Origin of the sequence: Nocardia sp. NPDC047038, assembly GCF_040644075.1 — a bacterium.
Lineage (GTDB): Bacteria > Actinomycetota > Actinomycetes > Mycobacteriales > Mycobacteriaceae > Nocardia > Nocardia sichangensis.
Genome location: NZ_JBEYVQ010000007.1, coordinates 279,672 through 337,342, shown reverse-complemented (window position 1 = coordinate 337,342; position 57,671 = coordinate 279,672). Strand labels below are relative to the sequence as shown.

Here is a 57,671-nt window from a genome sequence, read left to right as displayed (position 1 = left end):
ATCGCCGCGGCGGATATCAAGCCGCTGGTAGCTATCGGCTGGGTGTTCTTCCGGATCGGCGCGTCGGTGATCAGCACGATCCTCGGTGAGTCCGTGCGATCCCGCCGGGTCATCGCCGCCGATGCGCAAGAACGAGCGGAACTGGCCGAACGGTCCCGCGACGAGGAAGCCAGAGCGCGGGTCGACGCCGAACGACTGCGGATCGCCCGCGAAGTCCACGACACGGTCGCCCACGCGATCGCCATCATCAATGTGCAATCCGGGGTCACCGCACACGTGCTCGACAAGCGACCGGAACAGGCCCGGGAAGCCCTGCGCACCATCGAGCAGACCAGTTCGCGGGCGCTGCGCGAGATGCGCGCGATCCTCGGTGTACTGCGTGACGGCGACGAGCGCGAACCCTACCCGGGGCTCGGCCAGATCGACGAGCTCGTCGGCAAGGCCCGCGATGCCGGGCTCGACATCGCTTTCGAGCAGACTCCCCCGGTGACGCCGCTACCGAGCGCGGTGGGCAGCGCCGCCTATCGCATCGTGCAGGAATCGATTACCAACGTGATCCGGCACGTCGGTCCGACCAGGGTGACCGTGGCGCTCGAACCCGGCATCGACGCCTTGCGGATACGGGTCGCCGACGAGGGTCGTCGCGCCGCCGCACCGGTCCACACGGATAGCAGCACCACGACCGGACGCGGCATCGTCGGGATGCGCGAACGCTGCCGGCTGCTCGGCGGTGAACTCGACGCGACGCCGCGTCCCGAAGGCGGGTTCGAGGTCACCGCCCGCCTACCCTTGACCCCGGTCGGATCGCGCTCGTGAACGCCACACCACCCATCAAAGTCCTGCTCGCCGACGACGAACGCCTGGTCCGTTCCGGCTTCAAGGTTCTGCTCGACCTGGAAGACGACATCACGGTGGTCGGTGAAGCCACCAACGGCGCGGAAGCCGTCGAACTCGCCCGCGCCACCCGCCCCGACGTGGTCCTGATGGACATCCGCATGCCACGACTGGACGGGATACGCGCCACCGCCCAGATCGCCGCGGCCGCCGGGATGGAGCGAGTCAAGGTGCTCATCCTCACCACCTACGACACCGACGAGAACGTCTTCGACGCCTTGCAGGCGGGCGCGAGCGGGTTCCTGCTCAAGGACGCGGGCCCGGCCGAACTGCTGCACGCCATCCGAGTGATCGCCGCTGGTGACGCACTGCTCGCACCTCGGATCACCCGGCGGCTCATCGGCCAGTTCACCGCGCAGCGCCGGGCAGCCAAGTCCGCCGAGGACCGGCTCGCCGTGCTGACCGACCGTGAGTGCGAAGTCCTGGCGCTGGTGGGACAGGGCATGAGCAACGACGAGATCGGCGCCGCGCTGTTCCTCAGTCCCGCCACCGCACGCACCCATGTGAGCCGCGCGATGGTGAAACTGGGTGCGCGCGACCGAGCGCAGCTCGTCGTGATCGCCTACCAGACCGGGCTGAGCGGCTTCACCTCGTAGCGATCAGCGGGTTGACCTCGCTGCCGAGGCGTTCGCGGCCTGGGACTCGAATCACGTTGACTTACAATGCCGTAGCACTGGCGAGTACGGCCGCGCATTCGGCTACGACGACCTGCGCAGCCGATCGCCGTCGGCGTACGCGCGTTCACGTAGACGGCGACTCCCGTCGGCGGAAGCCCAGCAGGTGCCGAGGGCGCGACCATCGACGGCATGATCTTGGATCCCGAACTCGAAGCCTCGGTCCCGTTCTTCCCCCCGGCCGACCTGAGCGACCCGCGCGCCGCCCGGGAGCGCCTCGCCGAGTTGGTCGCCGCCCTTCCGGTACCGGACATCGCGGGCATGTCGATCGAAAATCGCACGGTGCCGGGCGATTTCGACGTGCCGATACGAATCTATCGTCCGGACCGGGCGCAGGGCGCTGCCCTCATCTGGCTGCGCGGCGGCGGATTCGTCATGGGCGATCTGGACACCGAACATCCGTGGGCCGGCCTGCTGGCGGACAACTCCGGTGTGACAGTGATCTCGGTCGGCTACCGCTCGGCCCCCGAACATCCGTTCCCCGCCGCGCACGACGACGTCTACGCGGTGCTGATCTGGACGGCCGAGCACGCGGTCGAGCTCGGCATCGACCCGGCGCGGATCGCGATCGGCGGCCACAGCGCCGGGGCGGGAATCGCGACCGCGGTCGCGTTGCGGGCCCGCGACGAGCAAGGGCCGCCGATCCGCTTCCAACTGCTCAACCAACCCGTCCTCGATGACCGCCAGCTGGCCTGGTCGGCGCGCACTTTCACCGATACGCCGTTCGTGACCCGGGCGAAAGTGGCCCAGATGTGGCAGCACTATCTGGGTTCCGCGCCCGCGACGCCGTACGCCGCTCCGGCGCGGGCGACGGATCTGTCCGGGATGCCTCCCGCCTACATCGCCACCGCCGAGTACTGCCCGAACCGCGACGAGGACATCGAGTACGCGCTGCGCCTGTTGCAAGCGGGCGTGCCGGTCGAACTGCACCAATGGCCCGGCACGTTCCACGGGTCGCAGGCGATCCTGTCCGCGGATGTGTCCCAGCGCCAGAGCGCCGAATTCGCCGCCGCGCTGCGCCGCGCGCTGCACCCCGCGACCGGCTCGCAAAGCGCGTAGCCGCAAAGGGATTGCGAAGAGGGGAGAACGATGACCACCATCGACCTCGCCGCGGCGAGGAAGCAGTCCACACCGCCCCCGTCGGATGCCGATTCCCCGGCGGGAGGAAATGTGACGGGGTTGCTGCGCCCGTACCTGGGCGGTTTCGCCGTCGTCGTCGTCCTGCAGATCATCGGTGCCGTCGCCGGTCTGGCGCCGCTGCTCGCGGTCGTCGAATTGGGTCGAACGCTGTTGTCGCCGGGCCCGATCGACCACGGCCATGTCCGGATGATCGTGATCGCGGGGGCGGCCGGGTTGTTCGTCCGGCTGGTGTTCACGGCCGCGTCGTCCGGCATCGGGCACCTGCTCGACAGCCGGGTGCAACTGTCGCTGCGCCGAAAACTGGCCGCGCGACTGGGGCGGGTGCCGATCGGCTGGTTCTCCCGGCGCGGCTCCGGCGAGTTGTCGAAGATCGTGGGCAAGGACGTCGGCACCGTGCATCCACTCATCGCCCACACCCCCGGCGAGCTCGTCGCCGCGTTCGTCGTGCCGCTGGTGTCGTTGACCTACCTGTTCACCGTCGACTGGCGGCTCACGTTGATCACGCTGATACCGGTCGCGCTGGCCGTGGCGCTGGTCCCCTTGATGATGACCCCGGCCCGGCTGCGTGCGCAGCAGGAGTTCGACGCGGGGATGGCGCGGATCGCGAGTGCGACCGTCGAGTTCGTACAGGGCATCTCGGTGGTCAAGGCGTTCGGCGCGGGCGAGCGCGCGCACCGCAGATTCCGCACGGCCGCAGACGATTTCACCGACTCCTTCCTTCGCATGGTGCGGGGTCTAGCCGGACTCGGCGCGGCGATGCAGGTGGTGTTGTCGCCGCCGTTCGTGCTGCTGGTCGTGCTGACCGGTGGTGCGGTCCTGATCACCGGCGGCGCCATGGCCCCGGCTGACCTGCTGCCCTTCCTGCTGCTCGGACTTGGTCTGACCGCACCGGTGGCGGCGCTCGGCCACGGCTTCGACGACTTGCGGGCGGCCCGGCGCGCGGTCGACCGGATCCGGGAGGTCCTCGCGGTGCCGTCGCTGCCGGAACCTTCGCGCCCGGTCGCGCCGCAGGGGCACCGGGTGGAACTGCGGGAGGTGCGATTCGGCTACGACGCCGAGCACGAGGTGCTGCGCGGCATCGACCTGGTCCTGGAGCCGGGGACGGTCACCGCGATCGTCGGGCCGTCGGGCAGCGGAAAATCCACGCTGGTTCAGCTTCTTCCTCGATTCTTCGACCCCACATACGGTGCGGTGCTGCTTGGCGGGGTCGACCTGCGCGAGCTCGGCAGCCGGGCGCTCTATCGGATGGTCTCCTTCGTCTTCCAGGACGTGCGGTTGCTGCGCGCGTCGGTCGCGGACAACATCGCACTGGCGCTACCGCACGCCGACCGCGACGACGTGGTGCGCGCCGCCCGGTTGGCGAACATTCACGATCGGATTCTCGAGCTGCCGCGCGGCTACGACACGGTGCTCGGTGCGGAGGCCGAGCTGTCGGGCGGTGAAGCGCAACGGATCTCGATCGCCCGGGCACTGCTCGCCGATACTCCCGTACTGGTGCTCGACGAGGCCACCGCCTTCGCCGACCCGCACACCGAGCAGGCGGTGCGCCGAGCCCTGGCGACGCTGGAAGGCGATCGGACGATCCTGGTCATCGCTCACCGGCTGGAGACCATCGCCGACGCGGACACCGTCGTGCTGCTGGAGAACGGGTCGATCACCGAGCGTGGCAACCCCGGCGAATTGCTGTCCCACAACGGGAAATTCGCCGAATTCTGGCGATCGCACCGGTCCACGCTCACCGAAGAGGTCGAAACCCTCGGTGGCATGCTCCGGCGTGAACTCGGGCCATGGAGCAGGCAGCGGAGCGTGCCTGCACGACCGCTCGCCGACGAGACATCGCGAGGAGAGGACCGCCGATGATCCGAATGCTGCTGCGCGTGCTGGGCGACGAGTACGCCCAGCCCGTACGACGCACCGTGGCCCTGATGACGGCGACCTCGGTAGCGGAAGGTTTGTCCTACGCACTTCTGGTTCCGGTGCTGCGAGCGCTGTTCGGGAGCACGCCCACGGACGCCTGGCCGTGGCTGCTCGCGTTCGGGGCGGCGATCGCGTGCTACGCGGCGCTGCGCTATCGCAGCGATCTGTCCGGCTTCCTCGTGGGCACCACGCTGCTGCGCGGTGTCTACCACCGTTTCGGCGATCGCCTGGCCCGGCTACCGCTCGGCTGGTTCACCGCCGGTCGCGTCGGAGAGGTGTCGGTGCTCGCCAGCGAGGGTGTGCTGCAGGCGATGAGCGTGATCGCGCATCTGCTGGCGCCGACGATCGCCGCCGCTGTGACTCCGCTGACGATCGTCGCCGTGCTGCTCGCCTTCGACTGGCACATGGGGCTGGCCGCGCTGGCCGCGGTGCCGATCGTGGCGGCGATCCAGATCTGGACGGGACGTTCGATGGCCGCCGCCGACGCCGAACGCGTCGAACGCACCAAGGAGGCAACCGGGCGAGTCGTCGAGTATCTCCAGGCACAGCCGGTGCTGCGAGCCGGTGGCCGAACCGCCGAGCGATTCCGGCTGCTCGACGACGCGCTGTCGGGACTGGAGCGGGCGTCCCGCCGTGCCGTGCTGTCGGCGCTGCCAGGGATCGTGGGGCTGACGCTCACGGTCCAGGCGATGTTCACCGTGCTGCTGGCCCTTGGCGCCTACCTCGCGCTCGGCGGGAACGTCGGCGCGGCGGAGATGGTGGCGATGCTGGTGCTGGTGGCCCGCTGCGCGGATCCGCTGCTGTCGCTCTCGGAGATCGGCGGCAAACTCCGCAGCGCGCGTACCGTGCTGGGCGGGCTCGACACCGTGTTGCGCACCGAGCCGCTGCCGGAACCTCGCGAACCGATCCGGCCGGTGGGCAACGACCTGGCGTTCGAGTCCGTCGCCTTCCGGCACGGCGGTCGTACCGTGATCGACGACGTGTCGCTGTCGGTATCCGAGGGACAGCGGGTCGCCATCGTCGGACCGTCGGGTGCGGGCAAGAGCACACTGCTGCAACTGCTCGCACGGTTCTACGACGTGGACGACGGCGCCGTGCGCGTCGGCGGCGTGGACGTGCGCGCGATCAGCACCGAAGTATTGATGGAACGGATCGCCGTCGTCTTCCAGAACGTCTATCTGTTCGACGGCACGATCGAGGAGAACGTGCGTCTGGGCCGTCCCGACGCCACCGAATCCGACGTGCGCGCGGCGGCGACCGCGGCGGGGTTGGACGAAGTCATCGATCGGCTGCCCGGCGGATGGGCGACGAACGTCGGCGAGGGCGGCGCACTGTTGTCGGGCGGTGAGCGCCAACGCGTCTCGATCGCGCGAGCCCTGCTGAAGAACGCGCCGATCGTCCTGCTGGACGAGGTGACCTCCGCGCTGGACCCGGTGAACGAGGCCGCCGTCCACGAGGGCATCGAACGCCTGATGGCGGGCCGGACGGTGGTGATGGTCGCGCACCGGCTGCGGACCGTCCGGCGGGCCGACCACATCGTCTTCCTGGACGACGGCCGGATCGTGGAAGAGGGCAGCCACGACGAGCTGCTGCGTCTCGGTGGCCGCTACGCCGACTTCTGGGAGTTGTCCATGGCGACCGTGGCAACCGAATGAGCCGCGATGTCGATCACGGGGTGCTCTCGTGCTTCTCCAGCCAATCCCGGTAGTGCGTAGCGGCCAGACGGGCGTCCGGGCCCGCCGTGAGAACGTCGCCGGGAACGTCCGCGAACATGCCCGCGGTGTCGTCGGTGACGACGGTGCGGCTGTCGCGCCGAGCGGCCAGGGTGAGCCTGCCGAGGTCGTCGAGGCGGAAGACCTCCGGACCGGCGACATTGCGGACCCCGCCCAGCGGAGCGCCGGTGGCGACCTCGACGACCGCGTCGACCACGTCCGCGGCGGCCATCGGCTGGATCGGGGTGGCGGGCAGGCGGACGGTGTCGTCGTCGGAGGTCCAGGACAGCACCGCGTCCATGAACTCGAAGAACTGGGTGGCGCGCACGATGGAGTACGGCGTTGGGCCCAGCCGCAGCAGGTCTTCCTGCAAGCTCTTGGCCCGGTAGTAGTCCAGGCCGGGCACCTGGTCGACGCCCACGATGGACAGCACGACCTGATGCCCGACACCGGCTTTCTCCCCGGCGTCCAGCAGGTTGCGCATGGAGATGCGGAAGAAATCCACCGACGCCTCGTCGAAGGTCGGCGAGTTCGCCAGGTCGATGACGACCTGGGCCCCCGCCAGCGCCCGGTCCAGGCCCTCTCCGGTGATCACGTCGACGCCGGTGGACATCGACGCGGGCACGGCCTCGTGCCCGGCCGCGGCCAGCTTCCGCACCACCTGCGAGCCGATCCGCCCGGTACCGCCGATGACTGTCAGTTTCATGGTTCTCGCCTTTCCCGGCGTGCCACCGGGCGAGCCCGCGATTCATGGAACCGTTATCGGTTCGTTCCGGTCTCGGTACCACGACGCCCGATCTCGCCACGGGCATCGGTCGTCGGTCCCCGGTGTCGATCGCCCGGGACAGGTGGCCGTCGTACACCGTTCTCCCGCAACACCGTTTCGTCGCACTGATGTAAGAGCGGCGACAGCCCCTGTAGGGGTGTTGGTGGGGCAGGTCGTGCACGCTCGGTTTCCGGAGAAGACCGGAGAGGTGACCGGGGCGAGATGACCGAACGGCGCACCGGTGGCGCTGTCCACGCGCAGCGGCGCGACGACGGACGGCGGATCGGATCGTGGTTGACCGCCACGGCGGTCGTGCTGAATATCGCCCAGCTCTTCGGGCTCCCGCTGCTGATTCCCGGCGACCCGGCATGGGGCTGGGCCCTGCTGCCGTTGCTACTGCTGACGACGACATTCTGGTCGGTGATCCACGAGGCCGTGCACGGCAATCTGCACCACCCGCGGTCTCGCAACGACCGGTACGGGCGCGTGCTCGCCGTGCTGTACGGGTCGCCGTTCGCGCTGCTCAAAGCCGGTCACCTGCTGCACCACCGCTACAACCGGACTCGTGAGCGGGCCGAGGTCTACGACCCGGCGAGTTCCAGCTGGGCGAAGGTCGCGCCCGGGTACTACCTGCGGCTGTTCGGCGGGCTGTATTTGCTCGAGGTGGCGGCGATCATGCTGGCGGCATTGCCCGCCGCGGCGGTGCGCGGGCTCGCCCGGGCGGTGGACGGGCCGGACACGGTGGCGGGGCCGCTGCTCGAACGCGTCGCGCGACCCGAGGTGTTCCGGCAGTTCCGCGTCGACGCGGCCGCTGTCGTGGGGCTGCACGGTGCGGCTTTCGCCGCCTACGGTCCGCACTGGTGGATGTTGCTCGCGGCGGTGGCCGGGCGCGGCGTGATCGTCTCGCTGTCGGACAACGCCTATCACTACGGCACCGATCTCGACGAGCCGCTCGAGGCGCTGAACCTGAAACTGCCCGCGCCACTGGAAGTACTGGCGCTGAGCTTCAACCTGCACGGCGTGCATCACCTGCGCCCCGGCCTGCGCTGGTACGAACTCCGTCCCGCCTTCGACGCCGAGGGCGGCCGACCCGACATAGGCTGGTTCCGCGCGGTGGCCCGCCAGATACGCGGCCCCCTCCGGCTCACCGATCGGTGACTGCCGCCCGCCGCGGACGCGCCCCCGCCGCGATCACTCCTCGGTTTCCATGTGCGAATCCATCCGCGAGAGGATCTCCTCGATCCGGTCGCGCACCATGTGCCGCTCACCCGCCCAGCTGTCCGCCCGACGCGTGGTCGATATCGGTCAGCGAGTCGGCGGCCTCGCCGCTGGCCCTCCGACATTGATTACACCGCAGTGAGTCGAGCCTTCATCAAAGGCCAAGCGAAGTCTGATCGCGCGCAGCATGAATCGATCAATGGACATCGAAAAGTCGTTTTCGGCAACTCCGTTCGTTCCCGTGCGACTACGACGCCGAACCGTTCCCCGACAACCACCTCTTCCCGCCCGAGATCTATCGAGCGGACCCCGAAGTCTTTCCGTGAGACCGGCTGCCGCTGTGGCTGGCCGCCCATATCGGGCATGCCGATCGGCAATCGCTGCCCGCCGACACGGCGGCCAGGGCCCAGCCGGGCGTGACAGTTGGAGGACGGTGTGCCCGCGCTGCCGTTGCTGCCGGCGCGCTGGGCGGTGCTGTCCGCGGCATTCGTGGCAGTGGGCTCTCCGTGGGTCCGAGAGTCTTACCAGCGCTCGGGTTGTTCGAGGGAGCCGAGCGCAGCGGCTCCTCGCTCCGGACCGTGTCCGGCGACCGGGCCGTGCTCTCCGGTGGCGGGTGGAAATATCCCGTCCTCGACGCCGTCTACAACGCCGGGGCGCCGATGCCGGACCTACTCCTTCGTCAGCGGCACAGCGCCGTCTCGCGCTCCATGCGGGACAGCTTCTCGGGATTGCGCACGGCGTAGAGGCCGGTGACGAGGCCGTCGTCGATGCGAAGCGCCAGGACGGTGTCGATCTCGCCGTCACGCCGCAAGATCAGCGCCGGATATCCGTTGACCTGCGCGGGCTGCCTCGACACCGCGGCGAGCCTGCCCAGCCCGGCCGCCAGTATCCTGGCCACGCTGTCGGCTCCGAGGACGGGCGCGAGGGTGGCCTGCACGACGCCGCCGCCGTCACCGAGCAGGACGACGTCCGGCGCGAGGATGTCGAGCAGATGCTGTAGATCGCCCGTTTCGGTCGCTCGCTGGAACGCCTCGAGGGCGCTACGGGTCTCGGCGGGCGAAACGACTCCGCGCGGTCGGCGTGCCGCGACGTGGGCCCGGGCCCGGTACGCGAGCTGGCGGACCGCGCCGGGGCTCTTGTCGACGGCTTCGGCGATCTCGTCGTAGCTCAGATCGAATACCTCGCGCAGTACGAAGACCGCTCGCTCGATCGGCGTCAACGTCTCCAGCACGAGCAGCATGGCCATCGACACGCTGTCGGCGAGCTCGACGTCCTCGGCCACGTCGGGCGCGGTGAGCAGCGGCTCGGGCAACCACGGGCCGACGTAGGACTCCTTGCGCCGCCCCAGTGTCCGCAACCGGTCGAGCGACTGGCGGGTGACGATCCGCACCAGGTACGCGCGCTGATCCTGGACGGTGCCGAGGTCGACGCCCGCCCACCGCAGCCAGGTCTCCTGCAGCACGTCCTCGGCGTCGGCGGCCGAGCCGAGCATCTCGTAGGCGACGGTGAACAGCAGATTCCGGTGGGTGACGAACGCCGCGGTAGCCGGGGCGGGGTGGTGATCGCCTGGCGTCTTCTGCGATGTGCCGGCCATGAAGTGGCTCCTGTTCCCTCTCGGCTGTGTCACCCATCAGACGCCTGTCCCTGCCGTCTTGTAACACCGATACACAGTGGCGCAGGTCACTTCGGTGCGCTGTTACGAGGCTCGGGCAGCCGACGTCTGGTGTTCGTTCAGTGCACAGCACACAACATCACGAGTGAGGACCACGTCATGGGACCCCGTATCAATCTCAACGACAGCGAGATCGGCGCCAAGATCGGCAAGCGGTTCGCGAACACCAGCCTGGCGATCCTGCAGTCGACGGTGCCGAAGGCCACGATGGAGCTGATGGAGCTGCGCGCAAGCCAGATCAACGGCTGCGGTTGGTGCACCGACGTGCACACCAAGGACCTGACGGCCGCCGGTGAAGCCGCGGTCCGCATCAACCTGGTCGCCGCCTGGCGCGAGTCCAGCGTGTTCACCGAGGCCGAACGGGCCGCGCTGGCGCTGGCCGAGGAGGGTACCCGGCTCGCCGACGCCTACCGAGGCGTCTCCGACGAGACCTGGGCCGAGGTGCGCGAGCACTACGACGACGACCAGATCGCCGCGCTGGTCTACCTGGTCGCCATGATCAACGCTTCCAACCGGCTCGGCGTGATCACGCGCATGCCGGGAGGTTCCTATCAGCCCGGCATGTTCGACGCCATCACGAACTGATCGGCGGGTGCGATCCGAGCCTCCGGCAGGAGTCACCGGAGTGGCGGTCCCCATCCGGCCTCGCGCGTGGTGACCGCCACCGCGCTCGATCAGGGCCATGTCGAGATCTCATCGTTGCCAGGCGAACTCGCTACTCGGCCATGGTCCACGACGACGACCGATCGGCATCGCCGCTCACTTCGGACGGCGGGTCCGGCGCAGCGCTGACCGTTCGGCAGGTGGTCAGCCACGGTCGTGCAGGGCGTGCGCCAGGCTGCGCAGGGCGGGGACCGCGGCCAGCAATCTGCCGACCTCGGTCTCGTCGACGGTGGCCAGCGCGTCGAGAACCAGGCGGGTGCGCGCCGCGTCGATGCGAGCGGCATTCTCGATCGCCTTGCGGGTGGGCAGGATCCGGCTGCTGCGGCGGTCGGCGGGGTCGATCTCGCGTTCGATCAGTCCCAGTTCGGTCAGGTGGCGCAGCACGGTGCTGACGTTGCTGGGTCGCATGCCGGTCACCGCGGCCAGGTGCCCGGGAACGGTACCCGGCTCGTGCACGATCACCCGGAGTACTTCGGCCTGTGCCTGGGTGAGCGGCTCCACCCGGGTCAAGCGCTCGGCCGCGCGATGTACGGCGCGCGAGAGCTCCCGCAGTGCGGCGTCGAGCTCGCGCAGATCGGATTCACGGCCCATACCCTCCATGATAAATTACTTATGCATAAATAAGTATCTGGAGGTGTCGTCGTGCTGAAATCGACCGCATCGGGGGTCTCGGGACCGCTGCTGGTGGTGCTGGGGCTGCTGTCGGCGGTGGCGCCGTTCGCGACCGACATGTATCTGCCGTCGTTCACCGGGTTGGCCGCCGACCTGCACACCGGCGCGTCGAGCGTGCAACTGACACTGACGACCTTCCTGATCGGGTTGGCGCTGGGGCAGCTCGTGATCGGGCCGCTGTCCGACCGGTTCGGGCGGCGGCGGCCGCTGTTGCTGGCCACGGCGACCGCGACCGTCATGACGGTGCTGTGCGCGCTGGCGCCGAACATCTGGCTGCTGGTCGTGCTGCGCTTCGCGCAAGGGTTTTCCGGCGCGGCCGGGATCGTGATCGGCCGCGCGGTGGCGGCCGACCGCGTGAGCGGCGCGGCGGCCGCGCGGATCTTCACGCTGTTCGCCAGCATCGGAGGCATCGCGCCGGTGGTCGCGCCCCTGCTGGGCGGTGCGCTGGTTCCGGTCGGCTGGCGCAGCGAGTTCTGGGTCCTGAGCGTGATCTTCCTGGCGATGTTCTGCGGCGCCCTGCTCGTGGTGCCGGAATCGCTGCCCGCCGACCACCGCCACGTCGGCGGGCTCGCCACCACCGGCCGCGTGGTGCGGACCCTGGTGGCCGATCGCGGCTACCTCGGGTACACCCTCGTGTTCGCGCTCGGCTTCGCCGGGTTGATGGGCTATATCTCGGCGTCCCCGTTCGTGATCGAGAACGTGCTCGGGCTGTCGACCGCCGAGTACACGGTGGTCTTCGCCGTCAACGCGCTGGGCATGATGGCCGTCGGCGTGCTCAGCTCGCGGCTGACCCAGCGTTTCCGCCCGCAGTCGATCCTGTCGGCCGGGCAGGGCGTGATCCTGGTCCTGAGCGTCGCGCTGCTGGTTCTGTTCGCCGCGGGCGCCGCGGCGGCGCTGATCCTGCCGGTGCTGTTCGTCCTGGTCAGCTCGTTCACGACGATTCTCGGCACGGCGAGCGCGCTGGCCGTCGGCCGGGCCCCGCATGCCGCGGGCAGCGCCTCGGCCCTGTTGGGCGCGCTCCAGTTCCTGCTCGGCGCCCTGGTGTCCCCGCTGGTCGGGCTCGGCGGCACCGCGACCGGAATCCCGATGGCAGTCACCATCGTGATCAGCGCCGTGCTCGCGCTGGCCGCCCGGCTACTCGTCCGTGGCTCGGGTCCGGTCACGGCGGTGCGACGCGAAACCGACACCGTCGCCGTATGATCCGCCGCTCCCAGGGGAGCGGGCGGCAGGCTCGGCTTCAGTCGTTCTCGGGAGCGGCGATCGTGAGGACCGCGTCGGCGATATGCGGGTTGCGTTCGAGTTCGCGCTCGAGCGCGCGCAGCGTGAGGGCGATGCTCGACTCGGCCGGGTCGCCGACCAGGTCGACGCTCGCGACGAGGAAGACCTGCCGAGGGCCGACGTATTCCAGGCGCACGAAGCGCACCGAGGCCACTTCGGGCATCTCCTCGATGCGGGCCGCCGCGGCGGCGCGGAGTTCGGGCGAGGCGGGCTCACCGGTCAGGAAGCGCCGGTTACGGTCGATGAGCACTACGGCGATCGCCCCGAGCAGCACGCCGACGAGCACCGATCCGAGTGCGTCCCAGGCCGCCACGCCGGTGAGCTGGTGCAGCCCCATTCCCGCGAAGGCGATGACGATGCCGATCAGTGCGGCGCTGTCCTCCGCGAAAACCGCGCGCAAAGTCGGATCGGAGGTCTTCAGTACGTACTCGAGGATGTCTTGATCGAAGCTCTCCGCCTCGCCGCCGAGTTGCCGCGTGGCCTGTAGCCACGAGGTTCCCTCCAAGACGAAGGCGATTCCGAGCACGAGGTAGGCGATCGCGTAATCCTGTCCACCTCGACCTTCGTGCAGCAGTTCGGTGATCCCGTGCCACACCGACACCGCGGCGCCCGCGACGAACAGTCCCACCGCCGCCAGCAACGACCAGACATATGCCTCGCGTCCGTACCCGAGGGGTCGTTTCGCGTCCGCGCTGCGAGCGCTTCGACGGTTGGCTACGAGCAGGAAGATCTGGTTGCCGGTGTCCGCCCAGGAATGTGCGGCTTCGGCGACCATGGACGCCGAGCCGGACAGCGTCGCGGCGACCGTTTTGGCCACCGCCACCGCGACGTTCGCGCCGAAGGCGACGATCACCGTGCGAGTGCTCTCCCCACCGGCGGTGGGTGCGGATCTCTCGTCGTGGAAAGCGTTCGCTCGCTCCATCTACGCCAGTGTGGCACGACCCCCGCGGGACTCTGTTTGCCGCACCATGTGTGAGCTTCCAACGCCGCGAAGTAGCCACCGCCCTGCCGTTTTGGTTGTGCTGTCAACCTTGGTTCCGAATCGGCGTTCTGACGTCTACAATGGGCCAACACATAACGGCACATTGTATAGGTGCACGGTGGTGAGACTGGGTCGGCGGTTCCTCCCACCTCGACGATGGGATTCGACATGGTCGGGAGTTCAATAGAACCGTCGGACTGGTCCGTCGAGCGCAAGGGCGCCGAATGGGTCGCGGACGAGGAACGTCGAGGCAAGCCACGCGCCTTGTTCTGGCCGTGGGCGGGCACCAGCTGCAATGTGGTCCTGGTGTCGTTCGGTCCGTACGTCACCGCACTCGGCCTGGACTGGCATGTGGCGGCGCTGGCCGCCGCGGTGGGCGCGGTGCTCTCCTTCCTCCTGCTCGGCTTGGTGTCGCTGGCCGGGCAGCACGGGGGAGCGGCGACCATGGTGGCCGGCCGCGCCGCGTTCGGGTTCCACGGCAACAAGATTCCGGCACTGCTGAGCTACCTGGCGTTGGTCGGATGGGAGACCTTCTCGGCGGTGCTGGCGACCCTCGCGGCCCGCACGGTGGCACACCGGCTCGACCCGGATATGGACACCGCACCGCTCATGGTCGTCACTCTCGTCACTGTCATCGTGGTGACCACGGTGATCGGAATCTACGGCTGTCACGTGATCCTGCGGATCCAGAAGTGGTTCGCCCTCGCATTCACCGCGCTGTCGGTGGTCTATGTAGTGCTGACGCTGCCCAGGATCTCGTTCGCGACGCACGGACAGGTCAGCGTGGGCGCGTTCGTGGGCGGGGTGATGCTGGTCGCCAACACGCTGGGCTTGAGCTGGGTCAACTGCGCGGCCGACTACACCCGCTACCTGCCCCGCACCGCCGGCAAACGTGCGCTGGTCGGCTGGATCACGTTCGGTGGCACCGCTCCCGCCCTCGTTCTGATGGGACTCGGCACGGTGCTCGCGGCGGGGGATCCGGACATCGCGGCGACGGCGGCCACCGATCCGATCAGCGCGCTGTCGGCCCACTTGCCCACCTGGTTTCTGGTGCCCTACCTGATCCTGGCGCTGGTGGGCTTCGTGTCGGGCTCCATCATCGGCCTCTACTCCTCCGGGCTCGCGCTGCAGACGTTGGGCGTCCGGATATCCCGGCACTACACCGTTCTGATCGACGCGGCCCTGATCGCCGCTGCCGGCGGCTATGTGGCATTCGCAGCCCCCGGGTTCTTCGCTCCGTTCCAGGCGTTCCTGACCACCACCGGTGTGGTGATGGCCGCATGGACCGGAATCTTCGTGGTCGACCTGTGGCAGCGTCGCCGCGTCGGCTACGACCGGACGGCCCTGTACAGCCCGGTCGGCGGCTACGGCAAGGTGAACCGCGTCGGAGTCGGCTGTCTGATCGTCGCGACCATCGCCGGGCTCGGCTTGGTCACCTCGCCCGATCCGCATGTCGGCCCGCTGCTCGGCTACCTGTTCACGCCTGCCGCCCGCGCGGGTGGCTTGGGCAGCAGCAACCTGGGGGTATTCGTCGCGCTGGTCTCGGCGAGCGTGGGATACGCGGCGCTGCATCGGGTAAGTCCGCTCGCGCAGGCGAGCGCGACCGAGCGGGTCGAGGACCGCGAACCGGAACCGGACCGAGTCCCGGTGTAGAAAGAACGCCGTATCGGCTGGTGGTGCGGGCTTTTCGCCGCGACGGTCACACGTGCGCGGCGATTCGCCGATCGATCACCGACAGCGTGAACTCTCCCCATCGAATGTTCTCCTGCTCGAAGGAGATTCCGCGCAGCAGTGTGAGATAGGGGCCGACTCGCTCGGCCTCGGCCAGGTACGCCTGCTCGCTGCGGCCGTCCAGCAACCGGGAACGCAGGCGTTCGTAGCGGGCCAGTTTCGACTTGGACCACTCCAGCTTGTCCGCTACCGCGGCACGCACGGCGGGGGCGTCCTCGACGTCCATGCCCTGCACCTTCACCATCATCTCGTCGCGGATGGCGGTGGGCTTGGCCGGCTTCTCGACGAATTCGTGGAGAGCCGCGCGCCCGGCGGGGGTGATGGCGTGCAGGCGCTTGTTGGGCCTGCGTTCCTGCTGCACGACCCGGGTCTCGATGAGGCCATCGGCCGCCATCCGCTCCAGCTCCTTGTACAGCTGCTGGGGCGTGGCCATCCAGAAGTTGGCCACCGAGGCGTCGAAGCTCTTGGCCAGGTCGTAGCCGGAAGCCTCGCCCTCCAGCAGGGCGGCCAGCACCGCGTTACGTAGCGCCATCGGCTCAGGCTACCACTCGAGAAGATTAATCAAATATCTGTCCTTCGAGCTATGGACAGGTCGACTCGACCTGGATACGGTTCAAGTCACCTATTAAATTTCTTGAGTATAGGAGGTGGGAGATGCACCCCTTCCGCGTAGCCGTGGAAGCTCGTGACGAGGCCGCCATCGAGGCGCTGCTGGCCGACAACGTGGTGTTCACCAGTCCGGTGGCATTCCAGCCGTACCCGGGCAAGGCGATCACCGCGGCCATCCTGCGCGCGGTGATCCGCGTGTTCGAAGATTTCCGCTATGTGCGCGAGATCGCCGACGCGAACGGTCGTGATCACGCGTTCGTGTTCGAGGCCACCGTCGACGGCAAGCGGCTGACCGGCTGCGACTTCCTGCACTTCGACGAGGACGGCAAGATCGACGACTTCATGGTCATGGTGCGTCCGCTCTCGGCGGCACACGCCCTCGCGGCGCGTATGGGTGAGCAGTTCGAGCGGATCAAGGCCGAGGCCGCCGCGCAGCTCGAGCGGGAAGCCGCCGGAGCGTGAGCGACTACGACGCCATCGTCATCGGCGCGGGCAATGCCGGGCTGACCGCCGCCGCGACCCTCCAGCGCGCGGGCGCGCGAACCCTCCTGCTCGAGCGGCACAATATTCCCGGGGGCTGCGGAACATCCTTCCGCCGTGGACGTTTCGAGTTCGAGGTCGCGTTGCACCAGCTGTCCGGCGTTGGCATCGATGGTCAGCCGATGTCGTTGCGAGAAGGGCTGTTCCAGCAACTCGGCATCGCCGACAAGCTGGAGTTCGTGCAAGAACACGACCTCTATCGTGCCGTGATTCCCGGTCGGCTGGATCTCACCCTGCCCGCGGACTGGGACGGCGCGGTCGCCGCCATCGAGGCCGAGTTCCCCGGCAACCGCGACCGGGCCGCGAAATTCTTCGACCTGATCCGGCAGGTGAGCTTCTGGCAGATCGCCGCCATGCGGAGGATGCCGGTCGAGCAGATCGACCCGGTGCTGTTCGAATACGGACTGCGGCCGTTGAAGGACGTGCTCGACGAGTTCTTCGATGACGACCGCATCAAGGTCGCGCTTGGCATGTACTGGACCTATCTCGGGCAGCCGCCGTCGAGACTGCGATTCCAGGATCTGGCGCTGACACTGTTCGCCTACTTCGAGTTCAAGCCCTGGCATGTGCGCGGTGGGTCGCAGGCGATGTCCACCGCCATCCTCGACGCCTTCCTCGCCGCGGGGGGCGAAGTGCGGTTCAACACCGGCGTCGAGGCCGTTCTCACCGAATCCGGCCGGGTTCTGGGTGTGCGGCTGGAAGACGGTTCGGAGGTCACCGCTGCCGACGTCATCTCCAACGCGTCGCTGCCGACCACCTACGGCATGCTCGAAGGCATCGACGTGCCCGCCGAGGTGCGCAACGATCTGGCCACCAGGCGAATCGGTGTCTCCGGCTTCGTGCTGCACATGGGTCTGGACGCGACTCCGGCCGAACTGGGTTTCACCACCAGCACGACGTTCGTCAACATGGACGCCGACGACGACCGCACCTACCGGGCGTGGAAATCGTTCGAGCCCGCGCGGGGCATCTGCGTCAGCTCCTACGATGTCGCGCCGATCGGATTCGCGCCCGCCGGCGCCACGCACGTCAGCCTGATGACGTTGCAGTACGCCGACATCTGGAAGAACGTCGCCGCATCGGAGTACGCGCGCACCAAGTTCGCCTACGCCGAAACCCTGCTCGACCTGTGCGAAACCGTCACCCCCGGCATCCGCGACGCCATCGAAGAGGTCGATGTCGCGACACCGTTGACGATGATGCGCTACCTGGGGCATCCGGGCGGCGCGATCTACGGCTACGACCAGGACGCCACCGAAGGCTGGCTGTTCCGCGACAGCGAACGCCGAACCCATGTTCCCGGACTCCATCTGGCCGGCTCCTGGGCCGGGATCGGCGGATTCCAGCCCACCCTGGAGGCCGGTGCGCGCGTCGCCCGCCGTCTCCTGCGCTCCAAAGCCGCCTGATCGGAGGACACTACGTGAAACACCCACTCGCAGAACGGTTCGACGGGGCGGCGGAGATCCTCGCCGAGATCGATGCCCGCGTCCCCGATACGCGCGACTACTCCGCCGAAACACGCGCAACCATCGACGCCTACCACCCCAAGCGGCTGCGGTTGGTGGTCACCGCGATCATCGAGGAGACCGCCACCGCCAAGACCTTGCGACTCGAGCGCGCCGACCGGTTCGAGCTGCCGCCCTTCCTGGCGGGCCAGTACGTGAACGTCTTCATCGACGGCACCAGCCGCCCGTTCGCGATCTCCTCCAGCCCGTCCCGGCTGACCCACTACGACCTCACCGTCCGCCGTGTCCCCGGCGGACGCGTCAGCAACCTGCTCGTCGACACCGCCGAGATCGGGCAGGTGCTCACCACCACCGGCCCGATGGGCACCTTCCACCACAACCCGCTTTTTCACGGCAACGACGTGGTGTTCCTCGCGGGCGGTTCGGGCGTGGCTCCGGCCATGAGCATGATTCGTGAGATCGCCGATCTGGGTCTCGATCGCGCCTTCCACCTGATCTACGGCTCCCGCGACGCCTCCGACATCATCTTCGGCGCGGAACTGGACGAGATCGCCGCCACCCACCCCGGCATCGACGTGGACCATGTCATCGCCGAACCCGCCGCCGGCTGGACCGGAGCCACCGGCTTCCTCACCGCGGAAACCATCGACCGGCTGGCGGGCGAACTCGACGGCCGTATGGTCTACGTGTGCGGCCCGCAGGCGCTGTACCCCTACGCCCTCGGGCAGCTCACCGCGCTGGGCCACCCGCGCAAACGCATCCGTTTCGAGGCCAACGGCGCGCCCAGCGATCCCACCGCCCAATCGCACTGGCCCGCCGGTATCGATCCGGCGCAGGAGGTCACCGTCACCGTCGGCAACACCTCCTTCCGCACCCCGCGCAACCGTCCACTACTGGACGCTCTGGAAGACAACGGTATTCGTCCCGAGGCCGCCTGCCGTTCCGGCGAATGCAGCCTGTGCCGGGTGCGGATTCTGAAGGGTGAGGTGCACAACGCCGAGGAGGCGAAACTCCGGCTCTCCGACGCTCGATTCGATTACACCCATTCGTGTGTGGCCTACCCGATCACCGATGTGGAGCTGGGCCTGTGACCTACCGAACCTATGTCGCGCTCGGCGACAGCCAGACCGAGGGCGTCGGCGACGGCGACGACCGGACCGGATTGCGCGGCCTGGCCGACCGGCTCGCCGAACGCCTCGCGCAGGCCGATCCCGGCCTGCTCTACGCCAATCTCGCGGTTCGGGGCAAACTCGCCCGGCAGATCCGCGCCGAGCAACTCGATGCCGCCCTGGCGCTGCGACCGGACCTCGCGACCGTGGTCGCCGGAGTCAACGACCTGCTACGGCCGAATTTCGACGCCGACGAGGTCGCCGGACACTTGGACGCGATGTTCGCCGCCCTCACCGCCCACGGCGCGGTCGTGGCGACGCTGACCTTCCCCGACCTCGCGCGCATCACCCCGCTCGCGCGCCCGCTCGGCGGTCGCGTCACCGCGCTCAACCAGCGCATCCGCGCCTCGGCGGCACGGCACGGCGTCGTCCTCGCCGAAACCGCCCACCACGCCGCCGTCACCGATCCCCGCCTGTGGAGCACCGACCGGCTACACGCCAACTCGCTCGGACATCAGCGCATCGCCGACGCTCTCGCGCACGCCTTGGGTCTACCCGGCGCCGACGAAAGCTGGGCCGCGCCCTTGACGCCGCCGCTGCCCGCCGGCACCCGCATGGCGACGGTGAAGAGCGAAATACATTGGGCCGCAACCTTCCTGAGTCCTTGGCTCGGTAGGCGGCTCACCGGACGCTCCTCCGGCGACGGACGTACCGCCAAACGCCCGCACCTCCTCCCGGTGCACGGCCGCACGGCGACCGCCGCGCCCACGGACCGGTTCCAGCCGTGACCACGGTGTCGGGGCGCTCAGCGCGGGCTCGTATTGCCGCTCGTCGGTTCCCCAGCACACCCCGCGAGACGAGCGCCGCTTACCCGGCAGGTAATCGACTCTGATCGATCGCCATGCCACGATCACGCTATGACCGCTTACGCCATCGCTCACCTGCAAGACGCCGCCGCGCACCCGGAGATCGCGGACTACATGGAACGTCTTTCGTCGACCCTCGAGCCGTATGGCGGCCACTACCTCGTGCACGCGACACCGCACGAGGTGAAGGAAGGCAGCTGGCCCGGCGCCGTGGTGATGCTGGGCTTCCCCGGGATCGCCGAGGCGCGAGCGTGGTGGGACTCGCCCGCGTACCGGGAGATCGCACCGCTGCGCACGCGGCACATCGAGGGTGACCTCATCCTCGTCGAAGGTGTCCCCACCGGCTACGCCCCGACCGCCGCCGTGAAAGCCATCCGGGAGGCCGTGTCCGCCGACTAGCCGCTTCCCGCGCCGGGCAGACGCACGGTGAATGCGGTGTGGCCGGGTTCGCTGGCCACCGAGATGTCACCGCCGTGCGCCTTGACGACCGCCGCGACGATCGCCAGACCGAGGCCGGTGCTGCCCGCCCGCCGCGAGCGCGACGAGTCGCCACGCGCGAAACGCTGGAACACCGTCGGCTGCAAGGTTTCCGGGATTCCGGGTCCGTCGTCGGTCACCCGCAGCACGGCTCCTCCGTCGCCGTGGAATTCCAGCGAGGTGAGCACCGTTGTGCCAGGGCCGGTGTGGACCCGCGCGTTGGTCAGCAGGTTCGCCAGCACCTGATGCAGCCGGGCCGCGTCACCGGTGGTCACCACCGGCTCGTCGGGCAGCTCCAGATCCCAGTGAAGTTCTGGTCCCGCGATGTGCGCGTCGCTCACCGCGTCCACCGTGAGCTGGGTCAGGTCCACCGGCTCGTGTTCGAGCCCGCGTCCGGAATCCAGCCGGGCCAGCAGCAGCATGTCCTCGACCAGACCCGTCATCCGCCGGGACTCGGACTCCACCCGGGCCATCGCATTGGCCACCTCGCCGGGCACCTCGGCTCGTTTGCGTTGCGCCAGTTCGGCATAGCCGCGAATGGCGGCCAGCGGGGTGCGCAGCTCGTGGCTGGCGTCGGCGAGGAATCGCCGGACCCGGGTCTCGCTGTCGTGGCGTGCCGACAACGCACCCGTGATGTGATCGAGCATCCGGTTGACCGCCGCGCCGAGCTGTCCGACCTCGGTGCGCGGATCGGCGTCCGCGACCGGAACCCGGACGGGCAGTACCACCTCGCCGCGCCGCAGTTCGAGTCCGGCCACCCGCGCGGCCGTCGCCGCGACCCGATCCAGCGGCGCGAGAGCGTGCCGGATGAGCCAGATGCCGACCAGTGTCGCGACGATCGAGACGACCGCCGTGACGATCGCCAAGATCAACAGAACACGCAACAGCGTCGCGTCGACGGCGGTCAACGGCAGGCCGGTGACCACGATGTCGCCCGCCCAGGTGGTGTCCGCGACCACTCGATACCGGCCCTGGCCGCGGAGATCGACGTCGACCGGCTTCCCGTTGGCCGCCACAGCGGCGAGCTGCTCTTGCGCGGCCCGCGACAACGCTTCCTGCGTGCCGTCGGCCGCGTTGCGGCCCGCCTTGGCGACGCTGCCTTCGTGGACGATGGCGCCGATCATGTCGGGCTGGATACCGCGCCGGTTGAGGAAGTCGGGTCCCGGGCCGTTGTTCGGTGGCGGTGGCGGGGGTGGAGGTAGCGACGGCGGCTCACCGCTGGGGCGGGGGCCCAGGCTCGGGCCACCGCCGACCTCGCCGAGCGAACGCTTCTGCACATCGATCAATTCGGTGTCCAATTGGTGTACCAGGAACTGGCGCAGCGCGAATTCGGTCGCGGCGCCGATACCGACGACCACGGTCACCAGTAACAGCACCTGCCCGACCAACAGCCGTGCCCGCAGCGACCAGCGCCGTGGCATCAGCACCCGGCGCGCCGCCTCAGCCTGCGGGCTTGAGGACATACCCGGCACCGCGCAGGGTGTGGATCATCGGCGCGCGTCCACAGTCGATCTTCTTCCGCAAGTACGAGACATACAGCTCGACTATGTTGGACCGGCCGCCGAAGTCGTAACTCCACACTCGATCCAAAATCTGTGCCTTGCTCAGTACCCGTTTCGGGTTGCGCATGAAGAACCGGAGCAATTCGAACTCGGTGGAGGTCAAGGCGATCACTTCGCCCGCTCGGGTGACCTCGTGACTGTCTTCGTCCAGCACGAGATCACCGACCACCAGCTGCGCGTCACTGTTCTCGATGGCGACGCCGGTTCGGCGCAGGAGCGAGCGCAGCCGCAGCACCACCTCTTCAATGCTGAAAGGCTTGGTGACGTAGTCGTCGCCGCCCGCGGTCAGCCCGGCGATGCGGTCCTCGACCGAGTCCTTGGCGGTCAGCAGGAGCACCGGCAGGTCCGAATATTGTGTGCGTAGTTTGCCCAGCACCTCTAGGCCGGTCATGTCCGGCAGCATCACATCGAGCACCACCACATCGGGGCGGGCTTCGCGGGTCTTGGCGACGGCGGTCCGGCCGTCACCCGCGGTAGTGACCTCCCATCCCTCGTAGCGCAACGCCATCGACATCATCTCGGCCAGAACGGGCTCGTCGTCGACCACGAGCACGGTGATCGGGCTGCCGTCGGCGCGGCGCATGACAATTCGTTCGGCTGGCCCGTTCCCGGTGGTCGTCGCGGACATCGTTTCACCATGGCGAGGAACGCTTGGGGTCCGCTGTGGTGCGGCTATGTGTTTGCTGTGAGGGTGCGACCAGCGGAAACGGGCTCGCGCGGCGGAGGTGCGGGTATGCGAAGCCGGTCGGTTCACAGCTGGCACATAGCTTCCGCCAACGAGGGACAAATGTTGAGACTCAACGATTCTCGCGTCGGCCTCAGAGCAGTGGCCGACGGTTTCGGACCTGATCCGACAACAGGAGGAACGCAGATGAGTTTCACATCGAAGCTGACAATGAGCGCCGTGGCCGGTGCGCTCGCACTCGGCGCCCTCGGCATCGGAGCCGGTGTGGCCGGCGCTGATGCGCCCCAGGGCCAGGGACCGGTGCCCGGACAGCAGTGCCCGCCTCCCGGCGATCACCAGGGTCCTCCGCCCGGTGACCACCAGGGCCCGCCGCCTGGCGATCACCAGGGTCCCCCGCCCGGCGACCGTCAGGGCCCGCCGCCCGGTGACCGTCAGGGTCCTCCGCCCGGTGATCACCCGGACGGGCCGCCGCCGCAGTGCCAGCCCGGACAGTGATCCGCTGCACCTCACAACGCATGAGCTGAACAACTGAACAGATCGAGCGCGGCGGCGGACCGAACGTCCACCGCCGCGCTCGGCGTATCCGCGGTGCACTGTGGTGGTCCGTGCGGGGTCGCGTACCCGGCCAACTGCGCGGCGTAGCGCGAATCCGGATCCTGCATCGTGATGTTCGGTGCTCGGGCCGGGCGTCCGCGAATCGCCTCCACCGTCGTCGTGGACCGACCCCGTCGGCTGTGCGGTGGATCGTGGCCTCCCCATAGGGTTGTGACCGACGGGCGGGTCCGCCGAGAGGAGTTGCCGATGGACGCCGAACACTTCCTGCCGTTCCGTAAGAGCGCGGTGGTATCGCTGTGTGCCGACGAACTCCCCGAGGCGGAGCGCGAGTCGTTCGTGGAGTTCGCGAGTCTGCTGGCGGCGTTGGTGCACAACGAGTTCCATGCGCGCGGTGAGGCTTTGCTCGATGCCTATCAGGTGGTCGATCCAGCGGAGGACGAACGGGCGATCCGTGTTGCCACCCCCGAGCACCGGGCCGCCGCGCGGGCGCGGGTGGAGAGCGAGCTGGTCGCGCTGGCCGAGTCGGCGGACTTCACGCGCATCGATGCCGCTGAGATCGAGCGCGCGTTCGCCGAGCACTCGCTGGTGAAGGTGCGGTTGGAAGTCGACGCGGACGACATCGAAACGGCGATGTTCTTCCGCCGCGGGGTCGCGCAGCGCACCGAGCAGGTGCGGTGGCTGTTCGGTCTACGGCGGCGCAGCATCGAATTCACCAGCTACGGCAAGGTTCTGGTGTACGTCGCGTTCACCGAGCGTGCGGAGGCGGTCGCGGATCGGCCCAACGGCGGTGTGCTGGTGAAGTTGTTCCAGAACGTCCCGAGAAACGACCTCGAGATGCTGTATCCGAGCGTTCGCGTGCGGATGCGGCCACTGGACAAACTGCTGATCGGTGTGCCCGCGGTGGTCTCTGGGATCGTCGTGGTCGCCACCAAGCTGGTCGCTTCGCTGGGGCCGCTGCTCTTGCTGCTGGCGTTCTGGGTGGGGTTGCGCGAGGAATCCGTGCGGCTGGATCAAGCCACGCTGGTGACCCTCGGCGCCGGGTTGGCTGCCTTCGGCGGTTATCTGGTGCGTCAGTTCGCCAAGTTCAAGAACCGCAAGATCAAGTTGATGAAGACGCTGTCGGAGCATCTCTATTTTCGCAACCTCGACAATGATGCGGGAGTGTTCCACCATCTGCTCGGTGCCGCCGAGGATTCGGAGGTGAAGGAAGCCGTGCTGGCATACCACTTCCTGCGCGCCGCCGACCGGCCGCTCACCGCCACCGAACTCGATCGGCGCGTGGAGGACTGGTTCCGGCGGCAATGGGGGACAACCTTCGATTTCCAGATCCGCGACGGACTGCGCAGACTCCGGAGGTGGGAACTACTCGTCGAGGACGAGCACGGCACGCTGAGCGCCGTGCCGCCGACCGAGGCGAAACAGCGTCTCGATCATCACTGGGACAACCTTTTTTCCATGTCCGCCAACCGGCTGACGAAGGCGTGAGCCTGCGCAACCAGGCCGCCGAGCCGACGGTGTCGGCGGCGAGTTCGGCGAGCTTGTTCGAATGCTCAGTGAACTGCGCTGACGCGAACACAGGCGAGCGCGTCTACACGATGCGCGGCGAGGATGACGACACCCGGTCGAGCGGAGTCAGGGCCGTTTGATCACCGCCGCGGGCAAGGGCTTGACATTGCCCCAGGGGCAGGGTTCGAGCATGGTGGCATGAACGAGATGAACACGGAATTGGCCGAATTCGTCGCGGCGTCGGCCGGAACGTTGGGCGTACCGGGTGTCGCGGTCGGGGTGACGGTCGGCGGTCGAGAAGACTTCGCGTGCCACGGGGTGACGAGTGTGGTCAACCCGCTTCCGGTCGACCGGGACACGATGTTCGTGGTCGGGTCGGTGAGCAAGACGTATACGGCGACCGCATTGCTGCGGTTGGTCGCCGAGGGACGGGTGGAGTTGGACGCGCCGGTGCGGCGGTACGTCCCGGAATTCGCCCCTGCCGATGCGGCCACGGACGAGATCACTGTGTTGCGGCTGCTCAACCATACGGCCGGGCTGGAATGGAAGCTCGGCGTCGACACGGGCGAAGGAGACGACGCTTTGGCACGGCACGCGGTGAAACTCGCCGAGGCGCGGCTGATCGCGGAACCGGGAGGGCGGGCGTCCTACAGTCAGGCGGGGTTCAATCTGGCAGGCCGGGTCGTCGAGAACGTCACCGGGTCGACCTTCGAGCGGGCGGTCGCGTCGCTGTTGTTCGAACCGCTCGACCTGACACACAGCTGTTATTCCGTCGACGACGTCATGACCCGGCGGTTCGCGGTGGGTCACAACGTCGACTCCGACGGTGTGCTCGCCGTCGCCCGGCAATGGAAGGACAACCGCGCGAACAATCCCGGCGGTGGCGTGGCGACGTCTGTCCGCGATCTGCTGCGCTGGGCGCGTTTCCACCTCGGCGACGGCCGGACCGAGGCAGGCGAGCGCATCCTGCCCGCCGAACTGCTGCACCGGATGCGGGAGCAGACCGTGGAGCTGCGCGGGAGCACCCTGGGTGACGCGTTCGGGATCTGCTGGTTCCTGCGCGAGGTGAACGGTGTCGCGACCATCGGGCACGGCGGGTCGGGCAACGGTCAGTTCGCCGACTTGCTCATCGTGCCGGAGCGCGATTTCGCCGTCGCGGTGACGTCGAACGCGGGCCCGGGCGCGGGGCTGGCGTTCAACCGGACGGTGGTGAAATGGGTGCTCGAACACTACCTCGGTGTGGTCGAACGCGATCCGGAGCCGCTGCCCTACGACGCGGCGCGGGCAGGGGAGATCGTCGGGCATTACGAGAACGAGATGATGCGGCTGACCCTCGACACCGACGGGGCAAGGTCGACGATCGAATGCGCCATCAAACCCGAGATCCGTGCCGCCGCGGTGACCGATCTGCCGCCCGACCTGCCACCGGCTACCCTCGGCCTGCTGGCCGGCGACGCGGACGAGTACATCGTCACTGAAGGCGGTCTGCAAGGACAACGCGGGTTCTTCACCCGTGACGATTCCGCCGCCGTGACCGGAATCGATCTCGCCGGTCGCTTGTTCGCCCGGGTGCGATGACGGCGGCGGGCACCGAAGGGAGACAGGCGTGATCACGATCGGGCAGCTCGCGCGGTATGCGGGCGTGACGATCAAGGCCGTGCGCGTCTACCACGAACGCGGCCTGCTGCCCGAGCCGCCGCGCGACTCCTCCGGCTATCGCCGCTACAGCGCCGAGGACGCCATCGATCTGGTCAAGATCAAGACATTGGCGCGATCCGGCGTGCCCCTGGCGCGGATCAAGGAATTGCTGACCGCGAATTCCGACGAATTCGCGGCGGCGATCGCCGAGATCGACCGCATGCTCGCCGAACGCGCCGAGGAGATCCGCCGCACCCGCGAGCAGATCGCCGAACTGGGCTCAGGCGATCGACTGTTCGTGTCCGCCGATGTCGCCGAATACCTCGCGCGCCTGCGCGAACTCGGGGTGAGCGACCGGGCGGTCCGGATGGAGCGCGACATCTGGATTCTGCTGCAATCGGTCGCTCCGGAACAGGCGTCGGACTGGGTCGCCGACAAGCTCGACGCCATCGACGATCCGCGATTCCGGGCCATCTACCTCGACTACGACGCGGCATTCGACTGGTCCCCAGACGACCCGCGGCTGGTGGACCTCGCCGACCGCACCCGCCGGTGGATCATAGGCAGACGCACCGGAGCCGGCCGGACCACCCCGGCGCTGGATCCGAAACTGGTCCGCCTGGTGAACGAATCCGTCGGAGTCACCTCGCCCGCCTGGGAACGGCTCACGAAGATCGCGCAGAAGGCGACCACCGAGTAGCAACCGCCCGCATCGGCTCGGCAATCGCATTGCGGTACAGCTGTTTCGAGAGTGCGTTACTGTCCTGCGGACCCGTGCGCCGGCGATCCGGCTGCTCGGGCGGTCATGTCGTACTCCGGAATCGAGGCAAGCGTATGAACCACAAGCTCTGGTTGCTCGGACGGTCCGTCACAGTCGGTGCTCACATCATCGGCGAGAAAGTGTTCCGGCCGAAGGCGCGCGACGTCGAGGACGTCCCGGTGTCGGGTGAGACGCTGACCCCACAGTGGCTGACGGCCGTGCTGTGCCGCGATGTCCCCGGGGCCGAGGTGCTCTCGTTCGAAACCGCGAACGGCAGCCGCGGAACATCGACCCGCGTCGCGATTCGCGTCGACTACAACGACGCGGGACGGCAGGCGGGCTTGCCGACCGACCTCTTCGCGAAGACAACGACGGCCTTCTCGCAACGCATCCTGCTCGGTGGCGGGAAGATGATCGACGGCGAAACCCGTTTCTTCCGTGACTTCCGCCCCCAGGTCGACATCGAAGCGCCGATCGGCTACTGGGGTGCCGCCGATTCGGCGTCCTGGCGATCGATCGCCTTGATGGAAGACATCGCCTCGACCCGTGGTGCGCAGTTCGTCGAGCCGAACGCCCCGGTCGCCCGGGACCAGATCGAAGACCTGGTGCGCAATCTGGCTCGACTCCACCGCACCTTCTGGAATCACCCGTCGATCGCGGACCTCAAGACGACCACCGAGGCGCTGCGGGCATACCTCTCCGCCATCGACATGAAGAAGCGTTGCGAGGTCGGCCTGCGCCGCGCCGCGGCGGTGGTCCCGGAGGCCCTGCACGACCAGGCCGACCGGCTCTGGGCCGGTGTCGAGCGGGCGATCGACAACGCGACGAACGAGCTTCCGCAGACTCTGTTGCACGGTGACCCGCACATCGGGCAGACATATCGAACCGCCGCCGGGCGAATGGGATTCGTCGACTGGCAGGTGGTGATGCGGGGAGGCTGGGCACACGACTTCGCCTATACCGTGAATTCGGGATGCGAGCCCGAGGACCGGCGTGCTTGGGACCGTGAACTGCTGGCGGCCTACCTGGACGAACTCGGAGCCCTCGGCGGCCAGGCGCCGTCGTTCGAGGACGCGTGGCTGGCGTACCGGCAACAGTCCATGTTCGCGTACGCGGCGTGGGCGTTCACGATCGGCAGGGCGGCGTATCAACCCAAGATGCAGCCGGTGGAGACTTGCCTGACGCTGTTGAAGCGAATCACCACGGCCATCGACGACCACGACTCACTGGACGCTCTCGGCGTCTGACCCCGAGTTCGTCCACTGCCTCCGTGTTGTCGCGGCCGGGTCGATTCCGGCCGCGCAGCGGATCGGCAGGCATTCTGCGAAGCTTGTTCTCGTCCGCGGTGAGGGTCACGGTCCACGCGCGCTATACCATCGCTTGGTTCCGGCACAGTCGCCGTGAGTTCGCTCCAGTCCAGTGTCCAGGCAGGGAGCGGTAGTTCAGCAGTCACGTTGTGCAACACCAATGTTTGGAGTTCGCTCTTTGAGTACGCCGCAATCTCATGCTCCGGCTGGGTCGTGCCCGGTCCTCCACGGCTCGCCGATCGAATCCGACGAACAGCGAGTGCCCATGTACTCGCCCGAGTTCGCGGCCGATCCGCACCGTGTGTACCGCGAGATGCGCAGGCGCTATGGGTCTTTGGCGCCGGTGGAGTTGGCCCCCGGCGTCCCGGCCACCTTGGTGATCGGCTACGGCACCGCGGTGCGGATCCTCAACGATCCCGACCATTTCCCGGCCGACCCGCGCGCCTGGCAGAAGAACATCCCCGCGGATTGCCCCATTCTTCCCCTGCTGGAGTGGCGGCCCATGGCCAGTCGCAGCGCCGGGACCGACTTCACCCGCTACCGTGGGGCGATCACCGCCAGCATCGACGAGGTCGACCTGTATGCCCTCCATTCCGTCGTGGAAGGACTGGCCACCCCGCTGATCAACTCGTTCTGCGAAGACGGGTCCGCCGAGCTGATCCGCCAGTACGTGTTCCCGCTCGTCTTCCAAGCGGTGAACTATCTGCTCGGCTGCCCGCCGGAGATCGGGGCGCAGGTCGCCGCCGGTACGGCCGCCCTCCTCGAGGGTGTCGACGCCGAGAAGGGCAATCAGATGCTCGGCGAGGCGCTGATGAGCCTCGTGACACTCAAACGCGCCGAACCCCAGCGCGACATCACCTCGGTACTGCTGCGGCATCCCGCCCGGCTCGACGACGTCGAGGCGTCGCACCACGTGTCCCAGGTGTACGGCAGCGGCATCGAATTCCAGCTGAACCTGATCACCAACACCCTGCTGCTGATCCTCACCGACGAGCGCTTCGGCGACAGCATCCTCGGCGGAAACCTGTCGTCCCGCGATGCCATCGACGAGGTCTTGTTCAACGACCCGCCACTGGCGAACCTGCTGATCACCTATCCCCGTCACCCGATCCTCATCGACGACGTCTGGTTGCCCGCGCATCAGCCCGTCGTCATCAGCATGGCCGCGTGCAACAACGACCCCGCGATCCGCACCGGCGACTTGACCGGCAACCGCTCCCACCTGGCCTGGGGTCTCGGCCCGCACGCCTGCCCCGCGCGTCCGCTGGCCTACCTGATCGCGCAAGAGGCCATCGACCAACTCCTCGACGCACTGCCGGAGATCGAACTGAACCTGCCGAACCGAACCCCCGAGTGGCGACCGGGCCCCTTCCACCGCGCCCTGACCGAATTGCCGGTCACCTTCCCCCCGACCTCTCCGCTGAATATCTGACGCAACGCTGTCGAGGCTTGCGGCCTGCGGCCGTCATACGACAGGTGCGCGCCGCTACACACCCGACGACAGTTGGCGGCGTGAGGTGCTGACCGCTCTCGATCGGGCGGAACTGCTTCTGCTGGCGTGCGGGCCCGGACCGGGTCTGCTATCCGCCCGGTCTACGAACGTGCGGGTCGCGCGATGCCGGGACTTCCCTCCGACCACTGGCCGCGCTCGGAAAGATCGTTGTCGCCGTACGGTCACCGGGCTTCGCTGCGACCCCGCTCGAGTGCGGCGGGGTCGCACGTACGCACCGTGATCATCAACTGGCGCTACCCCGCGATCGGCCGGACGTGAGGCGGCCGGTGGGGGCCGCCAGGAGTGCGGTCGGCGGGGATGCTGGTGGCGCTGGCCGCGTTGCCGGGGGTGAGGTTGGTCTGGCCGCCGGGAGTCAGGTTGGTTTGCGGCCCGCATGCCAGGTTGGGCCAGGAGCAGGTCGGTAGGTTGGGGTCCTGGCCGGCCTGGGCCACGCCGGCCGTCAGCAGCCCCATGCCCAGCAGGGCGGGTGCTGCGGCGATCGCCAGGGCGCGGGCGAAGCGGCGGGTGCGGTGGGTCGAGCGCTGGTCGATGGTCATATGGGTGCTCCTTCGTGTCGGTGTGGCGGGGAGGTCCCGCTGTCGTCATTTATGACGCTGTCCAGACTCATCGACGCTGGTCCGGGCCGAAAGGACACCCAGGGTGCGCGGCAGCGCACCCTGCTCGTGGTTCGATCCCACCAAGGTGTCGGGTTCCGGTTGCCCACGCGGACACCTTTGCGCGTCGTCCCCGGCATCGCGTTCTCGATCAGCACGGGCGGCGACATCGTCTGCGGCCGCGGAATCGGGACCGCCGAGGATGGCGTATCGGGATACAGCAGCCTGGCAATCGGCGGCGACCGCCGACTCCGCCGCATTGGCCGGGCGAGCGGAGTGGACCGACTACAAGGCGATCATCCTGCAGGCCACGCGCTGATCTCCGGATCGAAGCGAATGCCGGTCACCCAGCGCGTGAACACAATGGCCCGCAACAGTTTTCGGCGATCGCTGCGGGCTCGCTCTGCCGACACGCCATCAAACGTGGGAGAGCTGCTCGCGCAGCACCGTACTCAAGGTGACGGGTTCGCGACCGAGCAGGGTGGCCAGTGTCGGGTCGACAGTGGCGAACTCGCCGACTCGGCTGGCGGCGAAGATGCCCAGCAACTGATCCGCCCGCTGCGCGGGAACGCCTTGGCCCACCAGCTCATCCCGGAACTTGTCGTCGGGTGTCGTGGTCCTTGTCACGGCGCGGCCCGTGATCTCGGTGGCGATACCGGCGATGTCGTCGAAGGTGAGCGCTTGCCCTCCGGTGAGCGGCGGCGTGGGGCCGTCGAAGCGGCCTTCGTCGGCCAGGATGGCGGCGGCGGCTTCGGCGAGGTCGGCGTGCGCGGTCCAGCTGAACGGCCCGTCCGCGGGGAGTTCGAGCTGACCGGATTCCACTGCGTGGCCGAGGAAGTGCGCCGCGCTGGTGGCGTAGAAGCCATTGCGCAGCGACGTGAACGGCACACCGCAGGCGCGTAGTGCGTCCTCGGTGGCGGCGTGATCACGGCACGCCTGGAAGTGCGACAAGGCACTGGCTCCCATCTGGCTGGTGTACAGGATGCGCCGGGCGCCCGCGGCGACGGCCGCTTCGATCGCGGTGCGGTGTTGTTCGACGCACTCTTCGCCCATTTTGTCGACGGAGACGATGAGTACCTGAGAGGCGCCCTCGAAGGCGTTGGCGAGGCCGGCGGCGTCGGTGAAGCTTCCCTCGCGTACCCGTACCCCTCGCTCGGCGAACGCCCGCGCTTTTCGCGGGTCGCGGACGCTGACGCCGACTCGATCCGCCGGCACGCGCGTCAACAGTCTCTCGACGATCTGACGTCCCAGCTGTCCGGTGGCTCCGGTCACGATGATCATGATGCGCTCCTGTGTTACGGCGGTTCCAATGGAAACAGTTGAACGGTATCACTGATACTAACAATGGAACCAGGGAAGCGGTATCGTTGATATATGACATCGCGCGCACGCGGCACCGATGACGCAACTACCGTCGAGTCCGGCACGGCCACGGGCCGCGAGCAGACCCGGCAGCGGGTCATCGAGGCCGCCATCGACCTGCTGACGCGTGGGGGTCGCGACGCGGTCACCACGCGCGCGGTCGCTGATGCGGCGGGCTTGCAGCCGCCGGCCATCTACCGGCTGTTCGGCGACAAGGACGGGCTCCTCGACGCGGTGGCCGAGCACGGCTTCGCCGCGTTTCTCGCCACCAAGCACGTCGACCCCGATCCGCCGGACCCCATCGAGGACCTCAGAGCCGGCTGGGACGTCGCGGTCGAATTCGGTTTGGCCAACCCCGCGCTGTACACGTTGATGTACACCGAACCCGTCGGTACCACCTCGGCTGCCTTCAAGGCCGGCATGGAAATCCTGATGGGCCGAATCCGGCGCCTCGCCGCCGGCGGCTGGCTGCGCGTCGACGAGGAACTCGCGGCCCAGATCATCCATGCCACGGCGCGCGGCGCAGTGCTCACCTGGCTCTCGCTGCGCGAGGAGCGGCGTAACCCGGCCTTGTTGACCACCCTGCGGGAGTCGATGGTCGCCGCCGTCACCAACCAACAACCGGCGGTGCGAGACGCGGGCCCGGCAGGCGCCGCCCGCGCCTTGCGCGCCGCACTGCCCGAGCAGACGACCCTCAGCAGCGCGGAGCAAGATCTACTGCGGGAGTGGCTGAACCGCCTTGCCGCCGACGGCTGATCGGCGACCCTCGATCTTCCCTGCGCCGCCACCGTCGGATGCCGCGGCAATCGGGTGCCGAGCCGCGGCCAGCCGCGCGAGCGCGGTTTCGGTGAAGACCGACAACCCGAGGTCGGGGTTGTATCCGTGAATTTCCTTGACGTCGAGGTCGGCGAGGAAATAAAGGATCTCCGTCGAGACCACCTGCCCTGGAACCAGTATCGGGAAGCCGGGCGGGTAGGGCACCACGAAGGTGGCCGATACCAGGGGCTTCCCCTTGGCGAGCCGTCGCCCGGCATCGCCGAGCAGGACGTGTTCGCGGTCGGACTCCGCATACCCGGCGTAGAAGGCCGAACGCATATCGCCGAACGAGCTGGCGCCGTCGGGACGGAAAGCGCTGTCGAACTCGCTGAAATCGGGCAGTGCGGGCAGATCCTTGGTGATCTCGTCGACCCGGCGCTGTTGCAGCGCGCGATCGGCCCTGCCACCCGCGCTCCGGCTTCTCTCGAAGTCGGTGGCGACCCGGCGCAGCACGTCGAGCAGGTAGTGCACGCTCGACCAGGTGACGCCGATCGTGAAGATCAACAGCACACTGTTGATCGAGGTCTTGTTGATCTGGATGCCGAACCGGTCCATCAGGATCTTCTCGCGGAAGTCGTACCCGTTCATGCCGGTCTTGCCGATGAACAGGGTGACCCGGGTCGGGTCGAGCACGAACTGATCGGACCGCCACGCCTCGTTCCACTCCGCCAAGCCACCCTGTCTGACCTGCCGGTAGGAGATGACTTCGGAGGGGCGGAACTCGTCGGGCACCAGGTCGTCCTCGTCGAGGATGCGGAACCACTTCCCGATCAGCCGGTCCTTACGGACGCGGTGGCGGAACACGAGCGCCATGTCGTAGACGTTGCGGACCAGCTGGAAGCCCTCGATGTCGACCTGCCTGCGCGCCAGGTCCAACGACGCCAGGAGTTGCTGGTTCGGCGAGGTCGAGGTGTGGGTCAGGAACGCCTCGGCGAACGTCTCGCGGACGAGAGCTTTAAAATCCTGGTCGCGGACATGGATCATCGACGCCTGCCGAAGCGCGGACAGCGATTTGTGGGTGGAATGCGTCGCGTACACGCGCACCCGCGCACGCTCGGGGTCGGGAAGCAGCCTGCGCTCGCTCCACTCGGCACGGTCGACTCCCCGCATCGACGCACGCCACTCGCGGTACTCCTCGGCGTACCCGGGCGAGGACAACGTCGATCGGAGTTGCTCGGCGGCAACCATCGCGGTGCGCTGTCGCGCCCACGGCACGGCGGTCGCGAACGCGTACCACGCCTCGTCCCACAGGAAGCAGATGTCCGGCTTGATCGCCAGAACCTCCTCCATCACGCGCTGGGGGTTGTAGACGATGCCGTCGAAAGTGCAGTTGGTCAGCAGCAGCATCCGCACCCGGTCCAGTTGTCCGGCCGCCTCGAGGTCCAGCAGTGCCTTTTTGATGGTGTGCAGGGACACGGCTCCGTAGATCGCGAACGGCGCGAGCGGGTAGGCATCCAGGTACAGCGGGTACGCTCCGGCGAGCACCAAGCCGTAGTGGTGCGACTTGTGGCAATTGCGGTCGATCAGGACGATGTCGCCCGGCCGGGTCAGGGCCTGCACGACGATCTTGTTCGCGGTGGATGTGCCATTGGTGACGAAGTACGTCTGATCGGCGCACCACGTCTCGGCGGCTTTGTCCATCGCCGCCCTGATCGTGCCGTGTGGGTCCAGCAGTGAGTCCAGCCCGCCGGAGGTGGACGACGTCTCGGCCATGAAGATGTTGCGGCCGTAGAACTCGCCCATGTCCTGCAGCGACTTGGAGTTGAAGATGCTGGCGCCACGTGCGACGGGAAGCGCGTGGAATTGGCCGACCGGCGCGGCCGCGTAGGCACGCAAGGCATCGAAGAACGGTGTGGCGAACCGGCTGCGGACGCCCGCGAGCACCGTGCTGTACAGGTCGGTGACGTCGTTGAGGCGGTAGAACGTGCGATCGTAGACGTCCGTCTCGTCCTCGGTCTCCGCGGCGATCGACTCGTCGGTGAGCAGGTACAGGTCGATATGCGGTCGCAGCTTCCTGATCCACTCGCCGCATTCGACCCAGTCGTGGTTGCGGTCGGTCACGTTCACGTCTTCGTTGGCGCCGAGCAACGTGGTCATCAACGGCGCGCGGTCGCTGGAACGGAGGGGGAGGTCGTGCCGGATGATCGCCGCCTGAATCTCGCCGTTCAACGCGACGGCGGTGATGGCGTCCTCGATGCTCGCCACGACGAGCAGTTCGAACTGCACATCGTCCGATGGGTCGCGCAGTGCCCGCAGGCTCTCCGCCAGGCCCGCGGGAGCGTCGGGCGGAGCGTCGTCGCCGAGCAGGACGGTGTAGAACTGCTGCTCTTTGGCCCGCGCCACGAGTTCCTGATCTTCCAGCGGCGCGGAGGTGTCGAACAAGGCCGCACGGTCGCCGTACTCGGAGAGCAGGCGCACGGCCACCGACACTTCGTCGGTGAGCCGCGCCGTCGCGAGATCGGCGAGATAATCGCGAAACGCCGCCAATCTCGCCGGTCCCGGGTACAGCCAGTACCGCTCATAGGTGCCGAGTCGATCGAGGAGGCGCCGCACCCGGGCGGCTTCGTGGGTGGCGTCCAGCCCGGCCCGATTGACATCGGCGAGCCGACGGCACGCGTCGTCGAGCAGATTCCAGGTGTCGATTCGCGAGTACGACGGGTTCGCCACCGCCGCCAGCGCGGAAACAGAAAGCCCTTTCGGGCGCTCGCCGTCTCGGTGCATGTCGTCAGTTCCGCCCCCTCGATGGGCGAAGTGATCTGTCGAACGCGATAGACCTTATTGTGCCTCGCGGCAGGTCGAATTCCTAGCCGAGCGAAGAGAGCACGTCGGCAGGTTCCTCGCCACGGTTGTCGCTCGAAGGCCGCCCGCGATATTTCCGTGGCGCCGAAGCGAGGTACCTACAATGATCGTGTGACGACTTTTCGTCGCGATAGCGAAGTCGAGCTCGGCGACTACGTCGGAGGGATCGCCGCCCGGATGAACGAGCGGGTGACGGAAATCGGCACGACCATCCGGCGCAAACTCGAGGAAGAAATAGCCGAACTGCGCGAGGACACGGATTCGCTGGAACTGCTCGGGGCCAGCGTGCACGCGAATGTCGAGACACTGTTGCAGGCGCTGCGCCACGATATCCCGGTTGCGCGCGTCCAGGCGCCGACGGCGGCGATCGAATACGCCAAACGGCTTGCTCAGCACGAGGTTTCGCTCAATGCTTTGATTCGCGCCTACTGGGTGGGGCAGCGACGGATGAGCGAACTGGTGTTCGCGGAGGTGCGGGCCGCCGATATCACGCCGCAGCAGCGTGTCGATGCCCTGCAGACCATCACTACGACGCTGTTCAACTACATCGACTCGATCACCCGCCAGGTCGTCGCCGCCTACCAGGGGGAGCGGGAACAGTGGTTGGAGAATCAGAACAGCATTCGCACACTCCAGGTCCGTGAAGTGCTGACCGAGACGAGCGCCGTCGACGTCGACGCGGCGACCGAGTCGATCCGCTACCCGCTGCGCTGGCATCACCTCGCGCTGGTGCTGTGGTATCCGGAGCTGAGCACCGACGGTGACGAGCTGCCCCGGATACAGCGGTTCGTACGGGAACTGGCCGAAGCGGCGAACGCGTCGGCGCGCCCGCTGTTCGCCGCCGTCGATCGGGTCAGCGCATGGGCCTGGCTGCCCTACCGGTCGGTTCCCGCCGACCCGGTCGGCGCCGTACGCAGGTTCGCACGCGACCGGGCCGACGCTCCCTGTTTCGCGATCGGCACGCTCGGCGCCGGCGTCGAGGGCTTCCAGCGGTCCCATCGGCACGCTCAGGCCGCGCGCGCGGTCGCGCTCGCCCGCGGGACGGACGATCCGACGGTCTTCTCCGCGACCGATCCGGGACTGTCCGCCGCGGCGCTGCTGGGTGGTGACATGGCGGAAGCGCGGGACTGGGTGAGCGAGGTACTCGGCGACCTGGCCTCCGACAACGACAACGACGAGCGGCTCCGCGAGACGTTGCGGGTCTTCCTGCGCACCGGATCGAGCTACAAGGCCGCGGCCGCGGAAATGAACCTGCACTTCAATTCCGTGAAGTACCGGATAACGCGAGCGATCGCGCGGCGGGGTCGACCGATAGACGACGACCGGCTCGAGGTCGAGATGGCGTTGCTGGTGTGCCAGTGGTACGGGGGCGCGGCATTGCGCCGAGGCCCGGCGTAGCGCAGATCGTTTTCACCTCCTGGCTTGAAACCCATCACCCCAAAGCAAAGGAGAAGGCAATGTCCACCATCCACTTCAAGGAGACGACGAACTCGACACCGGAGCAGTTCGTAGCGGCGCTCACCGATTTCGGGCCGGGCCGCTCACAGGTGTTCGGCAACAGCGCCGACGAATACCTCGAAGTGCACAACCAGGGCCGCCGTGAGGCCGACGTCACGGAAGGCTCGCACGGCATCTGGGAACGCCTGCACTACGACTGGTCGAATCCCGAGCGGGTCGTCATGACGACCACCGACTCGAACGTATGGGGCGGCCACTCGGGCCACACCTACACCTTCAACCGCCGGTCGGACGGGAAGACCGATGTGGATGTCGTCATCGTGCGCGAGGGCAAGAACCTGAAAGGGCGAGTCCTCGAAGTCGTGGTCGGGACCGTCGGCAAACGCGTCCTGCGCCAGGCCCTGGACAAGACCGTGAAGGCCATCGAAACCCGCGACAACGGCGGAGGAACGGCCGAACGCCCGTAACGGGTCCTGCGTATCGGCGGTCAATCGCCGAGGTCGGGTGGGGTGGTGGCCAGCAGGCGCGGGTCCGGATCGGAGCCGGCCATGGCGAGGGCTCCGGCGGCGGCTCGGCCGAGCTTCCACAGGTCACGAGGATCGCGTTTGTTCAGTCCGCCCACCAGTTGTCGGAGAATGGTGAGCTGGTCGAAGTAGATCCGTTCGGTCACCAGGTTCTCGTGCTCGTCGAAGACGAAGTAGGCCGTCATCCTCGTGCGGTGCCGGGAGCCGGTCGGGGGAATCTTGCCGAGTGATCCGAGATGTGTTCCGAGCAGCCAGAATTCGACGATGACGGCGTCATGGCTGTGCCGGAGCGCGATGAGTTCGTGGTCCTGATCGGGGAAGGCGACGCGGGTGTCGTGGTAGTAGCCGCGCACTTCGCCGTCGCCGTCGTGGACGAGCATCTGCGCGATGATCTCGTAGTGCGGGTGGGGGAATGTCGACAGGGTGGCGTCCCAGTCCTGGCGGACTTCGTCGCGGAAGTGGTCGAGAACCAGTTTCTCGCGGGCGCGCAGCACGTCTTCGGGCGGTAGGTGGAATCGGGACGACATGGGAGTACTCCTTCGAAGCCGGGTCCATCACTGCTGTGGCCGTGACTGCGCATGGGCCTGGTGCCCGGGTTGGTCCATGTGACGGTGAGTTCGCTGGGGGAGGGAAACCGCGGGTACGGAAGGCGCATGCCTCCGATATCCACAGTGTGGGTTAAGTGATGACGAACTTATACCCACGCCGTGGATATAATCAAGGAGGTGTGCGGTCCGCACCTCGATCGTGCGAAAAATAGGTATACCCCCCGGTAATTTCACCGTCGCTCGACGTGGCTCAGCGGGGCAGTCTGGAGCGGAACTTGCCAGCACCGCCTCGGGGAGGCCCGTATGCACACGAACCAGGTCGAGCACACTTCGAATGTCGTCGGAGGTGGCAGTGAGCTGCGCGCGGACGACATGTTGATGATCTACCGCTGCATGCGGTGCGAGAAGTTGCTCGCGCCGATAACGTCCGGGTGTTCGTCCTGCGGATCCGACGACCTCGAAAGTGTGCCGTCGTCGGGTGCGGGTTCCGTCGTGTCATGGCGGGTAGTGGATCGGGCCCCGACCGACAGGCAGGGCGGGTTGGTGCCGCTGACGATCGCCATCGTGGAGCTCGACGAAGGCCCGTGGGTCTACACATCGCTCGAAGGCGAGATCCCCTCGTCCGCGGGCCCGTCGGTGCGCGTTCAATTCCAACCCCATCCCCGGGAAGGCAGGTTCCCGGTATTCGCGGTCAGCACCCGTTTGCCCTGACAGTCCGACTGCGCGACCCGCTGGATACGTCCCGGCGATATCCTGGGGATACGTCACCGGGAGGTGTGCAGTGGTGGGTTTGCCAATGAGCTCGGATGGGGTGAATCGGTGTAGTCGATGACCGATGCCGATCCCTTCGCGACGCAACGCGACGCGTCCGGTTCGGTCGCGGCGGAACTGGCGGCGGCTGGGCTGGAGGACGCCGCCGAGATCGGCCGGGGTGGTTTCGGCGCTGTGTATTGCTGCAGGCAGGCTTCGCTCGACCGAGTGGTCGCGGTCAAGGTCCTCACCGCCGATCTGGACGAGGACAACCGGGCCCGGTTCTTACGCGAGCAGCGGGCCGCGGGCAGGTTGACCGGCCATCCCAATATCGTGCATGTCCTGCACGCCGACGTCACCGACGACGGTCGCCCCTACATCGTCATGCCGTATTACCCGCACGGCTCTCTGGACGCACGGATCCGCGGCAGCGGGCCGCTGGGACTCGAGGAAGTACTGCGGCTGGGGGTGAAGATGGCCGGGGCTCTCGAGACGGCGCATCGCGCCGGGGTGCTCCATCGCGACGTCAAGCCCGGAAATATTCTCTACACCGACTACGACGAGCCCACGCTGGTGGATTTCGGCATCGCTCACATCGGAGGCGGGTTCGTCACCGGCGCGGGCATCGTGACCGGGACGCCCGCCTTCACTGCTCCGGAAGTGATCGGCGGCGAGGCGGCAGGCCCGGCCGCGGACGTCTACGGCCTCGGCGCCACCTTGTTCGCCGCGATCACCGGCCACGCGGCCTTCGAACGCCGCGACGGCGAGCAGTTGGTGGCCCAGTTCCTCAGAATCACCTCCGAGCCGGTACCGCACCTGCGCGAGCACGGCATTCCCGAGGCCGTGGGCGCCATCATCGAACGTGCCATGGCCGGTGACCCGAACAGCCGACCTTCCGCCGCGGAACTGGGTGAGCAACTCCGAGAAGCGCAGACCCGTCATGGTTTCCCTGTCGATGAAATGGCGTTGCACACTCCGCTCGCGGGGGAGCCCGAGGCCGAGTCACCAGGCCGGCAGTCGCCTTCGACGGGGTCGCGGCAGCATCGAGCGACGGAGGCTTCGTCGGGTTCGGGGAAGCTTCCGCTGGAACTGACCAGCTTCATCGATCGACGAACCGAGCTGACGCACGCGACGAACTCGTTGTCGACCTCGCGGTTGGTGACCCTCACCGGGATCGGCGGAGTGGGCAAGACGCGGCTCGCGGTGCAAGTGGCCACCACTGCGCAACGCGACTTCGCCGACGGTGTGGTGTTCGTCGAGCTGGGTGAGCTGCGTGACGAATCGCTGTTGGCGAGCGTCATCGCGGGCGCGCTGAACTTGCAGGACCGATCGATGCGGCCGTTACGCGACGTACTCGCCGAGTTCCTCGCCGATCGCGAACTGCTGCTCGTGCTGGACAATTGCGAGCAACTGGTGGCCGCGGTGGCGGAACTCGCGGAGTCGCTGCTTCGCGCGTGTCAGCGAGTGCGGATTCTCGCGACGAGCCGCGAGCCGATCGGCCTCGCAGGGGAAGCGGTTCTGCCGATCCACCCGCTGGCCGTCCCCGATCCGGATCGGCTACCCAGGAACCCGGCCCGCAATGACGCGATGAGGTTGTTCAGCGACCGGGCCGCCACGGCCGTGCCGGGGTTCGAACTCACCGAGGACAACCAACGCCCCATCGCCCGGATCTGCCGGCAGCTGGACGGCTTGCCGTTGCCGATCGAGCTGGCGACGGCCTGGTTGCGAGTGATGTCGCCGGAACAGATATTGCGACGCTTGACCGATCGGTTCGCCTTGCTCACTCGCGGCAGCAGGAGCGCACCGCCGCGGCAACAGACATTGCGCATGTGCATCGACTGGAGCTACGACCTGTGTACACCGGTGCAACAACGAGTGTGGGCTCAGTTGTCGGTTTTCGCGGGCAGCTTCGACCTCGAGGCCGCGCAATACGTCTGCGGAGAGGATCTGGCAGCGGAGAACATTCTGGATACGGTCGCGTTCCTCGTCGACAAGTCGATCCTCATTCGCGAAGAGTCGGCGGGCGTGGTGCGGTTTCGGATGCTGGACACGGTGCGCGACTACGGCCGCGAAAAAGGGGAGCGGACCGGCGAATACCTCGAACTCTGCCGTCGCCACCGTGACTGGTACGAACAGCTGGCGATCGATGCGAATGCCGACTTGATCAGTCCTCGGGACTTCGAGTGGGTCGGACGGTTGCGCCGGGAGCAGCCGAACATGCGGCAAGCGCTGGAATTCTGCGTGTCCGACAGCCCCGAAGCCGGAATCCGGATCGCCAACGCTCTGTTGCCCTTCCGGTTCTCCCACGGCTCCCTCGCCGAGGAGCGTCGCTGGCTGGAGCGTCTGCTGGCCCGCCGCACCGGCACAGTCACCGTCGACCAGGCCGCGGCGATATTCGCGACCTCCCTCATAGCCGCAGTACAGGGCGACGTCTCAGGGGTGGCCGATCTGGTACGCGAAGGGCACGCGTTCGCCGAGCGGACGACCGACCCGCTGATCCGCGCACACATTGACTTCGCCGATGGACTCCTCGCACTGTTCAATGGAAACCTCTCCGACGCCCGCCTGTATCTCGAGAAAGCCCTCCAGGTGTATACCGAGCGAGGCGGCCCTCTCCTCTTCCGAGTCGACGCGCTGACCTTTCTCGGTCTCACACACGGACTGGCCGACGACAGCGCCCGGGCCATCGAATATTTCGAACGCTCTCTCGCGCTCATCGAAGAACACGGCGGGACGGTATATCAGGCCTACGCGATGTGGGCGCTGGCTATTTCGTTGTGGCGTCGAGGAGATTCCGTGCGGGCGACTCGACTCATCGTGCGAGCACTGCGGGTGAGCAGGAAGGTGGACGACCGCACGAACCTCAGCATGTGCCTGCAAGCACTGGCGTGGATCGCAGCCGACCACGAGGCTGCCGAGCGTGTGGTCGTCTTGTTCGCGGCCGCCGAACAGATCGGCCGGTCCGTGGGTACCGCGCCGACCCAATTCCCAGAGCTGCTCGCTTATCAGGAAGAGTGCGAGCGCCGAACTCGAGAAGCCATCAGCGAGCAGGCCTACGCCGCGGCCCACCGGGAGGGCGCTGCGCTCGATCTCGACGCCGCGATCGCCTACGCCCTGGGTGAACCGGCCTCACCCTCGGCGCGAAATCCCCTGGGCAGCAAATTGACCAAACGCGAGCGGCAAGTCGCCGAACTGGTCGCCGAAGGCCTGACCAACAGGGAGATCGCCGCTCGCTTGGTGATCTCGCCCCGCACCGCACAAGGCCATGTCGAACACGTGCTGACCAAACTGGGCTTCACCTCGCGAACACAGGTCGCGGCGTGGATAGCGGCCTCGCGCAACCCTTCGGGAACATGAGCGAACCGTCACGATCGACTACGCATTTCTCTGTCAGGCCGACTGGACGATGACCACGCGGCCGATCCGTCGAGTCGGTGCGAGAAAGCCTGCGCGACAAGCCGCGTCCGTGACGATGCTCGGTCGGCGGCTACGCTCATCGCGGTATCGGCATAGGTCACGTGATCGACAAGGGGAAGGCGTAATGGAGGATCTCGCCGCGCGATTCGAGGAGCTGGGTCGCCTGGTACCGATCCCCCACCCATGGGACGTAACGGAGTACATCGCGCGGGTGGCGGAGTACCGGGAACGGCCGATCACGTTGTGCCCGATCGATGTCGGCGCACTCTCGGAGAACGGATGCGGCACCGGAAGCGGCCTGTGGATCGCCCGTGCAGGCGACGACGTGATCATGTACGGAGCCGACACCGAATGGCATGCCGATCACATCATCGCCCACGAGATCGGTCATATGTTGCTCGGCCACGGAGGAACCGCGAGCGGTACCGATGGTGCCGCGGCCGATCTGCCGTTGCGCGAATTGATGCCCTCGCTGTCGCTGGAAACCATCCGCAGCGTACTGCGCCGCCAGGACTACGGAAGTGAGCGCGAGCGCGCCGCCGAAACCTTCGCCGACCTGTTGCTCGTCGAAGCGATGCTGCCGAAGCGGTCGGCGAGCCGGTTCCGCTCGACGTTCTTCCGAAACCGGCATCGGTGAGATGACTTCCCCGATCCCGGGTTCGATCACCTGGCCCGTCCTGACAGGTATCGCGTTGGCGCTCATCGGTCGGTGGTGGCTGTTGCCGGACAGCGTCGTCGACCGGCTCGTCAACCGCGCGCTCGCCGCGGCTCTCCTCGAACACCTGTTGCGGGAGTCGTGGTTCGAACAGTCACTGACCCGGCTGCTGCCCGGCGACAACAGCGACGTGGTGAACATCGCCCGGCAGCTCTCGCTGGGAGCGACCGTGCTGGCCGTCTCGAATATCTACGGCATCGCCAAGCTGTGGGCAGGCGCAGACCCCGCCCACACGTGGCACAGGCAGCGGCGCTACTACCTGCTCACCCTCACCGCCACCGTTGTCATCCTGATCGCAGGGACGCCCGCCCGCCGCGCCGACCAGTTGATCGACCAAGCCCTCGGCTGGCCTGCCGTCGTGATCTGGATCGCGTTTTCCCTGCCGCTCGGTGCGACGGCTGTGCTCGTCAGCCGGGCAAGCGTGCGCGAGATGCGCGCCGCGGGCGAAAGCCCCTGGCAGGAACGCGCACTGTACACGGTGGTCCTGTGCACCGCGGTGGGCATGGGGATTGTCGCGGTCGCATACCCGATCGATTCGCTTGTCAGTGTCCTGACCGGCCAACCGCCATTCGATCCCGAAATGCGCTGGAAAGCATGGTGCGGGTTCCTTCTCTCGGCGGTCGGCGCTCCCGCAGTGGTCACAGTGCCGCTGATCAGCGCCTTGGTCTCCCACGTCGGATGGGACCGTACCAGCCGATATCGCCGCCGCTTGCAGCCGATGTGGGCCGATCTCACCGCAGCCGTACCGGAAATCGTCATGGAGACGCGGCGCGACCTCGACGGCCGAACAGACCCGGCCATCCGTCTGCACCGCATGACGGTCGAGATCCGCGACAGTCTGCTGCATCTCAAGCGCTACAGCGACTGCCCCGACGATCTGGCCGCCACCGGCGGCGACCCACACATCTATGCCCGTCGCGTCGCCGAGGCCATCGCAACGAAAGCTGCCGGGCACGCCCCGCGCGCGAGCCGGCTCACGCCGCGGCACCAAATCCAACCGGGGGCAAGGGATCTCACTGCGGAGCTGCGCCAGCTCCTCGCACTCGCCAAGGCATGGCCACACGTCCGCGGCCTGACAAAATCGCCGTAGGCGTCACGCGTCGGTGTATCCGCCGCCGTCGACTGCTCGAAATCTTCCTCATATCGACGGTGATGGTGTCGCGAAAATCGTCCCCACGCGAACGTCCGCCTAGTCAGGGCGCCGCAGGGTGGATGCCACCGGTGGTCACGGTAGGTCGGCGAGGGCCGCGACGACTGCCCATGCGTCGGCACGTGGTTCCGAAGTCCAAGGGGCCGTTGGTTTGTGGATCCGTAGCGAGACCACGCCGTGCAGGGCGCACCACGCGCGCAGCGCGAGGTCCGGGGACTCCTCGGCAGCCGGTAACAGATCGGCCAGACGATCCAGCAGATCCAGTCCCGGCCCGGTACCGGGCTCGGTCGAGGGATCGGGTCGTTCGAACAGCAACTGGTAGGCGCCGGGATGATTCTCGGCCCACGTCAGATAGGCATCGATCAGCGAACGAAGCCGGTCGACGCGGGTGCCGTCGGGCATGTCCGCGGCGTCGAGCGCATGCCGCAGCCGACCGAACAATTCCTCGGTCACGGCATAGTTCAGCGCATCTTGAGACGGGAAGTGCATGTAGACCGCGCTGGGCGCGACACCGCAGGCCCGGGCGATGGCCCGCAGTGACGGCGTCGGCAACGACTGCGGTTCCAGCAGCAGCTCGATCGCGGCGGCAACCAACTCCGCGCGCAGCCGCTCGCCCTCTCCGCGCGCTCGTCGTTGGCGTGTATCGGTCATCGAGGCTCCCTTGACATAGGTCACTGAACAGATGTTAAGTATAGCTAGCTGAACACCTGTTCACCTTCAGGAGGCGACATGAAGAACTGGGATGGCGCGACGGCGGTCGTGACCGGTGCGAGTAGCGGAATCGGCGCGGCATTCGCCACGGCCTTGGCGGAAAGACGGTGTGACCTGATCCTGGTCGCCAGGCGCGAGCATCGGCTGCGTGAGCTGGCGACAGACCTCGAACACACCTTCGGTATCCGGGCTCGGGTCGTCACCGCGGACCTCTCGATCCCCGCGGATGTCGAGCGCCTCGCCGCCCTGCTGAGCGCGGACGAGCACCCGATCGACGTGCTGGTCAACAACGCCGGTTTCGCGACCCACGGCCCGCTCGCCGACCACGACCGCGCGCGCGTGCGCGAGGAGATCGCGGTCAACATCACCGCCGTCGCGGAACTGACCCGGGCGGCACTGCCGGACATGATCCGGCGCGGCCGCGGAGCGGTGATCAACATCGCCTCCACCGCGGCGTTCCAACCGATCCCGTTCATGGCCGTCTACGGCGCGACGAAGGCGTTCGTGCTCTCGTTCACCGAGGCGTTGTGGGGCGAGCTGGAAGGTAGTGGCGTCACCGCGCTCGCCGTGTGCCCGGGCGCCACCGATACCGAGTTCTTCGAGGTGGCGGGCGAAGCCGCCAGTGTCGGACGACGGCAGACATCGGAGCAGGTGGTGGCGACGGCTCTGCGCGAACTGGACCGTCGCACGCCCCGGCCGAGCGTGGTATCCGGGCTGACGAACGCGGTGTCCACGCGTCTGCCGCGGTACCTGCCGCGCCGCACCACGATTCGCCTCACCCGTGGATTGGTCGCCGCGAAATGACCATGTACGCCCTGCGTCCCAGCAGCCTGTGCGATATCTCTTCGATGCGCCGCCACCTACTCAGCGAACGTATCGTGGACGCATCGGCGCAGCGAACCTTCGACATTCTCGCCACCGGGGAAGGCCAAGGGGAGTGGGCCGACGGGTACCGGGCCACCACCTGGTACGGAAATGCTGCGCATGACGTGGGAACGATCCGCGACATTCACTTGCGCTGGATCACGGTGCGCGAACGATTCCTGGCCTGGGAGCCCGCCGCCCGTTTCACGTTCTCCGCCGATGCCATGTCGATCCCGCTGGCGCGCCGAATGATCGAAGACATCACCTTCGAGCCGCTCGGCCCCGGCCGCTGCCGCATGGTCTGGCAGGTACACCTCGACCCGGCGCCGGCGCTGCGCCCGGTCGAATCACTGGTGATGCGACGCCTTTTCGAGCCGATGTTCGACTCGTTCGCCGCCGGACTCGCCGGATTCGCTCGCACACATAGTACTCGCGGGACGGTTTGACCATGGCGGCTAGTGAAGTTGGCGGCCCCAGTCTTGGGCCCATGCGGTGATCGGTTGCGAGCTGTGGATGAGTCGTTGTCCAATCGGTGTCAGCGAGTAGCCGTTCACGTGGTCGACGATGCCGGCCGCGGTGAGTTCATGGAGCCGACGGGTCAGCACGCTCGAGGAGATTTCGCCGCATGCCGTACGCAGTTCGCGGAAGGTCGGTGGGTGTGCGGCTCTGTCGAGTTCCCAGATCACTCGCAGAGTCCACCGCCGCCCGATCAGGTCGTACAGGGCCATGATCGGGCGGCCGGTCGAGGAGCCGCGGACGGGATGTCCGGGTCGTGGCGCGGGGGTGGGCATGGCTGTCCGGCCTGGCTGGGCAGAGGTGAATCCTGCAGCTGCCGTGCCTTTTCCGCAACGCAGGGTTCCCAACGGACGCAGGAACAACGTGACGTGTGTGATCCGATCGGAGGCGTCGCGTTCCTCGTAGGCGCTGGTCCGGCGGCCGCGACCGCGGCAGACGAACTCAGCGGCTCGCGCGCAGTAGGCGGATCGCGCGCAGTGCGGGGGGCGGTTCGCCCTCGAAATTTTCGGATCCGTCGAGGTAGCCGGCGATGAGGTCGGGGGCGGAGTGGTCTTCGAGGTCGGTGAAGCCGAGGGCGCGCAGCTGTGCGGCGAGGTCGTCGGGCGTGAAGTAGCTGAACACGGGTTCACCGAGGCCGGCCAGCCGATCGGCGCGGGCCTGCTGGTGCGCATGGTCCACATCGGTGTCCGCGGGCTGCAGGTAGTCGAAGACCACCTCGACCGGCTGGGCCTGACCAGCGATGTATTCGAGAGTGGCGTGGGCGGCGTCGGGAGTCAGATAGAAGACGACGCCGAGCCACACGAAGACGGCCGGGTCCGTCCGTTCGAATCCGGTGGATTCCAACGCCGCTGCCAGCGTCTGGGTTTCGAAATCGACCGGCACGAAGGTCAACGTCTCAGGGCGGTCGATTCCGGCGGTAGTAAGGCGTTCGCGTTTCCACGCTTGGGTGGCGGGGTGGTCGACCTCGAAGACACGCAAGTCCGGGCGCGGATTGCGGTAGGCGAAGGTGTCCAGACCGGCGCCGAGGATCACGACCTGCCGCACACCAGCGGCGATGGCCGCGGCCACGGCGTCTTCGGCGAAGCGCGCGCGGGCGGCGAAGAACAGTCGGCGGGGCCGATCGCTGACCCCGTCACGGAGGTGATCGGTTGTGGGTGTCCCCTTTTCGGCCAGGTCCTCTGCGGTGACGCCGAGTAGACGTGCCGCCAGGGGGTCGGTGAAGATTTGTGGTCGGTCAGCGATCTGGTGATAGGCGCGGGCGTACGCGGTGATGAGCGCTGTACGGCTGGGTCCGTCGTTATCCATGTTCGACAACCTAGTCACGAGTGTGGCGCACGCTCTATGAATTACTCACGCTCACTCCGATCTGCGCACCCGCAACCCGATGATCACCTCGCGACTGGTTATCGCGATGTCCGACAACCGCCGCCGGTAACGGCTGTGAACCCGCCCGGAGCACCCCGCAGCCGGAACCCGCCACCGGATCCTCACCGGTAGCAGCCTCGATCCGCACTGCCGAACCCGCCGCGCGCACCACCTCGATCCGCGCATATCCCTACCGAGGGTCAGGAGCCGTCGGATACACGGTCCAGAACGCTACCGTCGGCTATCGGCTATCGGCTGGACTACTCCGACCCCATATTTCCCATGAGCTGGGATCGGTACGGATCGAGCCAACCGGCCACCGCCCTCCAGTCGGCTGGGGTCATTCGAGCAAGAGGATGTGCCTCCGACTCGAGACAGTATGTGTGCAGGCGTCGACGCTGATCCGCTTCCGATAACAGCGCTCTTCTGCATCGTGAGCAGAATCTGTTCGTTGTTGTGTGGATGTTCTCGTCCATTGTTCTCCCGCCAGTAAATGCGCGAAGAGGATCGGAACCGGTTGTGTGTAGCGCTATCGAGACCGAGCCGATCAGTCGTCGGTTACGAGCACTGTGTCCAGGTCCACGTAGCTGCGAACGACCATGCGAATCGGTAACGTCCAGGCAAGCTGGATCGACGCGCTCAGGATCCGGCGACGCTATCGCGCGTCGGCCGTGCCATGTACGGCGAACTGTCGCGTGACGTGCGTGGCACGGCGACTCGCTGACGAGCCTGCCGGAGGGGTCATCGGTACGAGATTGCTCGAGTTCGGAGCGGCCTCGACAATGCGCATGCGCAGTTCGAGTCGGCGATCTGACCCGAGGTGGAGCGTATTCCAGCATCGGCTGGTCGCGTCGGGTCGATTCTGTCGCACCATTGGCTGTGCAGTGTTCGCCAGCCTTCGGGGGCCGTGCGGATCCACTTCTCTTGCAGCTCTGCCGCAGCCAAGGCGGGGTTCTCGCGCTCGACTTCGTTTTCCGCGTGTGCGGCTCGGTCGACCAGCGCGGTCCAGCGGTGGAAATCCTGATGGAGTGCCTGTTCGGCCTTCTTGTGCACTGTCAGCTCCTTAGGTGACGGTTGTCGTTGTTTTCTGAACCTGCGCTTCTGGATGGTGCGCTCGGATACCACAAGTCGGATCTGTATATCGCGAGCGTTGCTGTGGGCGGTGACTGGTTTGTGACGTGTCACGGCTCCTGGCTCACCTTGATTAATTGATGCACCGCATCAGATTTCGACCTACCGGTACTCGAATGTGCCGCCACCCCTCGCCGTGCGTATTGACACAGCTACATGCTCGGTCGGCTGCATGTGCGGTAGGTGCGGCCACGGCTACCATGCGCGTGGCGCCGATGGCGACGCCGATGCGTTCGCGATTCGCGCCGCAGCGCTGGTATAGATGTCGGCAGTCAGACATTGTGCATCGATCTCTTGTACGGAAGGATCGGATTCCGACAGCGCGTAGGGCTGCACGGACCCTTGGAGAGAGCCGCTGAGGCTCGCCGATGGAGCGGTCTTCTGTTGTCGGATGCTCAACTCTCCGGCGTCACGCATTCGCGCGGCTGCCATCCCGTCATCACGGGGCTGACCGCGGTGTCGGGTGGCCAACGTTTGATGTCGGCTTGGTCACAATTTAAGCACAGACGGTTAACTATGCACAGGGCAAGTAGGGACTTTTCTATCAAAAGCCGCAGGTCTGCCATGGCTTCGTCGCCCAACCAGCGAATTTGCTGAGTGAATGTGATGCATATCACATTCGATATCTATTGACGGTTACCTGACCCTCTGTTGGCGCTCAGCCCGGCAGCAATCCTCGTCGCTCATCGAAGCCCGGGCTCATTCCACCGGCGGACAGCAGATTGCGCGAGTGTGTAACAACTGACGCGAACATGCGACATCCTTAATTGTCGAGGCGGTGGAGGGATAGGCACATGGACGTTCTCGTCGAATCAACCCAGCCGGGAGGCGCGGACGCACTCCGCGACCTGAACACCGAGCTACTGAACGATGCGCGGTGGCGCGGCCGGGTCACCCTGCTCGAAAAGCCCGCCCCCAAAGGCACTTTGGGGCCGGTGCTAGAGGGCCTGCAGATCGCGCTACAGCCGCAGACACTGGTGCCGCTGGCCACCGCGTTGTTCGCCTTTCTGCGCGTCTATACCTCAGACATCAAGTTCAGCATCCGGCGCACCGACAAGAAGACCGAAGTCACATTGTCCGCCAGACGGATCAAGCGGCTCAAAGATGCCGAGCTTCCTGCCGCGCTGGCCGAGCTGATCGGCCAACTCGACTCACCCGACAGCGACAACACCGAATCATGACCGGACTGAGCGGCGCAGGCACACGCGTACTGCTCATCGGAACCGAACACACGGATAGCCCGAAGCTGTCCGACGTCCCGGCCGTGCGCACGTCGTTGGCGGATCTCGAACAGCGGCTGGTGGATTCGTGTGACATTTCCCCGGCAAACATCCGAGTCGTCCTCGATCCGCCCGATCCGGTCATGTTGGACGCCGTCATCCGGGCCACTGCCGCTGCGGCGACCGATGTCCTGCTGATCTACTTCGTCGGGCACGGGCTGGTCGCGGCGGGCAACGAGCTGTTCCTCTCGACGGTGGCGACCGTTGACATCACCAAGAACCGCCCCGCCAGTGAGGCTTTGGAGTTCTCCGCCATTCCGGCGGCACTGTCCACGTCGACGGCGAGCACGGTGCTCGTGGTGCTCGACTGCTGCTACTCCGGCCGCGCCAGGCTGGGCTCCGATATCGCCGACGGCCTGCTGCTGGTGTCCGCGACGCCGTGGGGACCCGCGCTGGTCCGCGACGGCGCCGAGCACACCGTGTTCACCGGCGCGTTGCTGCAGGTCCTCGCCGCAGGCGATCCGAATGGCCCACCGCTGACCACGCTCGCCCGCCTGACCGAGCTACTCAATCGCAAGCTGCATGACCTCGATCCCCATCAGCCCCGGATCGGCATCGAATTCCGCGGCAACGCAGGGCGACTGGTCATCGCGAACAACCATGCCCACCGACAACCGAAGCCGGAGCCGCCGCCGGATGCGGGCGCCACCGACGCCGTCAACCCGTATCTCGGGCTGGCCGCGTACGAGAAGGAAGATGCGTCACGGTTTTTCGGGCGTGCTGAGACGACCGCCGCGCTGACCGCGGCCATCGCCGCGCGCGCCACAGACCTGATCGTGCTCACCGGCGCGTCCGGCGTCGGAAAATCGTCGATACTCGGCGCCGGGCTGCTGCCGCTGCTCGATAAGGGTAAGAAGTTCCCCGGCTCGGAGACATGGCGGCAAGTAGCGTTCGTGCCCGGCACCGATCCGCTGGCGGCGCTGCGCACCGAATTGGCCGGGGCCCTCCGAATTTCCCAGGAGGCCGTCGACGACCTGCTCACCGACCCCACCCGGCTGCGCGAAACCTGCAACACCACACCGATTGCCGTGGCGGTCGACCAGTTCGAGGACGTGTTCACCCACCACCTCGCCGTTGCCGATGTCTTCATCGAGGAGCTGACGGCACTGGCCAGCGTCGCCCGGCTGACGGTGGTTTGCCTCCGATCCGACTTCCTCGGGCGCTGCCTGAGCTACCCGGCGCTCGGCCCGGCGGCCAGAGCGGCCGTCGAAGTGACACCGATGACGCCCGCCGATCTCCGCGCGGTGGTCGAAAAGCCAGCCGAGCAAGCCGGTTTCGTGGCGGGAGAGGATCTCGTCGAGATCATCCTTTCCGACGCGCTGCCGCGCTCGGGCCGCTCGGTGGAGGTATTGCCACTACTGTCGCACGCGTTGATGGAGACCTGGCAGGTGCGTCGGGGCCGGGTACTCACCGCCGCCGACTACATCCGGGCAGGCCGCATCGACAAAGCGGTGACCAAGAGCGCCGACGCCGTATATGCCGCGCTCGACGCGGCGGGCAAAGCGGAAGCGCGCCAGCTGTTTCTGGCGTTGGTTCCGCTGGACGGCGAGCTGCAGCGCACCGGCCGGGTCGTCGCGCTGGACGATCTCCGGCCTGACCCGCAGGTGCTCGACGTCTTTGTCCGAGCCCGGCTGCTCGGCATCGACCGAGGCGCCGTATTCCTGATTCATGACGCCCTGCTGGACGCATGGAAGCTGTTGCAGGAGTGGATCGACCAGTATGGCGCGGGGATACGGGAGCGGCAGCGGGTCCGCAGCCGGGCCGCCGAGTGGCAGGACCGCGGACACCCAAGCCTGCTGCTGTCCGGTCCGGCGCTGGATTCGGCTTTGCGGTTACGCGACAGCGGCGTTCGGCTCAACGAGCCGGAAGAGGAGTACCTGCACGCCAGCGAGCGCAGGCAAACGTTCACCAAACGCCTGAAATTCGGCGTGGCCATGGGTCTGGTGCTGCTCACCGTGTTCTCGGCGGCAAGCGGGATTATCGCGATCGATCAGCGCAACCGGGCCAGGGCGAGCGCTGACGAGGCGGCCGTGCGTCAGTTGCAGTTGCTGGGGCAGATCCATGCGGAGACCAATCCTCGTGCGGCACTGAGCTTTCAACTGGCCGCGGCGCGGATCGCGCCGAGTGATCGGAACCGCGCGGAGCTGGCGAGGGCATTGGTCGATAGCCCGTTCGGCGGTACGGTCATCATGCCCGAATTCCAGGAGGCCGACGACGCCATCACAGCGGTAGCGCTCAGCCCCGACGGCGGTCTGCTGGCGGCCGCCGACGAGATCGGCCATGTGGCGCTGTGGCGGGTCGACGGCCACCAGCTGGCCAACGCTCCGGTCGGCAGATTCCGGGTCCGGCACGTGGACGATCTCCGGTTCGACGCGACCGGCCGCACCCTCGTGGTATTCGGCCATGACTATGACAAGACGCGACCGGTCGACCAGCGTGAGCGCGATGTCCAGTGGTGGGACATCAGCGATCCGGCGCGACCCGCCCTCAGCCGCGCCGACGGCGGCGGGACGGTCGCGTTGATCTCCGCCGACGGGACAGTCGGCGTCCGGAGAACGATCGTCGACAACGCCTCCGTGACCATCCTGGTCCGCATAGGCGACCAGGTCACCGAGGTCGCGCGACCGGACATGCCGGGCGGGCTGCTCGGATTCAGCAAAGACAATTCGATGCTCGTCACCGGCGACGACACCGGGTACGTCCTGTGGGATACCCGGGATCTTGCTTCACCTGTGCAACTGGCGCGGTTTTCGACCGCCTTGCCGATCGAGACCGACCCGGCGTCCTTCAGTATGATCACCGGCGGACCGCGGGAGTTCGCCTCGTTCAGCGCGGACAACCGCCTGGTCGCGCTCACCGGACGCGGGGCTCCGGTCACCCTGATAGACCTGGCCGACCGCACCCGGCCGACGGCACTGCGCACCGTCTCCGACACGGGACCGACCGGGGTGATCGGGCCGAGCGCCACCCGAGCGGAATTCAGTCCGTCCGGACGCACGCTGACCGTCGGCGGAAGCGGTGCAGGCGTTCAAGTTTGGGACGTGCGTGACCCGCTGCACCCGCATGTCGAACGCAGCCTCGACACCGAACTGACAGGCCAGATCCGGTCACTGACGTATTCCGCGGACGGCCGTGCGCTGGTGTCCGGTGGGCGGGGCGGAAGGACGACCTTGTGGAATCTCGGCGGCGGCACCGGGATAGAGGTCGAGACCGAATTCGAAGCCCTCGGTAACGACGGGTACTTCAGCCCGGACGGCATGACACTGATCGTCGACCGTCAATCATCGCTCACCGAACCCCAGATGCTCGAGGTGTGGCGGCTGACCGATCCGCTGCATCCGGTGCGGGTCGGCCGAATACCCGAGCAGGCCGACGGAACCGCCGATGTGAGCATGGCGCGGGACGGTCATCTGGTCGCGGTGCGTGGCGCCGACGGCGCGACCGCACTCTGGTCGCTCGTAGACCCGGCCGACCCGGTACAGGTCGGGTCGGTCGCGACGAATTCGGGGATCGGCCTGACGTATCCCAACACGCACACGATGACCGTGCGGATGGACCACGCGGGGACGACCCTGGCGGTCGAGCGGGAGAGCCAGAGCCGCTTCGGGTACGTCGTACAGCTGTGGGATATCACCGACCCGGCACGACCTCGGCAGCTCGACGAGATCCCGGTCGGCGGTTCTCCGAAACCCGTCTACACGGTGTCGCCGGATGGCCGGTTGCTCGCCGCGGTCACGAAATCGGACAGTACCGGTATCTGGGACATTCGTGGACGGGACAAGTCTCGGCTGCTCGCGGAACTGCCGGGGGCGGCCGGGCGCGTGACGGTCAGCGCCGACGGCCGCATGTTGCTGAAAACCAGCAGCTTCACCGCCGAGAACCCTGCCACCGAGGTCTACGACCTGACCGATCCCACAGTGCCGCAGCTACGAGAAGCGACCCAGCGGGTGCTCAACTCGTCCGCCTTCAACCTGGACCCGCGGATACTCACCATGGCGCTGGGCCGCGACGTCATGCTCGCGCCGACCGACAACATGGACAGCACCGTGCTGCTCCCCGGCCATCTGGGCACCGTGGACGCGCTGCGGTTGCGGCTGGACGGGTATCTCGTCTCGCGCGATCCGCGCACCGTCCGGGTCTGGGATGTCCGCGGCGCGCTGACGACGCTGCTCGATCCGGAAGCGGCAGCCTGTCAACGGCTCGGCACGGCGATCTCCGAAAAGGACTGGCAGTACTACGCACCGAACTTGCCATACGACAACGTCTGCGGCTGACGCTAGGGCGTCACTGGCGGACGATGTGTTCCGTCCGCATCGAGTCCTTCACCTGGCCGACGGTGAGATCGCGCGTAGCATCGCCCCGGAGCCGGGAGTGCATCCGCCCGCCTGCAGTGGCAGACGGGTGGAGTGTCAGGACTCACACGCCTACGGTGATCCCGAACGCGCCGCCCGCCAGCTCGGCAACACCCGCGGTGGCCAAGCCGCCCTACATCGACGTGCCGGAGACCGTTCCGCGGGATGCGGGCCGACAGCCTGCCGGAGGCTGCGCTCGGCCGCGCGGCGCGGCATGACTCGCCGCAGCAGCTGCCCCGCGACCGGATTGCGCGCCAGTCGCATCCCTGACGGCAGCTCCTTTTCCGGATAGCCGGTGGCATTGATCAACACCAAGGCGGTGACTCTGTCAGGCTGATCCAGCGTCATTGCGGGGTGACCAGATTGCTTGACACTGCGGTGAAATATCGGTCACACTGTATCCGTATTATTCGCATGATCGCTCGACTTCGAGCGTGAGGGATGGTTCGCCCTTCGCCGGTCGCCGATCTGTGTCGGCCCGAGGCGCGAGCCCCTTGTCGAGCCACGACGGAGGCGTACCGGCGTCTGCGCCGACCGCATGCCCTTTCGGCCTGTCCGCTGATTTGCCCTCACGGGTGACGGGAGAAACGAATGAGCCGCACACTGTTGCGCGGTGCGCAGGTGATCACCATGGCGCTGGACCGTCCCGACGTCGAGGAGGTCGACATCCTCGTAGACGGCGACCGGATCACCGAGATCGGTGATCGGATCGACCCCCGGGGTGCTGACGTCGTCGAGTTCGCGGGCCGAATCATCATTCCTGGGCTTGTCAACGCTCACCTGCACTCGTGGCAGACAGCGATGCGTTTCGCGGGCGCGGACTGGTCTCTGCCGGAATATCTTGTCCACGCTCACGGAGTTGCTGCGCGACACTATCGCCCGCAGGACATCCATATCGGAACGTTCGCTGGGGCCCTCAACCAGATCGACAGTGGTGTGACTACCATCGGCGATTGGTCCCACAATTGCGTGACACCGGACCACGCGGACGCGGCGATCGACGCGTTGAAGCAGGCCGGTATCCGGGCGGTGTTGCTGCATGGCACTCCGCACGGTCTGCGCGATCGGGTGCACGACACCCGGGAGATCGACCGCCTGCTCGGCGGAGCGATCGCCACGAGCGAGTTGCTCTCACTGGGGATGGCCGTGGCGGGCCCGCAATTATCGAAACCCGAAGTGGCGGTCGCGGATCTACGTGCAGCTGCCGACCGTGGACTGTTGGCGTCGATGCATCAGAGCGCCGGACCGCCCGGTCCGGGCTGGCAGGCCGTCAGCGCCGCCGGCTTGTGGGGGCCCTTGACCAACATCGTGCATGGCACGGGTTTGACCACTGCCTGGGTGAAACGGCTGGTCGAGGCGGGGGTCAGCTTCACAACGACGCCGGAAAACGAACTGGGCCAGGGTCATTGCGCGCGAGTGGCCGATCAGCTGCTGAGCCTGGGCGCGGCACCGTCACTGGGTACCGACACCGAAATCGTCGCGCCGGGGGAAATGTTGGTCGCCGCGCGGCTGGTGTTGGCACGCCAGCGCGGCCTCGCGCATGAGCAGGCGCACGCAAAAACCGGCCTGGGCGCGCCGGTGGTCTCCCTCGGTGTGAAGCAGGCGCTGGCGTGGGCGACCGTCGAGGGTGCGCGCGCGCTGGGCATGGCCGACCGGATCGGTCGCATCGAGGTGGGCATGCAGGCCGATCTCGTTGTGATCGACGCGCGTGCGCTCAACCTGTGGCCGCTCCACGATCCGATTGCCGCGGCGCTGCATGCCAACGTCGGCAACATCGAAGCGGTCATGATCGCAGGATGCTGGCGCAAGCGCCACCACCAGCTCGTGGACTGTCCTGTGGACGAAATCTTGCAGGCATTGCAGCGGTCGGGTGAACGTTTCGTCGACCAGATCAACGCGACTGGCCGTGTCGCGCGCATTCGACGGCGCGTGGTGGGGCACGTGGTGCGTCGGCAGTTACGGCAGCAAGCGCGTGGATGGGCGCACGATGCGCTGACATCGCATGAAACTCCGTCACAGGACCGTTGAGGGGACCATCCGTTTTCGCATCTTGCTCTTTGTATTCATGCTGATTGTGGTGGTCATCTCCGTCACGTTGGCCGGCCTGCCGTACATAGCGGACCAGTTTCTCGGTACAGAGAGCGCAATCACGACACTTTTCGTCTGTGTAATGGGCCCACTGATGCCGGCAATGCCGGCGTGGCGCCATGCAGCACGGAGAATGGGCAAGAAGTACTGCCTGATGGCAGCTCTGACACTCTTCACGACAGGTGCACTCGGAGTCGTGGCGCTGCGCGCGGTAACCGAGGCCATCCGGTTGGAGATATGTGCGCCCTATTCCTCGTTGCCGGAACCGGCTTCGCCGTCGCGCAACTCATGCCACAAGTAATGTTCGCCGACATTCTTGCGCGCTACGCACCCACCGAAGGCCGCGTCCATCAATCGAAGATCGCGCTTCGAGTATGACGGTCATCTGCGTACGCGATACTTCACCGGACTGCATCGTTGCCCGTGAAGACGCGCGGATTTGGCTTCCGTCGAATACTCGTTGCTTCGCAACCGTCGGAACAAATATTCGATGTTGAAGCACTTCTCCGCTTGCGTATATCCGGTAGGCTGATCGCTGTGCATATCGTACGATTCATCACCGGTGAAACAATCCGCTACGGACGGAAAATCGACGACGCTACCGCGGAGTTGATCGAGGGGGATTTGTTCAACACTTTGGAGCTGACCGGGCAGGTGGCCGAGATCGAGAAACTGCTTGCCCCGATCGTGCCGACAGATATCCTCTGCATCGGCTTGAACTACCGCAAGCACGCTGAAGAAGGCGGCTCTACCATCCCTGAACTGCCGGTGCTGTTCATCAAGTCGAGCAACGCGCTGAACAATCCGGGCGATCCGATCACGATCCCTCGGCTGAGCAGTCATATCGATTTCGAGGGCGAACTGGCAGTGGTCATCGGCAAGACGTGCAAGGACGTCAGCAAGGCTGAAGCGCTGCAGTACGTTCTGGGCTACACGATCGCCAATGACGTCTCCGCGCGGGACTGGCAGCGCGAGAAGAGACTGGGCGGCGGACAGTTCGCTCGCGGCAAGAGCTTCGATGGTTTCTGCCCGCTGGGTCCTGCCATCGTGACCAGCGACGAGATCGCGAATCCGAATGCACTGAAGCTCAAGACGACGGTCAACAGCCACGTCATGCAGGACTGGACGACTGCCGACATGATCTTCGATGTGCCCACGCTGATCGAGAACCTCAGCAGCACGATGACGCTGCGCCCCGGAACGGTTCTGTTGACCGGCACCCCGCACGGCGTCGGCTTCGCACGCACGCCTCCTGCGTGGTTGAAAAATGGGGATACGGTGGACATCAAAATCGAAGGTCTGGGCACATTGAGCAACCCG

General features: G+C 67.1%; 49 protein-coding genes (2 of these 49 cut by a window edge). 34 read left to right on the top strand and 15 right to left on the bottom strand.

Translation table 11 applies throughout. The annotated features are described in order from the left end of the window. The 5 genes from ABZ824_RS24650 to ABZ824_RS24630 form a co-directional block, all read left to right on the top strand. Positions 1-816 carry the 3' portion of a sensor histidine kinase gene (locus tag ABZ824_RS24650; RefSeq protein WP_356965545.1) on the top strand. Its footprint begins 399 nt before the window's first position, so only the last 816 of its 1,215 coding nucleotides appear in the window; its start codon lies off the left edge, out of view; its stop codon occupies positions 814-816. Continuing rightward, positions 813-1,490 (top strand): response regulator transcription factor, encoded by a 678-nt coding sequence (locus ABZ824_RS24645; RefSeq protein WP_356965544.1) that lies wholly within the window; start codon positions 813-815, stop codon positions 1,488-1,490. Before ABZ824_RS24650 ends, ABZ824_RS24645 begins: the two co-directional genes overlap by 4 nt. A gap of 210 nt (positions 1,491-1,700) precedes the next feature. Continuing rightward, on the top strand, positions 1,701-2,627 hold the full coding sequence (locus ABZ824_RS24640) for an alpha/beta hydrolase (RefSeq protein ID WP_356965543.1): 927 nt from the start codon (positions 1,701-1,703) through the stop codon (positions 2,625-2,627). A 30-nt stretch (positions 2,628-2,657) separates the two neighbouring features. Beyond that, positions 2,658-4,568: an ABC transporter ATP-binding protein gene (locus ABZ824_RS24635; protein ID WP_356965542.1), complete on the top strand. Its 1,911-nt coding sequence runs from the start codon at positions 2,658-2,660 to the stop codon at positions 4,566-4,568. Next, on the top strand, positions 4,565-6,280 hold the full coding sequence (locus ABZ824_RS24630; RefSeq protein ID WP_356965541.1) for an ABC transporter ATP-binding protein: 1,716 nt from the start codon (positions 4,565-4,567) through the stop codon (positions 6,278-6,280). Before ABZ824_RS24635 ends, ABZ824_RS24630 begins: the two co-directional genes overlap by 4 nt. Positions 6,281-6,293: 13 nt before the next feature. Here the strand turns inward: ABZ824_RS24630 and ABZ824_RS24625 are convergent, their stop codons facing one another. Continuing rightward, on the bottom strand, positions 6,294-7,043 hold the full coding sequence (locus ABZ824_RS24625; RefSeq protein WP_356965540.1) for an NAD(P)H-binding protein: 750 nt from the start codon (positions 7,041-7,043) through the stop codon (positions 6,294-6,296). Between the two features lie 282 nt (positions 7,044-7,325). On the opposite strand from ABZ824_RS24625, the gene ABZ824_RS24620 reads away from it, so the two are divergent. Then, entirely contained in the window at positions 7,326-8,261 is a 936-nt protein-coding gene (locus tag ABZ824_RS24620) for a fatty acid desaturase (protein ID WP_356965539.1), read from the top strand. 739 nt (positions 8,262-9,000) lie between these two features. On the opposite strand, the gene ABZ824_RS24615 is transcribed toward ABZ824_RS24620, so the two are convergent. Continuing rightward, positions 9,001-9,915: an RNA polymerase sigma-70 factor gene (locus ABZ824_RS24615; RefSeq protein ID WP_356965538.1), complete on the bottom strand. Its 915-nt coding sequence runs from the start codon at positions 9,913-9,915 to the stop codon at positions 9,001-9,003. A gap of 177 nt (positions 9,916-10,092) precedes the next feature. Here ABZ824_RS24615 and ABZ824_RS24610 point away from each other — a divergent pair, with 177 nt between their 5' ends. Continuing rightward, the gene (locus ABZ824_RS24610) at positions 10,093-10,578 is read left to right on the top strand and encodes a carboxymuconolactone decarboxylase family protein (RefSeq protein ID WP_356965537.1); all 486 of its coding nucleotides are present in this window, start codon (positions 10,093-10,095) and stop codon (positions 10,576-10,578) included. Positions 10,579-10,800: 222 nt separating this feature from the next. Here the strand turns inward: ABZ824_RS24610 and ABZ824_RS24605 are convergent, their stop codons facing one another. Next, positions 10,801-11,247, bottom strand: a complete 447-nt coding sequence (locus tag ABZ824_RS24605; RefSeq protein WP_356965536.1) for a MarR family transcriptional regulator — start codon at positions 11,245-11,247, stop codon at positions 10,801-10,803. A gap of 51 nt (positions 11,248-11,298) precedes the next feature. Here ABZ824_RS24605 and ABZ824_RS24600 point away from each other — a divergent pair, with 51 nt between their 5' ends. Beyond that, entirely contained in the window at positions 11,299-12,528 is a 1,230-nt protein-coding gene (locus ABZ824_RS24600; RefSeq protein ID WP_356965535.1) for a multidrug effflux MFS transporter, read from the top strand. A 37-nt stretch (positions 12,529-12,565) separates the two neighbouring features. Here ABZ824_RS24600 and ABZ824_RS24595 read toward each other — a convergent pair whose 3' ends face one another. Beyond that, positions 12,566-13,528 (bottom strand): cation diffusion facilitator family transporter, encoded by a 963-nt coding sequence (locus tag ABZ824_RS24595; RefSeq protein WP_356965534.1) that lies wholly within the window; start codon positions 13,526-13,528, stop codon positions 12,566-12,568. 228 nt (positions 13,529-13,756) lie between these two features. Here ABZ824_RS24595 and ABZ824_RS24590 point away from each other — a divergent pair, with 228 nt between their 5' ends. Next, positions 13,757-15,241 carry a cytosine permease gene (locus tag ABZ824_RS24590; protein WP_356965533.1) on the top strand — a complete coding sequence of 495 codons (1,485 nt, stop codon included), beginning with the start codon at positions 13,757-13,759 and terminating at the stop codon, positions 15,239-15,241. 46 nt (positions 15,242-15,287) lie between these two features. On the opposite strand, the gene ABZ824_RS24585 is transcribed toward ABZ824_RS24590, so the two are convergent. Beyond that, positions 15,288-15,851, bottom strand: coding sequence for a PadR family transcriptional regulator (locus ABZ824_RS24585; protein WP_355080075.1), 564 nt, complete (start codon positions 15,849-15,851; stop codon positions 15,288-15,290). A gap of 122 nt (positions 15,852-15,973) precedes the next feature. Here ABZ824_RS24585 and ABZ824_RS24580 point away from each other — a divergent pair, with 122 nt between their 5' ends. The 5 genes from ABZ824_RS24580 to ABZ824_RS24560 all read left to right on the top strand — a co-directional run bounded on the left by ABZ824_RS24580 (position 15,974) and on the right by ABZ824_RS24560 (position 20,308). Next, complete coding sequence (locus ABZ824_RS24580) at positions 15,974-16,390, top strand: nuclear transport factor 2 family protein (RefSeq protein WP_356965532.1); 417 nt, start codon at positions 15,974-15,976, stop codon at positions 16,388-16,390. After that, the gene (locus ABZ824_RS24575) at positions 16,387-17,874 is read left to right on the top strand and encodes an NAD(P)/FAD-dependent oxidoreductase (RefSeq protein WP_356965531.1); all 1,488 of its coding nucleotides are present in this window, start codon (positions 16,387-16,389) and stop codon (positions 17,872-17,874) included. The genes ABZ824_RS24580 and ABZ824_RS24575 overlap by 4 nt, the downstream gene beginning before the upstream one ends. Before the next feature lie 14 nt (positions 17,875-17,888). Continuing rightward, positions 17,889-19,025 (top strand): 2Fe-2S iron-sulfur cluster-binding protein, encoded by a 1,137-nt coding sequence (locus tag ABZ824_RS24570; RefSeq protein WP_356965530.1) that lies wholly within the window; start codon positions 17,889-17,891, stop codon positions 19,023-19,025. Beyond that, a complete protein-coding gene (locus ABZ824_RS24565; protein WP_356965529.1) occupies positions 19,022-19,831 on the top strand; it encodes an SGNH/GDSL hydrolase family protein in 810 nt (269 codons plus the stop codon). Before ABZ824_RS24570 ends, ABZ824_RS24565 begins: the two co-directional genes overlap by 4 nt. Positions 19,832-19,960: 129 nt before the next feature. Then, on the top strand, positions 19,961-20,308 hold the full coding sequence (locus tag ABZ824_RS24560) for a DUF1330 domain-containing protein (RefSeq protein WP_356965528.1): 348 nt from the start codon (positions 19,961-19,963) through the stop codon (positions 20,306-20,308). Here the strand turns inward: ABZ824_RS24560 and ABZ824_RS24555 are convergent. Together ABZ824_RS24555 and ABZ824_RS24550 are read right to left on the bottom strand one after the other, a co-directional pair. Continuing rightward, on the bottom strand, positions 20,305-21,849 hold the full coding sequence (locus ABZ824_RS24555; RefSeq protein WP_356965527.1) for a HAMP domain-containing sensor histidine kinase: 1,545 nt from the start codon (positions 21,847-21,849) through the stop codon (positions 20,305-20,307). The genes ABZ824_RS24560 and ABZ824_RS24555 overlap by 4 nt on opposite strands. Then, on the bottom strand, positions 21,827-22,531 hold the full coding sequence (locus ABZ824_RS24550; protein ID WP_356965587.1) for a response regulator transcription factor: 705 nt from the start codon (positions 22,529-22,531) through the stop codon (positions 21,827-21,829). Before ABZ824_RS24550 ends, ABZ824_RS24555 begins: the two co-directional genes overlap by 23 nt. Before the next feature lie 288 nt (positions 22,532-22,819). Here ABZ824_RS24550 and ABZ824_RS24545 point away from each other — a divergent pair, with 288 nt between their 5' ends. The 6 genes from ABZ824_RS24545 to ABZ824_RS24520 all read left to right on the top strand — a co-directional run bounded on the left by ABZ824_RS24545 (position 22,820) and on the right by ABZ824_RS24520 (position 29,831). Further along, a complete protein-coding gene (locus tag ABZ824_RS24545) occupies positions 22,820-23,128 on the top strand; it encodes a hypothetical protein (protein ID WP_356965526.1) in 309 nt (102 codons plus the stop codon). A gap of 306 nt (positions 23,129-23,434) precedes the next feature. Beyond that, a complete protein-coding gene (locus tag ABZ824_RS24540) occupies positions 23,435-24,673 on the top strand; it encodes a TMEM143 family protein (protein WP_356965525.1) in 1,239 nt (412 codons plus the stop codon). Between the two features lie 219 nt (positions 24,674-24,892). Beyond that, positions 24,893-26,272: a serine hydrolase domain-containing protein gene (locus ABZ824_RS24535; protein WP_356965524.1), complete on the top strand. Its 1,380-nt coding sequence runs from the start codon at positions 24,893-24,895 to the stop codon at positions 26,270-26,272. A 28-nt stretch (positions 26,273-26,300) separates the two neighbouring features. After that, positions 26,301-27,032, top strand: a complete 732-nt coding sequence (locus ABZ824_RS24530) for a MerR family transcriptional regulator (protein WP_356965523.1) — start codon at positions 26,301-26,303, stop codon at positions 27,030-27,032. A 134-nt stretch (positions 27,033-27,166) separates the two neighbouring features. Further along, complete coding sequence (locus ABZ824_RS24525; protein WP_356965522.1) at positions 27,167-28,339, top strand: aminoglycoside phosphotransferase family protein; 1,173 nt, start codon at positions 27,167-27,169, stop codon at positions 28,337-28,339. A 325-nt stretch (positions 28,340-28,664) separates the two neighbouring features. Beyond that, positions 28,665-29,831, top strand: coding sequence for a cytochrome P450 (locus ABZ824_RS24520; RefSeq protein WP_356965521.1), 1,167 nt, complete (start codon positions 28,665-28,667; stop codon positions 29,829-29,831). Positions 29,832-30,145: 314 nt separating this feature from the next. Here the strand turns inward: ABZ824_RS24520 and ABZ824_RS24515 are convergent, their stop codons facing one another. Together ABZ824_RS24515 and ABZ824_RS24510 are read right to left on the bottom strand one after the other, a co-directional pair. Then, positions 30,146-30,448: a hypothetical protein gene (locus tag ABZ824_RS24515; RefSeq protein WP_356965520.1), complete on the bottom strand. Its 303-nt coding sequence runs from the start codon at positions 30,446-30,448 to the stop codon at positions 30,146-30,148. Positions 30,449-30,922: 474 nt separating this feature from the next. After that, positions 30,923-31,786 (bottom strand): NAD(P)H-binding protein, encoded by an 864-nt coding sequence (locus tag ABZ824_RS24510; protein WP_356965519.1) that lies wholly within the window; start codon positions 31,784-31,786, stop codon positions 30,923-30,925. 93 nt (positions 31,787-31,879) lie between these two features. Between ABZ824_RS24510 and ABZ824_RS24505 the strand changes: the two genes are divergently transcribed. Further along, entirely contained in the window at positions 31,880-32,623 is a 744-nt protein-coding gene (locus tag ABZ824_RS24505) for a TetR/AcrR family transcriptional regulator (RefSeq protein WP_356965518.1), read from the top strand. Here ABZ824_RS24505 and ABZ824_RS24500 read toward each other — a convergent pair. Beyond that, positions 32,582-35,404 carry an aminotransferase class I/II-fold pyridoxal phosphate-dependent enzyme gene (locus ABZ824_RS24500; protein ID WP_356965517.1) on the bottom strand — a complete coding sequence of 941 codons (2,823 nt, stop codon included), beginning with the start codon at positions 35,402-35,404 and terminating at the stop codon, positions 32,582-32,584. The two genes, ABZ824_RS24505 and ABZ824_RS24500, sit on opposite strands and share 42 nt — an antisense overlap. Before the next feature lie 189 nt (positions 35,405-35,593). On the opposite strand from ABZ824_RS24500, the gene ABZ824_RS24495 reads away from it, so the two are divergent. Beyond that, positions 35,594-36,880 carry a helix-turn-helix domain-containing protein gene (locus tag ABZ824_RS24495; RefSeq protein ID WP_356965516.1) on the top strand — a complete coding sequence of 429 codons (1,287 nt, stop codon included), beginning with the start codon at positions 35,594-35,596 and terminating at the stop codon, positions 36,878-36,880. Positions 36,881-36,939: 59 nt separating this feature from the next. Further along, the gene (locus ABZ824_RS24490; RefSeq protein WP_355076691.1) at positions 36,940-37,407 is read left to right on the top strand and encodes a hypothetical protein; all 468 of its coding nucleotides are present in this window, start codon (positions 36,940-36,942) and stop codon (positions 37,405-37,407) included. Positions 37,408-37,427: 20 nt separating this feature from the next. Here ABZ824_RS24490 and ABZ824_RS24485 read toward each other — a convergent pair whose 3' ends face one another. Next, positions 37,428-37,991, bottom strand: coding sequence for an ester cyclase (locus ABZ824_RS24485; RefSeq protein ID WP_355076689.1), 564 nt, complete (start codon positions 37,989-37,991; stop codon positions 37,428-37,430). A 324-nt stretch (positions 37,992-38,315) separates the two neighbouring features. On the opposite strand from ABZ824_RS24485, the gene ABZ824_RS24480 reads away from it, so the two are divergent. From ABZ824_RS24480 to ABZ824_RS24465, 4 genes are all read left to right on the top strand, one after another. Next, complete coding sequence (locus ABZ824_RS24480) at positions 38,316-38,723, top strand: OB-fold domain-containing protein (RefSeq protein ID WP_356965515.1); 408 nt, start codon at positions 38,316-38,318, stop codon at positions 38,721-38,723. A gap of 117 nt (positions 38,724-38,840) precedes the next feature. Next, on the top strand, positions 38,841-42,119 hold the full coding sequence (locus ABZ824_RS24475; RefSeq protein ID WP_356965514.1) for a protein kinase: 3,279 nt from the start codon (positions 38,841-38,843) through the stop codon (positions 42,117-42,119). Positions 42,120-42,303: 184 nt separating this feature from the next. Continuing rightward, entirely contained in the window at positions 42,304-42,816 is a 513-nt protein-coding gene (locus ABZ824_RS24470; RefSeq protein ID WP_355076685.1) for a hypothetical protein, read from the top strand. A 1-nt stretch (position 42,817) separates the two neighbouring features. Then, positions 42,818-43,984 (top strand): MAB_1171c family putative transporter, encoded by a 1,167-nt coding sequence (locus ABZ824_RS24465; protein ID WP_356965513.1) that lies wholly within the window; start codon positions 42,818-42,820, stop codon positions 43,982-43,984. Between the two features lie 135 nt (positions 43,985-44,119). Here ABZ824_RS24465 and ABZ824_RS24460 read toward each other — a convergent pair whose 3' ends face one another. Next, entirely contained in the window at positions 44,120-44,695 is a 576-nt protein-coding gene (locus tag ABZ824_RS24460; protein ID WP_356965512.1) for a TetR/AcrR family transcriptional regulator, read from the bottom strand. Between the two features lie 78 nt (positions 44,696-44,773). Between ABZ824_RS24460 and ABZ824_RS24455 the strand changes: the two genes are divergently transcribed. Continuing rightward, entirely contained in the window at positions 44,774-45,559 is a 786-nt protein-coding gene (locus ABZ824_RS24455; protein WP_355076679.1) for an SDR family oxidoreductase, read from the top strand. Next, positions 45,556-46,065, top strand: coding sequence for an SRPBCC family protein (locus ABZ824_RS24450; protein WP_356965511.1), 510 nt, complete (start codon positions 45,556-45,558; stop codon positions 46,063-46,065). Before ABZ824_RS24455 ends, ABZ824_RS24450 begins: the two co-directional genes overlap by 4 nt. 9 nt (positions 46,066-46,074) lie before the next feature. On the opposite strand, the gene ABZ824_RS24445 is transcribed toward ABZ824_RS24450, so the two are convergent. The 3 genes from ABZ824_RS24445 to ABZ824_RS24435 all read right to left on the bottom strand — a co-directional run bounded on the left by ABZ824_RS24445 (position 46,075) and on the right by ABZ824_RS24435 (position 48,553). Continuing rightward, a complete protein-coding gene (locus ABZ824_RS24445; protein WP_356965510.1) occupies positions 46,075-46,410 on the bottom strand; it encodes a helix-turn-helix domain-containing protein in 336 nt (111 codons plus the stop codon). A 166-nt stretch (positions 46,411-46,576) separates the two neighbouring features. Next, positions 46,577-47,440 carry a class I SAM-dependent methyltransferase gene (locus tag ABZ824_RS24440; protein ID WP_356965509.1) on the bottom strand — a complete coding sequence of 288 codons (864 nt, stop codon included), beginning with the start codon at positions 47,438-47,440 and terminating at the stop codon, positions 46,577-46,579. An 801-nt stretch (positions 47,441-48,241) separates the two neighbouring features. Then, positions 48,242-48,553 (bottom strand): hypothetical protein, encoded by a 312-nt coding sequence (locus ABZ824_RS24435; protein WP_356965508.1) that lies wholly within the window; start codon positions 48,551-48,553, stop codon positions 48,242-48,244. Between the two features lie 872 nt (positions 48,554-49,425). Between ABZ824_RS24435 and ABZ824_RS24430 the strand changes: the two genes are divergently transcribed. The 5 genes from ABZ824_RS24430 to ABZ824_RS24410 all read left to right on the top strand — a co-directional run. Beyond that, the gene (locus ABZ824_RS24430; protein ID WP_356965507.1) at positions 49,426-49,812 is read left to right on the top strand and encodes a hypothetical protein; all 387 of its coding nucleotides are present in this window, start codon (positions 49,426-49,428) and stop codon (positions 49,810-49,812) included. Continuing rightward, positions 49,809-54,185, top strand: coding sequence for a caspase family protein (locus ABZ824_RS24425; RefSeq protein ID WP_356965506.1), 4,377 nt, complete (start codon positions 49,809-49,811; stop codon positions 54,183-54,185). The genes ABZ824_RS24430 and ABZ824_RS24425 overlap by 4 nt, the downstream gene beginning before the upstream one ends. Positions 54,186-54,854: 669 nt before the next feature. Next, entirely contained in the window at positions 54,855-56,291 is a 1,437-nt protein-coding gene (locus ABZ824_RS24420) for an amidohydrolase family protein (protein WP_356965505.1), read from the top strand. Further along, positions 56,266-56,652 (top strand): MFS transporter, encoded by a 387-nt coding sequence (locus ABZ824_RS24415; RefSeq protein ID WP_356965504.1) that lies wholly within the window; start codon positions 56,266-56,268, stop codon positions 56,650-56,652. Before ABZ824_RS24420 ends, ABZ824_RS24415 begins: the two co-directional genes overlap by 26 nt. A 236-nt stretch (positions 56,653-56,888) precedes the next feature. Beyond that, a protein-coding gene (locus ABZ824_RS24410) for a fumarylacetoacetate hydrolase family protein (RefSeq protein WP_356965503.1) crosses the window boundary here: on the top strand, positions 56,889-57,671 show its 5' portion. It continues 9 nt past the right edge of the window; only the first 783 of its 792 coding nucleotides appear in the window; it begins with the start codon at positions 56,889-56,891; its stop codon lies beyond the right edge, outside the window.

Bases quoted from the DNA above. Each gene is read 5' to 3' on its own strand.
- ABZ824_RS24520 (WP_356965521.1), top strand. From the start codon at position 28,665: ATGTACTCGCCCGAGTTCGCGGCCGATCCGCACCGTGTGTACCGCGAG.
- ABZ824_RS24445 (WP_356965510.1), bottom strand. From the start codon at position 46,410: ATGCCCACCCCCGCGCCACGACCCGGACATCCCGTCCGCGGCTCCTCG.
- ABZ824_RS24450 (WP_356965511.1), top strand. From the start codon at position 45,556: ATGACCATGTACGCCCTGCGTCCCAGCAGCCTGTGCGATATCTCTTCG.
- ABZ824_RS24455 (WP_355076679.1), top strand. From the start codon at position 44,774: ATGAAGAACTGGGATGGCGCGACGGCGGTCGTGACCGGTGCGAGTAGC.
- ABZ824_RS24630 (WP_356965541.1), top strand. From the start codon at position 4,565: ATGATCCGAATGCTGCTGCGCGTGCTGGGCGACGAGTACGCCCAGCCC.
- ABZ824_RS24525 (WP_356965522.1), top strand. From the start codon at position 27,167: ATGAACCACAAGCTCTGGTTGCTCGGACGGTCCGTCACAGTCGGTGCT.
- ABZ824_RS24535 (WP_356965524.1), top strand. From the start codon at position 24,893: ATGAACGAGATGAACACGGAATTGGCCGAATTCGTCGCGGCGTCGGCC.
- ABZ824_RS24610 (WP_356965537.1), top strand. From the start codon at position 10,093: ATGGGACCCCGTATCAATCTCAACGACAGCGAGATCGGCGCCAAGATC.
- ABZ824_RS24510 (WP_356965519.1), bottom strand. From the start codon at position 31,786: ATGATCATCGTGACCGGAGCCACCGGACAGCTGGGACGTCAGATCGTC.
- ABZ824_RS24430 (WP_356965507.1), top strand. From the start codon at position 49,426: ATGGACGTTCTCGTCGAATCAACCCAGCCGGGAGGCGCGGACGCACTC.
- ABZ824_RS24625 (WP_356965540.1), bottom strand. From the start codon at position 7,043: ATGAAACTGACAGTCATCGGCGGTACCGGGCGGATCGGCTCGCAGGTG.
- ABZ824_RS24420 (WP_356965505.1), top strand. From the start codon at position 54,855: ATGAGCCGCACACTGTTGCGCGGTGCGCAGGTGATCACCATGGCGCTG.
- ABZ824_RS24555 (WP_356965527.1), bottom strand. From the start codon at position 21,849: ATGTCCTCAAGCCCGCAGGCTGAGGCGGCGCGCCGGGTGCTGATGCCA.
- ABZ824_RS24460 (WP_356965512.1), bottom strand. From the start codon at position 44,695: ATGACCGATACACGCCAACGACGAGCGCGCGGAGAGGGCGAGCGGCTG.
- ABZ824_RS24465 (WP_356965513.1), top strand. From the start codon at position 42,818: ATGACTTCCCCGATCCCGGGTTCGATCACCTGGCCCGTCCTGACAGGT.
- ABZ824_RS24505 (WP_356965518.1), top strand. From the start codon at position 31,880: ATGACATCGCGCGCACGCGGCACCGATGACGCAACTACCGTCGAGTCC.
- ABZ824_RS24615 (WP_356965538.1), bottom strand. From the start codon at position 9,915: ATGGCCGGCACATCGCAGAAGACGCCAGGCGATCACCACCCCGCCCCG.
- ABZ824_RS24425 (WP_356965506.1), top strand. From the start codon at position 49,809: ATGACCGGACTGAGCGGCGCAGGCACACGCGTACTGCTCATCGGAACC.
- ABZ824_RS24500 (WP_356965517.1), bottom strand. From the start codon at position 35,404: ATGCACCGAGACGGCGAGCGCCCGAAAGGGCTTTCTGTTTCCGCGCTG.
- ABZ824_RS24490 (WP_355076691.1), top strand. From the start codon at position 36,940: ATGTCCACCATCCACTTCAAGGAGACGACGAACTCGACACCGGAGCAG.
- ABZ824_RS24580 (WP_356965532.1), top strand. From the start codon at position 15,974: ATGCACCCCTTCCGCGTAGCCGTGGAAGCTCGTGACGAGGCCGCCATC.
- ABZ824_RS24550 (WP_356965587.1), bottom strand. From the start codon at position 22,531: ATGCGCCGCGCCGACGGCAGCCCGATCACCGTGCTCGTGGTCGACGAC.
- ABZ824_RS24540 (WP_356965525.1), top strand. From the start codon at position 23,435: ATGGACGCCGAACACTTCCTGCCGTTCCGTAAGAGCGCGGTGGTATCG.
- ABZ824_RS24605 (WP_356965536.1), bottom strand. From the start codon at position 11,247: ATGGGCCGTGAATCCGATCTGCGCGAGCTCGACGCCGCACTGCGGGAG.
- ABZ824_RS24440 (WP_356965509.1), bottom strand. From the start codon at position 47,440: ATGGATAACGACGGACCCAGCCGTACAGCGCTCATCACCGCGTACGCC.
- ABZ824_RS24620 (WP_356965539.1), top strand. From the start codon at position 7,326: ATGACCGAACGGCGCACCGGTGGCGCTGTCCACGCGCAGCGGCGCGAC.
- ABZ824_RS24590 (WP_356965533.1), top strand. From the start codon at position 13,757: ATGGTCGGGAGTTCAATAGAACCGTCGGACTGGTCCGTCGAGCGCAAG.
- ABZ824_RS24545 (WP_356965526.1), top strand. From the start codon at position 22,820: ATGAGTTTCACATCGAAGCTGACAATGAGCGCCGTGGCCGGTGCGCTC.
- ABZ824_RS24415 (WP_356965504.1), top strand. From the start codon at position 56,266: ATGAAACTCCGTCACAGGACCGTTGAGGGGACCATCCGTTTTCGCATC.
- ABZ824_RS24560 (WP_356965528.1), top strand. From the start codon at position 19,961: ATGACCGCTTACGCCATCGCTCACCTGCAAGACGCCGCCGCGCACCCG.
- ABZ824_RS24485 (WP_355076689.1), bottom strand. From the start codon at position 37,991: ATGTCGTCCCGATTCCACCTACCGCCCGAAGACGTGCTGCGCGCCCGC.
- ABZ824_RS24515 (WP_356965520.1), bottom strand. From the start codon at position 30,448: ATGACCATCGACCAGCGCTCGACCCACCGCACCCGCCGCTTCGCCCGC.
- ABZ824_RS24475 (WP_356965514.1), top strand. From the start codon at position 38,841: ATGACCGATGCCGATCCCTTCGCGACGCAACGCGACGCGTCCGGTTCG.
- ABZ824_RS24635 (WP_356965542.1), top strand. From the start codon at position 2,658: ATGACCACCATCGACCTCGCCGCGGCGAGGAAGCAGTCCACACCGCCC.
- ABZ824_RS24640 (WP_356965543.1), top strand. From the start codon at position 1,701: ATGATCTTGGATCCCGAACTCGAAGCCTCGGTCCCGTTCTTCCCCCCG.
- ABZ824_RS24480 (WP_356965515.1), top strand. From the start codon at position 38,316: ATGCACACGAACCAGGTCGAGCACACTTCGAATGTCGTCGGAGGTGGC.
- ABZ824_RS24585 (WP_355080075.1), bottom strand. From the start codon at position 15,851: ATGGCGCTACGTAACGCGGTGCTGGCCGCCCTGCTGGAGGGCGAGGCT.
- ABZ824_RS24470 (WP_355076685.1), top strand. From the start codon at position 42,304: ATGGAGGATCTCGCCGCGCGATTCGAGGAGCTGGGTCGCCTGGTACCG.
- ABZ824_RS24595 (WP_356965534.1), bottom strand. From the start codon at position 13,528: ATGGAGCGAGCGAACGCTTTCCACGACGAGAGATCCGCACCCACCGCC.